The 57671-nt window shown below is 42.8% G+C and carries 55 protein-coding genes (1 of these 55 only partly in view); 26 read left to right on the top strand and 29 right to left on the bottom strand.

Annotated elements, in window-relative coordinates; translation table 11 throughout:
• On the top strand, positions 1-932 hold the 3' portion of the coding sequence (locus QL898_RS07745; RefSeq protein WP_290176390.1) for a hypothetical protein. It extends 247 nt beyond the left edge of the window; the window shows 932 of its 1179 coding nt (coding positions 248-1179); the start codon falls outside the window, past its left edge; its stop codon occupies positions 930-932.
• Between the two features lie 211 nt (positions 933-1143).
• On the opposite strand, the gene QL898_RS07740 is transcribed toward QL898_RS07745, so the two are convergent.
• Entirely contained in the window at positions 1144-1425 is a 282-nt protein-coding gene (locus QL898_RS07740) for a DUF503 domain-containing protein (RefSeq protein ID WP_290176389.1), read from the bottom strand.
• A gap of 117 nt (positions 1426-1542) precedes the next feature.
• Here QL898_RS07740 and QL898_RS07735 point away from each other — a divergent pair, with 117 nt between their 5' ends.
• From QL898_RS07735 to QL898_RS07720, 4 genes are all read left to right on the top strand, one after another.
• Positions 1543-2331 (top strand): threonine/serine exporter family protein, encoded by a 789-nt coding sequence (locus QL898_RS07735; protein WP_201548821.1) that lies wholly within the window; start codon positions 1543-1545, stop codon positions 2329-2331.
• Position 2332: 1 nt separating this feature from the next.
• The gene (locus QL898_RS07730) at positions 2333-2785 is read left to right on the top strand and encodes a threonine/serine exporter family protein (RefSeq protein ID WP_160022269.1); all 453 of its coding nucleotides are present in this window, start codon (positions 2333-2335) and stop codon (positions 2783-2785) included.
• Positions 2786-2959: 174 nt separating this feature from the next.
• Positions 2960-4324 carry a glutathione-disulfide reductase gene (gene gorA, locus QL898_RS07725; protein WP_290176388.1) on the top strand — a complete coding sequence of 455 codons (1365 nt, stop codon included), beginning with the start codon at positions 2960-2962 and terminating at the stop codon, positions 4322-4324.
• 301 nt (positions 4325-4625) lie between these two features.
• A complete protein-coding gene (locus QL898_RS07720; protein WP_227511163.1) occupies positions 4626-4787 on the top strand; it encodes a hypothetical protein in 162 nt (53 codons plus the stop codon).
• Positions 4788-4831: 44 nt separating this feature from the next.
• Here QL898_RS07720 and QL898_RS07715 read toward each other — a convergent pair whose 3' ends face one another.
• Positions 4832-5455: a GNAT family N-acetyltransferase gene (locus tag QL898_RS07715; RefSeq protein ID WP_290176387.1), complete on the bottom strand. Its 624-nt coding sequence runs from the start codon at positions 5453-5455 to the stop codon at positions 4832-4834.
• 88 nt (positions 5456-5543) lie between these two features.
• The gene (locus QL898_RS07710; protein ID WP_290176386.1) at positions 5544-7193 is read right to left on the bottom strand and encodes an FAD-dependent oxidoreductase; all 1650 of its coding nucleotides are present in this window, start codon (positions 7191-7193) and stop codon (positions 5544-5546) included.
• Between the two features lie 238 nt (positions 7194-7431).
• On the opposite strand from QL898_RS07710, the gene QL898_RS07705 reads away from it, so the two are divergent.
• Entirely contained in the window at positions 7432-8706 is a 1275-nt protein-coding gene (locus QL898_RS07705; RefSeq protein ID WP_290176385.1) for a tRNA pseudouridine(13) synthase TruD, read from the top strand.
• A gap of 97 nt (positions 8707-8803) precedes the next feature.
• On the opposite strand, the gene QL898_RS07700 is transcribed toward QL898_RS07705, so the two are convergent.
• Both QL898_RS07700 and QL898_RS07695 read right to left on the bottom strand, forming a co-directional pair.
• Entirely contained in the window at positions 8804-10231 is a 1428-nt protein-coding gene (locus QL898_RS07700; protein ID WP_290176384.1) for a diguanylate cyclase, read from the bottom strand.
• A gap of 270 nt (positions 10232-10501) precedes the next feature.
• Positions 10502-11383 (bottom strand): PHP domain-containing protein, encoded by an 882-nt coding sequence (locus tag QL898_RS07695; RefSeq protein ID WP_290176383.1) that lies wholly within the window; start codon positions 11381-11383, stop codon positions 10502-10504.
• Positions 11384-11675: 292 nt separating this feature from the next.
• Here QL898_RS07695 and ispZ point away from each other — a divergent pair, with 292 nt between their 5' ends.
• The 6 genes from ispZ (at position 11676) to QL898_RS07665 (ending at position 16536) form a co-directional block, all read left to right on the top strand.
• Positions 11676-12227, top strand: coding sequence for a septation protein IspZ (gene ispZ, locus QL898_RS07690; protein WP_101205812.1), 552 nt, complete (start codon positions 11676-11678; stop codon positions 12225-12227).
• A gap of 103 nt (positions 12228-12330) precedes the next feature.
• Positions 12331-12657 (top strand): YciI family protein, encoded by a 327-nt coding sequence (locus tag QL898_RS07685; RefSeq protein WP_102092803.1) that lies wholly within the window; start codon positions 12331-12333, stop codon positions 12655-12657.
• Positions 12658-12713: 56 nt separating this feature from the next.
• The gene (locus QL898_RS07680; protein ID WP_227679357.1) at positions 12714-13103 is read left to right on the top strand and encodes a hypothetical protein; all 390 of its coding nucleotides are present in this window, start codon (positions 12714-12716) and stop codon (positions 13101-13103) included.
• 124 nt (positions 13104-13227) lie between these two features.
• On the top strand, positions 13228-15279 hold the full coding sequence (mnmD, locus tag QL898_RS07675; RefSeq protein WP_290176382.1) for a tRNA (5-methylaminomethyl-2-thiouridine)(34)-methyltransferase MnmD: 2052 nt from the start codon (positions 13228-13230) through the stop codon (positions 15277-15279).
• A gap of 101 nt (positions 15280-15380) precedes the next feature.
• Positions 15381-15815: a secondary thiamine-phosphate synthase enzyme YjbQ gene (locus QL898_RS07670; RefSeq protein WP_160022276.1), complete on the top strand. Its 435-nt coding sequence runs from the start codon at positions 15381-15383 to the stop codon at positions 15813-15815.
• A gap of 82 nt (positions 15816-15897) precedes the next feature.
• Positions 15898-16536: a hypothetical protein gene (locus tag QL898_RS07665; RefSeq protein ID WP_160022277.1), complete on the top strand. Its 639-nt coding sequence runs from the start codon at positions 15898-15900 to the stop codon at positions 16534-16536.
• A gap of 143 nt (positions 16537-16679) precedes the next feature.
• On the opposite strand, the gene QL898_RS07660 is transcribed toward QL898_RS07665, so the two are convergent.
• From QL898_RS07660 to ffh, 7 genes are all read right to left on the bottom strand, one after another.
• Positions 16680-17357, bottom strand: a complete 678-nt coding sequence (locus QL898_RS07660) for a DUF4112 domain-containing protein (protein ID WP_290176381.1) — start codon at positions 17355-17357, stop codon at positions 16680-16682.
• Positions 17350-18267 carry a 4-hydroxybenzoate octaprenyltransferase gene (gene ubiA / locus QL898_RS07655; RefSeq protein ID WP_290176380.1) on the bottom strand — a complete coding sequence of 306 codons (918 nt, stop codon included), beginning with the start codon at positions 18265-18267 and terminating at the stop codon, positions 17350-17352. The genes QL898_RS07660 and ubiA overlap by 8 nt, the downstream gene beginning before the upstream one ends.
• Positions 18268-18397: 130 nt before the next feature.
• The gene (locus tag QL898_RS07650) at positions 18398-18640 is read right to left on the bottom strand and encodes a hypothetical protein (protein ID WP_290176379.1); all 243 of its coding nucleotides are present in this window, start codon (positions 18638-18640) and stop codon (positions 18398-18400) included.
• A gap of 88 nt (positions 18641-18728) precedes the next feature.
• Positions 18729-19628, bottom strand: coding sequence for a class I SAM-dependent methyltransferase (locus QL898_RS07645; protein ID WP_160022281.1), 900 nt, complete (start codon positions 19626-19628; stop codon positions 18729-18731).
• Positions 19629-19693: 65 nt separating this feature from the next.
• A complete protein-coding gene (locus QL898_RS07640; RefSeq protein ID WP_290176378.1) occupies positions 19694-20536 on the bottom strand; it encodes an undecaprenyl-diphosphate phosphatase in 843 nt (280 codons plus the stop codon).
• Between the two features lie 141 nt (positions 20537-20677).
• Positions 20678-21379 carry a tRNA (adenosine(37)-N6)-threonylcarbamoyltransferase complex dimerization subunit type 1 TsaB gene (tsaB, locus tag QL898_RS07635; protein WP_290176400.1) on the bottom strand — a complete coding sequence of 234 codons (702 nt, stop codon included), beginning with the start codon at positions 21377-21379 and terminating at the stop codon, positions 20678-20680.
• Between the two features lie 270 nt (positions 21380-21649).
• The gene (gene ffh / locus QL898_RS07630) at positions 21650-23197 is read right to left on the bottom strand and encodes a signal recognition particle protein (RefSeq protein ID WP_101205801.1); all 1548 of its coding nucleotides are present in this window, start codon (positions 23195-23197) and stop codon (positions 21650-21652) included.
• Between the two features lie 425 nt (positions 23198-23622).
• On the opposite strand from ffh, the gene ccsA reads away from it, so the two are divergent.
• The gene (gene ccsA, locus QL898_RS07625; RefSeq protein WP_290176377.1) at positions 23623-24414 is read left to right on the top strand and encodes a cytochrome c biogenesis protein CcsA; all 792 of its coding nucleotides are present in this window, start codon (positions 23623-23625) and stop codon (positions 24412-24414) included.
• An 84-nt stretch (positions 24415-24498) separates the two neighbouring features.
• Here the strand turns inward: ccsA and purU are convergent, their stop codons facing one another.
• Together purU and QL898_RS07615 are read right to left on the bottom strand one after the other, a co-directional pair.
• Positions 24499-25419, bottom strand: coding sequence for a formyltetrahydrofolate deformylase (purU, locus tag QL898_RS07620; RefSeq protein ID WP_290176376.1), 921 nt, complete (start codon positions 25417-25419; stop codon positions 24499-24501).
• A gap of 206 nt (positions 25420-25625) precedes the next feature.
• Positions 25626-27692 (bottom strand): Ig-like domain-containing protein, encoded by a 2067-nt coding sequence (locus QL898_RS07615; protein ID WP_290176374.1) that lies wholly within the window; start codon positions 27690-27692, stop codon positions 25626-25628.
• A 484-nt stretch (positions 27693-28176) separates the two neighbouring features.
• Between QL898_RS07615 and rpmB the strand changes: the two genes are divergently transcribed.
• Together rpmB and rpmG are read left to right on the top strand one after the other, a co-directional pair.
• A complete protein-coding gene (rpmB, locus tag QL898_RS07610) occupies positions 28177-28413 on the top strand; it encodes a 50S ribosomal protein L28 (RefSeq protein ID WP_057761372.1) in 237 nt (78 codons plus the stop codon).
• 128 nt (positions 28414-28541) lie between these two features.
• Positions 28542-28697: a 50S ribosomal protein L33 gene (gene rpmG / locus QL898_RS07605; RefSeq protein WP_010201403.1), complete on the top strand. Its 156-nt coding sequence runs from the start codon at positions 28542-28544 to the stop codon at positions 28695-28697.
• A gap of 168 nt (positions 28698-28865) precedes the next feature.
• On the opposite strand, the gene QL898_RS07600 is transcribed toward rpmG, so the two are convergent.
• The 11 genes from QL898_RS07600 to ispH form a co-directional block, all read right to left on the bottom strand.
• Entirely contained in the window at positions 28866-29177 is a 312-nt protein-coding gene (locus tag QL898_RS07600; protein ID WP_101205798.1) for a hypothetical protein, read from the bottom strand.
• Positions 29178-29398: 221 nt separating this feature from the next.
• Positions 29399-29710 (bottom strand): hypothetical protein, encoded by a 312-nt coding sequence (locus QL898_RS07595; RefSeq protein WP_057761376.1) that lies wholly within the window; start codon positions 29708-29710, stop codon positions 29399-29401.
• 144 nt (positions 29711-29854) lie between these two features.
• On the bottom strand, positions 29855-30253 hold the full coding sequence (locus QL898_RS07590; RefSeq protein WP_290176371.1) for a hypothetical protein: 399 nt from the start codon (positions 30251-30253) through the stop codon (positions 29855-29857).
• A 211-nt stretch (positions 30254-30464) separates the two neighbouring features.
• Positions 30465-31154 carry a ribulose-phosphate 3-epimerase gene (gene rpe, locus QL898_RS07585; RefSeq protein ID WP_290176370.1) on the bottom strand — a complete coding sequence of 230 codons (690 nt, stop codon included), beginning with the start codon at positions 31152-31154 and terminating at the stop codon, positions 30465-30467.
• A 111-nt stretch (positions 31155-31265) separates the two neighbouring features.
• Positions 31266-31550, bottom strand: coding sequence for a TIGR03643 family protein (locus QL898_RS13830; protein WP_356638779.1), 285 nt, complete (start codon positions 31548-31550; stop codon positions 31266-31268).
• Between the two features lie 226 nt (positions 31551-31776).
• Positions 31777-32667, bottom strand: a complete 891-nt coding sequence (gene fghA, locus QL898_RS07575; protein ID WP_238070047.1) for an S-formylglutathione hydrolase — start codon at positions 32665-32667, stop codon at positions 31777-31779.
• A gap of 100 nt (positions 32668-32767) precedes the next feature.
• Complete coding sequence (locus QL898_RS07570) at positions 32768-34249, bottom strand: C13 family peptidase (protein ID WP_290176367.1); 1482 nt, start codon at positions 34247-34249, stop codon at positions 32768-32770.
• Between the two features lie 320 nt (positions 34250-34569).
• On the bottom strand, positions 34570-36531 hold the full coding sequence (htpG, locus tag QL898_RS07565) for a molecular chaperone HtpG (RefSeq protein WP_290176366.1): 1962 nt from the start codon (positions 36529-36531) through the stop codon (positions 34570-34572).
• Positions 36532-37066: 535 nt separating this feature from the next.
• Positions 37067-37882, bottom strand: a complete 816-nt coding sequence (locus tag QL898_RS07560) for a thioesterase family protein (protein WP_290176365.1) — start codon at positions 37880-37882, stop codon at positions 37067-37069.
• A 54-nt stretch (positions 37883-37936) separates the two neighbouring features.
• Positions 37937-38185, bottom strand: coding sequence for a hypothetical protein (locus QL898_RS07555; RefSeq protein WP_290176364.1), 249 nt, complete (start codon positions 38183-38185; stop codon positions 37937-37939).
• A gap of 53 nt (positions 38186-38238) precedes the next feature.
• The gene (ispH, locus tag QL898_RS07550) at positions 38239-39195 is read right to left on the bottom strand and encodes a 4-hydroxy-3-methylbut-2-enyl diphosphate reductase (RefSeq protein ID WP_057761392.1); all 957 of its coding nucleotides are present in this window, start codon (positions 39193-39195) and stop codon (positions 38239-38241) included.
• Between the two features lie 373 nt (positions 39196-39568).
• Here ispH and gmk point away from each other — a divergent pair, with 373 nt between their 5' ends.
• The 8 genes from gmk to QL898_RS07510 all read left to right on the top strand — a co-directional run bounded on the left by gmk (position 39569) and on the right by QL898_RS07510 (position 50475).
• The gene (gene gmk / locus QL898_RS07545) at positions 39569-40195 is read left to right on the top strand and encodes a guanylate kinase (RefSeq protein ID WP_290176363.1); all 627 of its coding nucleotides are present in this window, start codon (positions 39569-39571) and stop codon (positions 40193-40195) included.
• A gap of 164 nt (positions 40196-40359) precedes the next feature.
• Positions 40360-40620, top strand: coding sequence for a DNA-directed RNA polymerase subunit omega (gene rpoZ / locus QL898_RS07540; RefSeq protein ID WP_057761396.1), 261 nt, complete (start codon positions 40360-40362; stop codon positions 40618-40620).
• A 338-nt stretch (positions 40621-40958) separates the two neighbouring features.
• Positions 40959-43157 carry an HD domain-containing protein gene (locus QL898_RS07535; RefSeq protein ID WP_057761397.1) on the top strand — a complete coding sequence of 733 codons (2199 nt, stop codon included), beginning with the start codon at positions 40959-40961 and terminating at the stop codon, positions 43155-43157.
• A gap of 105 nt (positions 43158-43262) precedes the next feature.
• The gene (locus tag QL898_RS07530) at positions 43263-43643 is read left to right on the top strand and encodes a RidA family protein (protein ID WP_057761400.1); all 381 of its coding nucleotides are present in this window, start codon (positions 43263-43265) and stop codon (positions 43641-43643) included.
• Between the two features lie 161 nt (positions 43644-43804).
• A complete protein-coding gene (locus QL898_RS07525; RefSeq protein WP_290176362.1) occupies positions 43805-46093 on the top strand; it encodes a primosomal protein N' in 2289 nt (762 codons plus the stop codon).
• A gap of 216 nt (positions 46094-46309) precedes the next feature.
• Entirely contained in the window at positions 46310-47491 is a 1182-nt protein-coding gene (locus QL898_RS07520) for a cation diffusion facilitator family transporter (RefSeq protein ID WP_290176361.1), read from the top strand.
• A gap of 301 nt (positions 47492-47792) precedes the next feature.
• Positions 47793-48497, top strand: a complete 705-nt coding sequence (locus QL898_RS07515; RefSeq protein WP_102092779.1) for a hypothetical protein — start codon at positions 47793-47795, stop codon at positions 48495-48497.
• 91 nt (positions 48498-48588) lie between these two features.
• Positions 48589-50475 (top strand): monovalent cation:proton antiporter-2 (CPA2) family protein, encoded by a 1887-nt coding sequence (locus QL898_RS07510; RefSeq protein ID WP_114700593.1) that lies wholly within the window; start codon positions 48589-48591, stop codon positions 50473-50475.
• A gap of 45 nt (positions 50476-50520) precedes the next feature.
• On the opposite strand, the gene QL898_RS07505 is transcribed toward QL898_RS07510, so the two are convergent.
• Entirely contained in the window at positions 50521-51450 is a 930-nt protein-coding gene (locus tag QL898_RS07505; protein ID WP_160022303.1) for a DUF2628 domain-containing protein, read from the bottom strand.
• 201 nt (positions 51451-51651) lie between these two features.
• Here QL898_RS07505 and trmB point away from each other — a divergent pair, with 201 nt between their 5' ends.
• The 3 genes from trmB (at position 51652) to QL898_RS07490 (ending at position 55734) form a co-directional block, all read left to right on the top strand.
• Positions 51652-52491, top strand: coding sequence for a tRNA (guanosine(46)-N7)-methyltransferase TrmB (gene trmB, locus QL898_RS07500; RefSeq protein ID WP_290176360.1), 840 nt, complete (start codon positions 51652-51654; stop codon positions 52489-52491).
• A gap of 1058 nt (positions 52492-53549) precedes the next feature.
• Positions 53550-54602, top strand: coding sequence for a recombinase RecA (gene recA, locus QL898_RS07495; RefSeq protein ID WP_057761411.1), 1053 nt, complete (start codon positions 53550-53552; stop codon positions 54600-54602).
• Positions 54603-54642: 40 nt separating this feature from the next.
• Positions 54643-55734 carry a regulatory protein RecX gene (locus QL898_RS07490; RefSeq protein WP_290176359.1) on the top strand — a complete coding sequence of 364 codons (1092 nt, stop codon included), beginning with the start codon at positions 54643-54645 and terminating at the stop codon, positions 55732-55734.
• 179 nt (positions 55735-55913) lie between these two features.
• Here QL898_RS07490 and QL898_RS07485 read toward each other — a convergent pair whose 3' ends face one another.
• The 3 genes from QL898_RS07485 to QL898_RS07475 form a co-directional block, all read right to left on the bottom strand.
• Positions 55914-56627: a YidB family protein gene (locus QL898_RS07485; RefSeq protein WP_290176358.1), complete on the bottom strand. Its 714-nt coding sequence runs from the start codon at positions 56625-56627 to the stop codon at positions 55914-55916.
• A gap of 241 nt (positions 56628-56868) precedes the next feature.
• Positions 56869-57327 carry a hypothetical protein gene (locus QL898_RS07480; RefSeq protein ID WP_290176357.1) on the bottom strand — a complete coding sequence of 153 codons (459 nt, stop codon included), beginning with the start codon at positions 57325-57327 and terminating at the stop codon, positions 56869-56871.
• A 52-nt stretch (positions 57328-57379) separates the two neighbouring features.
• Entirely contained in the window at positions 57380-57661 is a 282-nt protein-coding gene (locus QL898_RS07475; RefSeq protein WP_057761419.1) for a succinate dehydrogenase assembly factor 2, read from the bottom strand.
• Positions 57662-57671 lie beyond the last annotated feature (10 nt).

The following is a 57671-nucleotide window of genomic DNA, read 5'->3' as shown; positions in this document are numbered from 1 at the left end:
ATGATGCATACTCAATAGACTCTAAGTATACTCTTGAAACAATGTTTGATTATGGCGATGATTTTTTAGAAGGACTTTCTAAATTCTGGACTTTCTTAAATAGTGAAAAAAAGCAGAAAAATTTTTTTGATGTAGAGGATTATCATAACTATATCCTACAATCAATAGGACTTGTAATTGAAGGAGCATCCAAGCCACTTTTAAAAGAACTATTTCAGCTAAATAAACTTATAAAAGGTGATAAATTTTCTAAGGAAAAAGTCGATGATTATGATCTAGGGATATTAGTAGACTTTCTAGAACATAACGACTTCCAGAAGTTGCTTAGACCAAAACCTCTGAATATTAGGGTAAGTCAATTGAGAAACATGTCTTACCATCACAATGCTAGTCTTCAAAAAAATGGAGTAGTTAAATGTAGCTATGGAAAAGGGGACAAAAAAATAGAGTTTGAATCAACCCTTTCAGATCTCGAATTAACCTTACAAAATGTATTGTGTTACTACAATGCAATAAAGCTTGCAAGAGAGATTTTCCAATGGGATAACTATAAGGAAATAAAATCTTTAAGAGCTCACATAAAAGAAGAACCAAAGTTAAGACCAGAAGCAATGGCAGCTTCTATCTACATGGTAATCAGCCTTGCACAGTTCAAAATGATATCTCTTAAGACTAATGATGATAATGCTTATTTGGTTGTTCAAGACTTACTCATAGGTGAGGAAGATAATAGAGCCGTATACTCCTCTCAATTTCTGTATAATTTATGGTGGTATACTGACAAAGATAATTTGCAGGTAGAATATAAAGACAAAAATGGTAAAACTAGACTAGTTTCTAAAACAACAGCAGATGTATGTAGTGAAATTGGAAAGGGAAAACAGACACTAGCATTTATGGCGAAAAATGTTGTATTTGCAACGTTCAATTAGAATAATTTGTGGGCTTATCATAGATAAAGCAAACCTGCATTTTTGCAAATACGCTACTGTTCCATATAAGAAATAAAAGTGCACCCTATACCGATAAATAAATTTAATTACGAAGTACAATAACTTTTATCACTATTTTTGTTGTTTCATAACCCCCTCATTAATCGAAATTGACTTCATAGCAATCTTGTTATGAAGTCCGGTCTACTAACTAAATAAACTCCCGCTCCACATTCATCATCCTTGCATCCACCGTGCGTTCTATTTTTTCTTCGATCTGACTGCACTGCGACTCGACCTCACGTTTGGACAGTCCAACGATCACAAACGTCCACTCGCTGGCGTCATGCCGATCACGCTCACCGCTTTCGCACACCGCAACGCTTGGCGTATTGCCAAAACGTGCGTTCAGGCCGCCCATACGTTGGCGCTTTTCTTTTAATGAGCTACAGCCAGGTAGCGCAAAAGTCAGCGTTAAGATAGCGATATGCATTTTATTCTCCTTGTGACAGTGGTTTACGCTTTATAATAGTAGCAAATAAGCACGGCAAGTTATGCTATCTTTACCTCTATCCATATCGATATCGCAGCCAATATGCATATTCCTCCAATGACTTCTATCAGCTACGTAAAGCAGCAGCGTATTACTCGACTATGCGTGCGCTGCGGATTACTCCTTATGCAGTATGGCGCTGAGTCTGCCGTGGTGGTGGACTTGTCCAAACGTTTGGGTCTTGCCTTGGGAATGAACAGCGTCGAATGCTCGCTGAACTTTAATGCTATCACCCTGACGACTATCTGTGACGAGCGCTGTATCACCACTACTAGAGACACGATTAATCAGAGTATTAATGTCAATCTGTTGGTACAAATTCAGCAAATCGTCAATAAGACTGAAGCCACTGTCGATAGTACCGATTTAATTGACCGCACGACCCTTGCCTTTGATGAGTTGGATAAGACCGTATATCCAACATGGCTCGTAAGTATATTTGTTGGTGCCTCTTGTGCGGCGTTTGCTTATCTGAATGGAGGTAGTTGGTCGATTACAGCGGTGACTTTCATCGCAGGTATGGTGGCGATGCTCACCCGTATTTATCTATCCAAGCACCACTTTAATCCCTTTATCACTGTCATTGTGACCGCTTTTATTGCCTCCCTCATTGGGGCGACGACCTATTATTTTGATATTGGTAATAATGCCGATATCGCTGTTGCCTCTAGTGTGTTGCTACTGGTGCCCAGCTTTCCGTTGATTAACTCGTTCTCAGACATACTCAAAGGCTATGTCAATATTGGCGTTGGGCGTGCGGTCTTTACCTATATGCTCACCTTATCCGCGTGTGTCGGTATCGTAATGGCACTGGTTTTACTTCGCATACAGCACTGGGGGTTTTAAGATGTGGTTTATTAAAACCGTCGTACTGTCTTGTATCATTACCCTTGGTTGGACGCTAATGTTTAGCGTACCCAAACGCTATATCTTGCCGTGTTTACTGATGACCGCATTTGGCTTTGGGTTAAAGACAGCGCTCGTTTATCAACACATTCATATCGTGGTTGCTAGCTTTTTTGGCGCGATGCTTGCTAGCTTTTTGGGCGTGTATTTTTCTAAGAAATATACTCTACCTCCCAAAGCGCTCATCTCGCCCAGTGTCATCTGCATGATGCCTGGTATCGCCGCCTATAAGGCGATGGTCAGTATGGTACAGATCGGCTATTTTGGCTTTTCAGACGAGTTATTTAGCCAAATGATGGTGTATTTGTTCGAAGCGTTATTTGTGACCTCAGGATTGGTACTTGGCTTGTCTATTCCGGGACTATTATTTTATAGACGTCGTCCTATTGTATAAGTGGTTATAGGTAGATTTAAATATCTAGATGTTGGGCTTTTCTTAATTAAATACCATTTGTAGTCAAGCGATTCAACATACGCTAACCATAAAAAACTTGTAAGATGGATGATAAGACCCATTACAGTAGAGTCAGAAACAGCACCCATAACAACTTAATAAAGAGACCGTATTATGACCAAACATTATGACTATATCTCTATTGGCGGTGGTAGCGGCGGCATCGCGTCACTCAACCGTGCAGCCAGCTATGGCAAAAAATGCGCCATTATCGAAGCCAATCAATTGGGTGGCACTTGTGTGAATTTGGGCTGTGTTCCCAAAAAGGTCATGTGGTATGGCGCCCAAGTGGCTGAAGCCATCCATAAATATGCACCAGACTATGGTTTTGATGTCGATGTTAAAGGTTTTGACTTCCAGAAACTAGTACAGAGCCGTCAACAATATATCGAAAACATTCACCGCGCTTATGACAATAACTTGGCAAAGAACGGCGTCGAAGTGATCAAAGGCTTTGCCAAATTTGTCGATACCAATACCGTAGAAGTAAATGGCGAGCTGATTACCGCAGACCATATTTTGATTGCTACGGGCGGTCATCCGATTCAGCCAGATATCAAAGGCGCAGAATACGGCATCGATTCTGATGGATTCTTTGCGTTGAATCATTTGCCAAAACGCGTGGCGATTGTGGGTGCAGGCTATATCGCTGTCGAAATCGCAGGCGTGTTAAACAGTCTGGGTGCCGAAGTGCATTTGTATGTACGTAAACACTCGCCACTACGTACGTTTGACCATACTATCGTAGAGACTTTGCTGATAGAAATGGAACAAGCTGGCATCACATTACACACCAACACGGTGATCAGTGAAGTCAATAAAAATGACGATGACAGTCTCGATTTAACCACCCACGATGGCGGTGAAGACTGTATCGATACTGTTGACTGCTTGATTTGGGCGATTGGTCGTGCACCATCGACTGATGGAATCAATCTGCAAGTGACAGGGGTCGAGACAACCGAGACGGGTAAAATTAAAGTCGATAAATTCCAAAACACCAACGTCGATGGTATTTATGCGGTTGGCGATATTATCGAGAACAGCGTAGATTTAACGCCCGTAGCGATTGCCGCAGGTCGTCGTTTATCCGAGCGTTTGTTTAACAATAAGCCCAATGAGCATTTGAACTACTCGTTGATACCGACCGTGATTTTTACTCATCCGGCTATCGGTACGATTGGGCTATCTGAAATCGACGCGGTAGAACACTATGGCAAAGAAAACATCAAGTGTTATACCTCAAGCTTTACCGATATGTATAGCGCGGTCACTCAACATCGTCAAAAATGCACCATGAAGCTAGTATGCTTGGGCAATGACGAAAAAGTCATTGGTTTGCATGGTATTGGTTTTGGCGTCGATGAGATGATTCAAGGCTTCGCAGTCGCTATCAAAATGGGCGCGACTAAGGCTGACTTTGATAATACCGTTGCCATTCATCCAACTGGCTCGGAAGAGTTTGTGACGATGCGTTAAGCTCACTGTTTAACGTTTCTCTTATTCTTAGCTATTATAAAAAAGGATGCCATTTGAGCGTCCTTTTTTATTTTCAGTCATGACGTAAGCATATAGCTTCGTAGGTCTAAAACTGACTCATTACTTTTATATCGCACTGATGACTACTGTATTTTTCTAATTATTATTTGCATTAAGAAATTTAAAGCAAGGCATACTGACAGCGCAATCCTGATGCTGTTATGATGCGATTAATACTGACCGTTGAGAGATGACTGTGTGGCAGGTGTACTTATTTATATTACCGATTGGGCTTGGCATCATGACCTTGGCAGCAAGCCTATTGTTTTTGTTCGCTTATCTAATGTCGGATGATAATGCCACGCGCTTGCCAGCATTTAACTGGTTCAAGCGCCTAATCATTGTGGCATTTATGCTGCTGAGTATTGGTCTATTTATGACCTTTGGACATTTTTGGGGTTGAGCGAGATAGAATATTTTTTAGTGTTTTTTACTAAGCCAACTTGATTAGCTAACGAATTTTTCTAGTTCTAATAGCTCTAAATCATCACGCTTTGGCTCGCCATTATTGCCATCATTTGGAAACGGCATTTTGTTACCGTTGAACTGATAGCCACGGCGCTGATAGTAAGCCAAAAGCTCAGGACGATGACTTAGGATAGACATAGTCAGTCGGCTAGGCTGATTCAGTGACTGTAAGTGGCGATCTGCAAAGGTCTCAGCTGCATGTAGTATCACATTGCCAACACCCTTCCCTTGTAGCACAGGATGTACCGCAAACATGCCGATATAGGCTTTCTTATTTGAGGCAGCATCAGTTTTGATATCGACAGCGATACAGCCAAGTATCTCACCCGTCTCATCTCCCTCACGATTGCCCGTTGTGGTTTTCGGATAAACAAAGTAATAGTGGTTAGGGTCATTGATAACAGCAGCGAGCTCCGCTGATGTAGTCCTGATACCACCTATCAAATCGGCCTCATTGGTCCAGCCTGCTGTCTCGCGATAGCAGCAATTCAATAACTGCTCAAGTGCGCCAATATCCTCTAATGTCGCTTCACGCAAAAATACCGACTCTTTATTAAAGTGGTCTGTTTTTATATTGCTGCTATTTATATTGTTTTCGCTCATATTATAATTTTTCCTTTTTCACTCATATAAAAAAACTGACTTAGATCGGTAAGTCAGCTTAAATACTAATACTTATTGTTTTATAGTACTAGCGCGATAATACATGCGCTTGCTCAATAATATCAAGACCTGCATTAAGCTGCGCACGTGTCGGCGCATGACCACGGCGTAATAACTCAGAGAAGGCAACCAACTCTTTATCACGTCCAAGCGTACTTGCTGCACTAGCCCGTGTATCCTCGCCTTCATCATCGAAGTAGTATTCTATATAATCATGCGTATCTGGCGTACCAAATAGGATATTGTAATCTGGTGTCGCGGCATGACCGCTATAGCGTAGGCTCTTGCCATATTGCATGGTCCAAAAGAAAGGAATACGCGCTTCCAGTGAATCGACACTGTCATCATTTAATATCGCAGCAGCTGTGACCATGCCATGCTGCAATGCTACGCGCCAATGCTCAATACGCATGCGACCCATTTGGTTGCTAGCTTTAGCGATATCACCCAGTGCGTAGACACCATCGCGCAGCTGTAGATGTGCATCGACTTGTACACCATCTGGATCGTTAACTTCGCTCAATATCTCTGTACGTGGAGACACGCCAGTACCCAATATCACGATATCAGCATCAATATGCTCGCCATTCGCCAGCATAACCCCGCCTACATTTGAGAAAGCCTGATTATTGTTATCTCCATCCTTGTTCACTTGACGATCAACCTTAGTAATTTCATTGACGGTTGCGTCAAACACAAAACTGATGCCCTTCTCTTCATGCAATTTAATTAAGGCATTACTCACCGTTTCAGAGACAATATTGCCCATCACACGGCTACCTTGCCCAATCACTGTAATAGAAGCTGTCGTGCCTGCTTGTGCTAATGCTGAAGCGGTCTCCATGCCGATAAAACCTGTACCGATGATCACCACATGCTGATCATGACTGGCCGCTTTAATTAATTTGGCATCACTCATGCTACGTAGCGTATATACGCCATCTATGTTAGCACCTGTAATAGGTGGTAAGTTTGGTTTAGCACCAGTGGCGACAACCAAGAAGTCTGCAGTTTGTCGCTCGCTGTTGCCATCATCATCTTCGATGACGACGGTCGCTTCATTGGGTAGCACTTCGCCAACCGTTTGGTTGAGGCGTAACTCAATATTATTGTTATCCGCCCAGTCAGCACCGCCCAATAGCAGCTTATCCTCGTCCATCTTACCTGCCAAAAACGCTTTGGATAATAAAGGACGATTGTAAGGAGCCTTATCCTCTTTACTAATCAATGTAATCTTGCCGCCATAGCCACCCTGACGCAACTGGTCGGCCGTCATAAATCCTGCACCGCCACCACCAACGATAATAGTATGGGTGTCAATTAATTTATCATTTTCGACCCGTCCCGTTACCTGAGCTGAGGTATCGACTGTCAAATTATCACCATCATGAATCAGCTCATACTGGGTCAAGCCTTTAGTCGCTATCGGCTCTAATAGTGAACCATCGCGACTATCAAAAGTCGCATGATGCCAAGGACAAACTACGCGATTGCCACAGCGTAATCCGTTACCCAAGTCTGCGCCCGCATGTGGACATTTGCCATCGAATGCACGGAACTCATCGTCATCGCGAGTGATTAAAATGATACTATCATCTTCTTGCTTATATGATTTCATACCACCGCTTGGGATATCCGCTTTACTGATGGTAACTGTGTTGATCGTTGCGTCGGTCATAATGCTTCCTTAACAGTTATAATGATGTCTAATGACAGCAGGTTGAAAATGACCGTAACCAACCAGACAAATTCAACTTATCCTATTATTTTTAATATGCATTGATAGTAGCAAGAGCGCCGCGCACACGATGTTTTTTTGTATGTTTGCTGCGTTGCAAAACGTAATTATGCGACTTTATTTTCCGCACTCTTTTTACTTCTAATCATCATTATTAAACAAAATAAAAGACGACCTTATGACTTCTCAAGACAACCAAAACGACATAACCACTACTGCTGGAGCCGGTTTAGATAGCCAAGCTGTAGCTATTGATCCAACAGCCAGTGAGCAAATTGACCTAGCTCATATGGATATCGCCGCTATTACAGATACTGCTAACTTGCCTCAGCCAAGTTTGCAGCCAATACAGCAAGCGACTTACAAGGCTAATACGACTGATTTTATCGTTAATGAGCTATTGCCATTAGACTTCACTGGTGAAGGTGAGCATTTATGGCTACATATCGAAAAATCAGGCATGAATACTGCTTATCTGGCGAAACTACTGTCAGAGTGGGCAGACATTCCGTTACGTGATGTTGGCTACTCAGGGTTGAAGGATCGTCATGCGTTGACGACCCAGTGGTTTAGTTTGCGTATACCAAAGAAGCAATTGCCGCCTACTGAGTTTGCACCAGTGGACATCGGCGAAAATGAGACTGTCACTATCCTTGCGCAGCATTGGCACAATAAAAAACTCAATCGCGGTACGCACCGTGCCAATCAGTTTGTTATTACTTTACGTGATATTCAGTTTGCGAGCGCTAGTGACGAAAATAATGAAAACAATGTATCACCTGAGCAACTCCTATCTGCAAAAGAGGCCGTCGAGCATCATCTAACACGCATTGGTGAAAGTGGCGTACCCAATTATTTTGGTCCACAGCGTTTTGGCCGTCAGGGTAACAACGTCAGAGAAGCTTTATCACTGTTTGCTCGTCCACCGCGAGAGCCTCGCCCGCAACCAAAAAAGAGCAAACGCAAACGTGCACCGCGCGAGCAAAATACGATGGAATTGTCTGCTGCACGTAGTTTAATATTTAATGAGATATTGGCAGCGCGAGTGCGTGATGGCAGCTGGAACACTGGCCTAGCAGGCGAGGTGTTTAATTTAGATGGTTCAGGATCGATATTCACTAGTGAGGCACTAGATGATACGTTGCATGCTCGTATTGACAGTGGCGATATTCATCCAACTGCCGTGCTATGGGGCACGGGTAACGATAAAGTCACTGGTAGCGCTGCAGATTTAGAGTCCACGGTAGTACAACACAGCCCCCTACTCATGCAACTAGCAACTGGATTAGAGCAGCGCGATATTAAGGCGCAAAGACGAGCGCTACGTCTACCGATTGAGGCGTTAAGTTGGGAGTGGTCGGACGATCAAACACTGGTATTAAACTTTACTTTAACTACGGGTAGCTTTGCCACAAGTGTGCTCGCAAGCTTGGTACAGCAATTAGCGTCTTGATTGTATCAAATCGAAGCCTCAATTGGACCAATCAATAGAATATCAGCCATACTAATAATACTTATACAGTGTTAGCGGTATGGCTGTTTATGAACGACTAGCGACTTTTATAAAGCGATTGCTTACCGCCTTCTTTTTCAGCCCACATCTCATTTGCGCTAACAACTTGATTGCGACCACGGTGCTTAGCCTCATACAAGGCTTTATCTGCTGTACTAATCAAACGCTGGCAAATATCACTAGGCAGCTTTTGTATTGAGGCAATTTGGCTTTCCGCGCGCTGAGTAGCAATTGGCTTGATAAGAGGTGATGTTCGAGCGACGGTCTTTTGCTGCGTAATCTTTTCATACCCTTGGACAATACAAGCTCGTTCTTCATGAGTTAAAGTATATAGCCCAAAACTTGCTGTCACATTAAAATCAGCCAGACCTTCAATCTTCATGACATGTTCAGCGATATTCAGTCGTAGTTGCTCGGCTATCATCATAGCGCTATCATGCTTCGTATCTGGCAATACAATTAAAAACTCTTCGCCGCCGTAGCGACTGATGATAGTCTTATCTGTTAATGATTGTGATAGTGTCTGTGAGACTTCAATCAGAACCTGATCACCTACATCGTGACCATAATTATCGTTGATCTGTTTGAACCAATCCAAATCTAACAGCATGACGCTTAAATCTTGATATTCTCGCACAGTAGCCAAAGCATACTTCATTTTTTTCAAACCGTAGCGACGATTTTTAAGCTGAGTAAGCTCGTCCTGATTGGCATGTCGTAAGGTTTCTCTTCGACTGTCATCTAATGACACTAACAAAATACGAAACATATAAATGATAAAAATAGCTTTTGGTAGCGACATATAAATATGAGTAGAGCGCCACAAAAGGTTGGAAGATTGACGCAGGTGATTAAGACCCTCCCAGGTCAACGCCTCATTTTTGATGATAGTCATATCACTATGAGTCATATAACTATGAATACTAGGAGGAAGCGTGGTTGCCGTAAGTTGGCGTAGATTGGGTATCGTAATACCAAAATAAGGAAGCAGCGATACTACTAAGATCGCAATAATTTGCCCTATAAATGCTCGCCAAACGTAATTCCGGTTAATGAGCATCATTCCTAGCATAGCACCACCTACTAGTGATACACCCGTTACCAGACTACTATGCCCTAGTATGGCGACAATAAAAGTAATATAGACACTATAAATAGTGATGATTAAAGCTTGCCATATGTGCAGATTGCTAATGACGCTTCTAACTGGTGAAAAACGACTGGACATCCATAGTAAGAAAACACCAACTATAGACACGCTAGTCCATACTGGATAGAGCAGGTTGATATCAATGTAAACACTATAAGTATCGCGGCGATACCATACAAATAAGCACCATAGCCAATGTGAAAAAACCTCCATCATCATAAATGCTGTTAGTAGAGCTGTCCTATCAGCAGCATCCCACTCAAAAACAGCCTTAGAAAGCTCTCTGTGGCCTAGATAGAACTTATATACAGCCATAATGCACTACCGCAGATAGTCAAATTTATAGAGTTAAAAAATAGCGAGCCGTGAGCCACGATTAAGGTCTATTCAGTGTGGCAATTTATACCTAAATTATCAATCTGTTTTACGCATTTATTTCCCAATAATTTCTCTATGAATGTAATTATGTTTACGTAGCTATTTTGGCCTTACTCATCATGATAAATAAGGCCTTATCACTATTGGAAGTAACCTTACTAGAAGTAACCTTATTAGAAATAACTGTAAAAAGGTAAATCTCACTCATTAAGCAAGCGTTGCAAAAGACTCCCAAACCCCTTGCTGATCATCATTTAAAGTAGGAACATCGCCCAAACTTCGCCAAGGCATGTTACTACCATGAAAGTCACTACCAATAGATGCCGCAAGACCATGCTCAGCAATGCTACGGTCGACCATTCTGCGGGTACTAATTGGCTCACTAGTGGCTGGTAGTTCACAAGCATCTCCGCCAAGCTGCGCAAACTCTTCAATCAGTTTACGCACGCGTGTCGCTGATAGTTGATATCGCGTGGGATGTGCGAGCACCGCTTTGCCGCCGCAAGCATGAATCAGCTCGATACCATGCTGCATCGTCAGCGCCTCGATTGCTACATAAGCAGGTTTATTATCTGCTAGGTACTTATCAAAGGCTTTTTGAACGGTTTTGACTTCACCGCGCTCAAACAATACCTGTCCAATATGGGCGCGGCCGACTGCTTGTGGGTTGCCGCCTGCTTTATCGAGCACTGCCTGCCATAGCTCATCATAATTAATATCTAATAATTCACTCAATTTTTCGGCGATACGCTGACCACGAGTTGCTCGACTGTCTTGCAGTTGCTGCAACGTTGCATGCATTTTTTCGCGATCAGTAAAGTCCAGTCCAAGTACATGAATAATTTTATTGGTAGACTTATTCTTTCCGTAACCACCGCTTAATGTATGTTCACAGCTGATTTCAACGCCATTAATAATCTGCATATCGCAGGCACTGGCAGCGACCCTTGCCTCGTCAATTCCTGCCAACGTGTCATGGTCAGTCAATGCCAATACGTTAATGCCCGCTGCATGGGCACGCTGTATGACCTCGGTCGGTGCATAGGTACCATCTGAACAAGTACTATGGCAATGTAAGTCGATTTTCATAAGCTGAGCCTTAAAGTGTTAAATAAAATAAGAGTAGAATAAAAGCTAGTGAGCAGACTAGTCATTATTACTATTATGAGTATTGTGATTTGTCTTGCTCATTCTGTAGATTTAGCAGTTATTGGTGCTGTATTCGTGTTTATATTTGGCCAGCGGCATGGTCATCAGGCGCAATAAGAAAGTATTACTCTGTAGGTTGCGGATATCGCATGATTATCGTGTTGATTGCTTTTTTTTGGTGCAGTAGACGTGTAAACTACCCCATACGTTTTTGTTGGATATACCCTTTGCTATGAAAGCATTATTAGACTTTATTCCCTTAATTGCCTTTTTTATCGCGGCGCGTTATAACGGTATTTTAGCCGCGGCAGGGGCTTTGCTCGTCGCCACTATTATCGTTTACGCCATTCATTTTATTCGTCAAAAAGGTAAGTTTGATAAGCAGCAATGGGTTGTCTTATTATTAACGATTTTATTCTGCGGCGGCACATTACTGCTGCGTGATGATATTTATCTGCGTTGGAAATCGCCCATTATCAATGGTATTTTTGCGTTGACGCTATTCGTCAGTGCCGCTATTAATAAGCCATTGATGCAGCTTGCTATGAAAGAGGTATTTACCCTGACGCTTAGCGGCTGGAAAAAGCTGACCGTTGCTTGGGCACTGTTTTTTGCCCTAATGGCTGTATTACATTATATCACAGCGTTCACAATGTCAGATGAAGCTTGGATCAACTTTAAGACCTATGGCTGGATTCCGATTATGCTGGTGTTTGTCGTGGCTCAATTTGCCGTGTTGAAAAAGCATCTCAACCCTGCGCTGACGGACAAAGCCACTAAATAGTTCTGTTGCCTTGTCATAGCATCAATCACTTTATTGCTATGACGTTTATATTAAGCCCATATAAGCTCATCATTACTTTTTTATTATTCACTAAGGAAGTCTCATGTCTTTATTTGCCATCATTGGTCATGACGTGGCTAATAGCAGTGCACAACGTCTGATTACTCGTACTGAACATATTGAACGCCTAAAAGCACTGCATCAACAGGGTCGTCTCGTTATCGCGGGGCCAACGCCTATCGAGCATGGCAAGAGCGATATGTCAGGCAGCTTAATCATTGCAGATTTTGATTCTATCGAAGCGGCTCAAGCATGGGCAAACGATGAGCCTTACTTACGTGATGGCGTGTATAGTCATGTCGATATCAAACCATTTGTTCAAGCATTGCCAGCGCCAACTGACAGTAATAATCAAGTAGCTGCATCGTGATCCAGAGAGTCTTTTTTTCACCTACCCGTTTCTATAAAAGTGCCCTGATTGGTCTCATGTTAGTGACAGCCGTTTCGGTGCAGGCTGCACCTGCGGCGTCCATAACACCTGCTGTCGATGCAACCGATCCGACAGCAGTGCTGCCTTTGACTGGTCCAGTAACGGCGCGCGCTTTGCCAACTAAAAACTCAGCGCTAGATATCAATGATACCTTGGCGGCACAGTTGCAACCATCTACTAAAGCATTGTCAGCTGCCAATCAAGAACTGCTCAGCCGTAATGCACAATTACAGCGTCAAGTGAACGACTTACAGACTCAAGTAAATGTCTTGGTTTACGAAAGTAAAGGACAGTTGTTTCTATACGGTGCGTTTACCGTTTTGATCAGTCTATTAGTCGGTATTTTTGTCTCGTGGTTAGTATTTGTCCGTCGTGAGCGCTGGTAGCGTTAGCTTTGCTAGCACTGACTTGCATTACTCTCCTTCGCTGCGTCTGACCAAATGTCGATATCATTGATCCGTCACAGCTGATCATTGAGCTACCGTTACTGATATTCCTAAGAAGTGCCTCATGTCTACCGCTAATCGTCAAAACCCTGAACATTTAAACGTTATCACGCCTGCCAAGATTGACTGGCAAACGGATGATACTGGCAATATGGTGCCAGTATCAGGTGAGTTTGGGGATGTGTACTTTTCTCATGCGGATGGTTTGGCAGAGACTCGTCACGTGTTTCTAGAGCACAATCAGTTACCAGAACGTTTAGCACACCTTGCACCAAAGCAATGCTTTACGATTGCTGAGCTAGGCTTCGGAACTGGGCTTAATCTACTAGCAACGTGGCAATTGTGGCGACAACTGCGTGAAACCAATCCGCAATTAGCAACGGCTCGCCTACATTTTATTACTACTGAAAAGTTCCCTATACCACTAGCAGATTTGACGCAGATACTTGCGTTATGGGGTCAGCGCGCGCCTGAACTAATGGCATTTATTAAGCCACTTTTGGCTGCATATCCGCCCCTGATTGCAGGCTGTCATCGTTTAAGTTTTTCTCATGATAACTTAACTGTCGATATGTGGTTTGGTGATGCAGCAGAAAGTCTAAGCAAACTGGCATTAAACCATTCTAACCAGCATACACCTTATATTGATGCTTGGTTTTTGGATGGTTTTGCGCCTTCTTGCAACAGTACGTTGTGGGCTGACAGTATCTTTGCCCAAATGCAGCGTCTATCACGCCCTCATACGACTGCCGCTACTTACAGCTGTGCAGGTATCGCCAAGCGTGGACTAAGAGAGCATGGCTTTCAAATTAAGAAAGTCAGAGGTTTTGGTCGAAAGCGAGAAATGCTAACGGCCATCATGACCAATGTAGAAAATGGTGATACTGATAGTGTTAATGAAGGTCGCGATGCAAAGCAGGAAACGACTTATAGCACATTCGATAATACTGTCATTATTGGTACAGGTGTCTCAGGATTGCTCACAGCTTGGTCGCTTGCCAATCGCGGTATTACCGTTACTTTATTAGATAAATCAGCGCCCTTAGCAGGTGCATCAGGCAATCCTAGAGCGTTACTTGCGCCCAAAATGACGCCGATTCACCATGTTGACGGGCATCTGCATACCATAGGCTATCTCCATAGCAGCAGGCTATATCGAGACCTCAATCAAACAGCCGTACAGCTTAATACAGCACCGGTACTTGAACTGACTGGCGCCCTTGATTTGCTCATAAAAGCCAATATCGGTACAGAACAAATTGCCGACTATCCTGACGAGATGGCGACCACCCTATCGCATGAGCAAGCACAGATTACTAGTGGCCTAAAAGAGCAGGACTTATCAGAGAACTTATACTTACCTCAGTCTGGCCTGGTCAATCCACAAGCACTAAAAGACATCATACTGACTCATCCACTCATTCGCTTTCAGCAGTTAGAAGTGAATAAAATTACCGAGACTGAGCAGCAAGTTCGTATCGAAGGTATCGATGAAAACCGTAATCCTGTCACTATGACTGCTGATAATATCGTCATTTGCGCGGCTTTTGAAAGTCATCAATTGGATCAGCGTATTTTTGATTGTCGTAAAATTCGTGGGCAGCTATCTTGGTTTACCCTTTCAGCGGAGCAACTAACAAAGCTACCTAAAATACCGCTTAAATATAGTGGTTACTGCGCGCGGTTCAACGCACAGGCTGGAGATGATAAGTTAAATACTGTTGTCGCTGACAAGCCCTATTTATTGCTTGGCGCGAGTTTTATCCGCAATGATACAAGTACTGATATACGTGATGAGGAACATCAAATTAGCCGAGATAAGCTCATCAATGCTATTCCTGAAATGGCATCTATTATTCCGGCGGATACGAGTCTGTGGCAGGGACGAGCTGGCGTTCGCACCCAAACGCCTGATTACCATCCTATCGTTGGACAACTGGCAAACAGTCAGCGGATATGGACAATGAGTGCGATGGGCGCAAAGGGTTATGCATTGGCACCTATTTGCGCTGAAGCATTAGCAGATATGATGCTAGGGTCGTTTGCACCACTGTCAGAGGCAATGCTCGCACGCCTATCACCCAATCGTACACGGCTACAGACGCCGCTTGTTTAAGAATAAATGGCTCTTGTGTAAATAACAGCAATGCTCTCTACGGTTTATTCTGTCTTATGATATCTTAATTTAGTGTCGACTCTAATAATGAGATATGCCCCATGAGCTATTACCAAACAACCCTTACCCTACCCGCCTATGCGCGTGGCATTCATATCATTACTCCAAAGGTTGAAGAAGCGATTTCTCAGTTGCTACCTCACTCTGACAAGGTAGGGTTGGTTCATCTGTTTTTGCTGCATACGTCAGCCAGTCTTGCAATCAATGAAAATGCTGATCCAGAGGTCAGACTAGATACAGAAGATTGGCTCAATAAAATCGCACCAGAAGATCAGCCAGAGTATCGCCATACCTTAGAAGGCTCAGACGACTTGCCAGCGCATCTCAAAAGCATGATGCTTGGAGTAAGCTTGACTATACCGCTTGTCGATGGTGGATTAGGTCTAGGCATGTGGCAAGGGATTTATTTATGTGAGCATAGAGACCTGCAAGAATATGGCGGACAGCGTAAGCTGGTGATTACGGTAAATACGTAATAATATACTGTCAATAAATAGCAGGTTGACCCTTGCCAATTGCCCCATTTACGTAGAGCGCTATTAAGGGATAAAGCTGATTATGAATACTTCTCTCTCAAAAGTACTAAACTTACGAAAATCTAAACTGCTTTATCGTACGGCTCCTGCTATTTTCTTCAGTCTGTTGCTACTTACTGCTTGTCAAAAAGATCCAGAACCTGAAGCAACTGATATAACTCCAGCTGAGACCTCAACGCAAACCACGCCCGTAACGACTAATATTAACGTTGATGCAGCCGAAGGTAGCAATGCAGATGATGCTCAAAATGTAGCGCAGACTGATTCAGAACGTGATATGAGCTTAACAGAGTTAAATAAAGATCTTAGTGATACTACGCTCACTGCAAATGATAGCGCTGAAAAACCTAATCCAGAACAAGCTATTAAAGGCGCACAAATCACTGATGTCCGTTATAAGAGTGCAGCAGGTGAGAATTTGTCCGTAGTCTTTGAGACGTCGGCAGCTGGTATGCTCAACGCTATCATTACCCGCCCCAATCAACCAAAAATGACCTTAAGTGCACCAGAAGGCCAAGGCAATAATCCTACCTATCAATCAGCTGACGGTAGTATCCAACTCGTCAGTCATGCTGGTGGCGGCACTATCGACCTTATCCGAAACAATAAAGTCACTAGCTTTGATGCCGTCAGTGCTGAAGCAGAAGTCATCACTGAATAAAGTCTGAGGCGGCCTTTGTTTCAATGCCCTATTTAAAATCATAAAAAAGGCGGCAAACGTTATTATCGTTGCCGCTTTTTTCGTTTCTGTGTATTACTATGTACTGAATTGTCTCTACTGAGCTGTCTGATAAGTAATTATATTTACCCAAACCCAGTCGATTGCCCAAACATCCCAACCAACCAGCTTATCACTGTCCACAGCCCCCAGCCGACAAATACAATGACCAGCAGTCCAAGAAAATCAGGGATATGCAAATATAACCAAGCAACGATTGGATTGCGCCAAAAAAACCCAAAGCGGCTTTGCTGTTGCTTGTCTTCTAATGACTGGTGCAAAAACGGTCGATCCATATGCATGGTTTCGGTAATACCATACTCATGATGTAGATGCTCGTGCACGATACCCAGTGTCTTACGGCTAGGACGAATAAAAATATCTAATAGCGTACCAATCCCAGGTACGATACCAACGACCATATCAATAAGTGCCAATCTAACCGCTGGCGTCATTTTATGAGCGGGCACACCTAACTGACGTCCTAATATAAATGCATAACTGGTCAATGCCAATCCTGCCAAGTCTCCTGCTAGTGGAATGGTCGAAAGCGCCGCATCCGCACCCATTCCTTGCTTGGTAAAAGGCACTCGTACTAGTGAATCCATGGTATTGGCAAACTTCGCCAACTTACGCTCAGTTGCGATAACTTGTTCGCGCGTCAGACCATGCTCCGCAAGTTTAGCTTGATAGTCCACGCCTGAGGCATTCGTATCAGACAGTTTCTTTGATTTAAACCTCGGCAATTTATCGAACTTATCCATTTAGCGTCGTCCATATGCAAGTAATTGCGATGAGCGCAAATACATAGCGCCCTACCCAGATATTGGCCAAGAACGCCTGAAAGCAAGCCAAAGGATTGCGACTGGCACAAGCGCTGTTTTGTTTGGCAAACATCATCGCAACAAGCGCCAACCCAAATACCGGCGTTACGCCTAATGTGGTCGGGGCAAAGTAATGCCACATAACTACGCCCATCATTAGCAAAAATAGCACCTGTAATATTGAGATGATAATCACATCATAACGACCGAATAGTATCGCCGTTGATTTCACACCAATCTTTAAATCATCTTCACGGTCAGCCATGGCGTACTGGGTATCATAGGCCACTGTCCAGCACATATAAGCTAAGAATAGCAGCCAACACCAAATATCAGGAGCGCCCTGCACCGCCACATAAGACATCGGTATCGCCCACCCAAAAGCAGCTGCTAAAAATACTTGCGGCAGGTGGGTATAGCGTTTCATAAAGGGATAAATAAACGCCAATACCACGGCACCAAGCGACCAATAGAACACAGCTATGGGCAGGAAAAATAGCAGACTGGCACTCAATAGCACCAGTACTAAAAATGCAGCGACGGCTTCTTTGCCAGATAAGCGTCCATCTGCTAATGGGCGACCTTTAGTGCGAGTCACATGACCATCTACTTTGCGATCAGCAAAGTCGTTAATCGCACAACCAGCCGCTCGCATAAATATTGCACCAAGAGCAAATGTCGCGAACACCTTGATACTTGGCAACGCTGCCGCCATTCCTTGCTGCTGCGCTTGACCCATTGCAGCGAGTAGTACGCCCCAAAGCGTTGGCCATAAGAGCAGCTCAATGCCGACTGGCTTATCAAAACGGGTTAGCTGTATGTAGGCTTGTAGCTTGTCTTTAAATGTCATGGCTTTTTATTATCATTGTTTGAATACTTTTTATGTGCGCTTATATACTTCGCTCAGAACAACTAAATTAATTTTTGAAAGGGCTAGTTACTGAGTTTTAATAGACTAATTACTAAGTTTAATGGACTGGTTACTGAACTTGTTGCCACAATTTATTCGCTTCGATCAGTGATAGCTCAGGATATTGCTTGCGTAATGCTTTCAGCGCTGGGACTTTGTCTTTTTGTCCTGCTTGTTGACGTAAAAATACCAGCTGCTCTTGTGGATTGCTCAGCTCTTTTAACCGTGCCTCAAGCCGAAGAATGCGAGTACGCAGCATTATATTAATCAACAGTAAAACTGCACCCATGACCCAAATGATTAACGTTGACATTCCTTGCTCCTAAATCCATTAACTTTGAACATATACGCTGATTAATTGCGTACATTTACACTCGTACATTCATTATCAACAGCAGCTATCAGACAAAATATCCATCAAAGCGTACGGCTTCATTATGCCAGCTTTCGCTAGCTGGCTCATCAGCGAGCAGCGGTGCAAACTGTGGACGCTTTACGACCACGCGACCTTGGCCTTGCGTACTTTGTTTGACAACGGCCTGTGCACTACTTAGTAGCTGTCGCTCTTCATCTAACGTTGGTGGACGAGCTAATTGATGCAGTGCTTGCATATGCTTACCGACTTTTGCCCCTTTACCTGTTTTGCTATCTTGATAGCTATCCTCTGGGAACATCGGATCCAAATAGACGACATCGATTGCCGTAGCGTTATCGGCTACTGTACCAGCCTCTAGATTCGCAAAATAACTGAGTGCATCAGCATTAATAATCTGTAGACGGCTCATGAGCTTTTGCCAATTGGGTAGCGCACTCATACGCTGCTGCTCTACAAGTAACAGCAATGCCATCAAAGGCTGCTGCTCAAGCATAGTGACTTGGGCACCAGTACTGGCCAATATTAAACTATCATGCCCAAAGCCAGCGGTTGCATCAATAACATGACTATCCGATGTGATTTTGGCCGCTTGTAATAGCAGCTCAGACTTACGACCAGCACTCACTACACGGCGCTGCAACTTGTCCCACTCAGGTGCCACACTAAGCCCATCACTTAACCATGATAGCTTGTCTTTATCATCTAATAATAAAATAAGCTGAGTAGATGCTTGGCTCAACTGCTGACGGCGCTTTTGAGTTAATTTCTCTGTAGCGACCTCTATATCTAAGATAATTGGTAATGTATGCTCAGCTATCAATGACTGTAGGTTCTCGACCTGTGCTTGCTGGCTGTCATTGACGTAGAATAACTGACAATGTACAACAGCACCTGTCTCGTCATACGTTTGGGGCACATCGGTCATAACCATCATCCTATTTGCTGCTTTTTTCACTATGAATTACGAGTGCGTTAAATCATAACGCAAATCTAGCCAGCCATTTGATAACCAAAGCCCCAAGCGGCGACCAACACGATAACACCCGTGATAATGCGCAACCAAGCAAAAATAGTAAAGTCACGGCGACTTACCCATGCTACGAGCAAGCGAATACAAAGTAGCGCCACTACAAATGATACGATGGTTCCGATACCTAGCACTAGCCAGTCTTCACTGTTAGTCAGTACGTCACCATGTTTGATCAAATCTAATAATGCCGCGCCTACAATGACAGGAATACCCAAAAAGAAAGAAAACTCAGCAGAAGCCTTACGTGAGACACCTAACCACAACGCACCAATAATAGTGGCACCTGAGCGTGACGTCCCTGGTATAAGAGCTAAACATTGGAACAGACCAATCATCAACGCAGTTTTTATGCTGACATCTTCCGCTTCTTCTGCAATGACCATTTTAGGACGCTTTTCCACGTAAAATATCAGTAGACCGCCGATGATGAGCATAATGGCAACGACGATAGGATTGAACAAATAAGCTTTGATTTCATCGGCAAAGGTAAAACCAACAATCATCACAGGGATAGTAGAGACAATCAGACTCAGTCCCAGCTGTCTAGGATTGGTCATTCCTTCTGCTTTGCCAGTCAGCAAACCCATCAACGCTTGCCACAATCTACTCCAATAGTCATAAATCACTGCCAAAATAGCGCCAAGCTGTACCACCACGACAAATAAATCAACTTTTTCTTTAGTCCAAAAACCCATCACATCTGCTGATAAGATCAAATATCCCGTACTAGAAATGGGTAAAAACTCAGTGATACCTTCAACGATACCCATGATGACAGCTTGAACAAATAAAACTATATCCACAGTGACTTTCCTAGAAACAGACTGGCCTAAAAAACTGGCCTAAAAACAGACCGATTGGCTGTCCTATATTAACGTTGATTTTATATTGGTATGCGCTTGCTAAACACTAAAAAGCTGGCTGCAAAAAACATATTTATAAAGCTATGCTTTACCTTGCTCTTTAAGTGTTTTCCAAGCTTGATTACGTAGATATTTTGGCAATGCCTGCGATGCTTCCGTACCACCATCATTTGCAAACTGAGCAATACCAAGCTGCCCAATGACAGCAGCATCTGGCCAAACATCTTCATGGCAGTCTTGCTGATCATGTCGTGCCAACAGCGTTGCGCCATTACCCGCAATAGGCAGGTTGAGCTCTGTTTGGCTATCATAATCTAATAGCTGCTCTGTACTATCAGTACCATCAGCCAATACTGGCTGCATAATGCTATGACCTAATTGGTCGTCAGTTACCAACTCATACTGCCCAAAGTAGACTTGCTGCATACGAGCATCAAGGGCGCTGTATAGATGTGTCAGCCCATACTTCTGATACGCGCATTGTGCGATTGCTTGCAGGCTTGAGACGCCAACACAAGGCAAATCATGCGCTACAGACAGAGCCTGTACCACTGCCGTATTGATGCGGATACCACTAAACGCACCCGGCCCGCGATTGAATATCAAAGCCTGTATATCAGCAAGACGTAACTGCGCCTCGGATAATGCAGCATCAATCATGGGTAAAATCTGCTGAGTCTGCTGACGCTTTCCTGTTTCAGTATGGCTCGATAGTACCTGTCCACTCGAATCTAAAATCGCGATCGAACACTGATCGAACACGGTATCCATTGCTAAAAACATCACAACCTCGGCTTTTACTTTTGGCGTTCTAAATTGATTTATCAGATTTTAATAATTTTTCATAACGATCTATCATTCATGCATTATGAGAATACTGACAGAATGAAGCAGCGCCTATCATAGCATTTAGGGTACACGAATTTTATTAATTTCTATATTTTTCACACTTTATCCATCAGTGTTTATCTGCAACTGATAACGGTAAAAAGCCCCAAAGCTTCATTGGCTTCGGGGCTTTGATCAAACTTTTTAAAAATAACTAGTCGTTATCTAAAAGCGGGTTTTAAACTTCTTTGGTGCTTGGTTTTGCATTTCTTGCATTTGCTTTTGCATCTCTTCGGTGCTTGGCATATTGTTTGGATCCAGTCCCATCTGCTTGGCCATTTGTTCTGGATTCACGTCTTTAGCGCCACCTTGCTGACCGCCACCGCCAAACAATGGACCGCCGCCACCGCCAGCACTACCGCCACCCATGAGGCCTTGCATAGACTTCATCATTTTACTGATGCCTTCAGGCTTTGAGATCATTTTCATCATTTTTGCCATCTGCTTGTGTTGCTTGAGCAAACGGTTAACATCTTGAATCTCACGGCCTGAACCTGCAGCGATACGGCGCTTACGACTTGGGTTAATCTTGTCAGGATTTTTACGCTCAAACGGCGTCATTGAATTAATCAATGCTTCCATTTCACGTACTTTTTCTTCTGGTTTGGCATCTTCGACGGCTTTTTGCATGTCTGAGCCGCCCATACCAGGCATTTTGTCTAAAAAGCCTGCCATACCGCCCATGCTCTTCATCTGCTGGAACTGAGTCAATAGATCCTCAAGGTCGAAGTCACCGCCCTTTTGCATCTTTTTCGCCATTTTTTCGGCTTTATCACGGTCAATTTTCTGTTCAACTTCTTCGACCAGACTCAGTACGTCACCCATACCAAGGATACGCTGCGCGATACGTTCAGGGTGGAACAGCTCTAGCTCATCTAGTTTTTCACCGCGACCTAAGAACTTAATTGGCTTGCCGGTGATAGCGCGTACAGAAAGCGCCGCACCGCCGCGAGCATCACCGTCAGTCTTGGTTAAGATAACACCCGTCAATGGCAACGCATCATTAAAGGCTTTTGCAGTATTGGCGGCATCTTGACCAGTCATTGCATCGACGACAAATAGCGTCTCAGATGGGTTAACCGCAGCAGTTAGCGCCTTAATCTCATCCATCATGGTATCGTCGATATGTAGACGACCAGCGGTATCAATGATCAGGATATCTTGATATTGGATTTTGGCTTCTTCTATCGCACGTTTTGCGATATCAATTGGATTCTCATCTGTGCTTGAGTTCACAAACTTAGCATTCACTTGACCGGCTACTTGCTCAAGCTGTTTGATAGCCGCTGGACGATAGACGTCGGCAGAAACTAGCATCACTTTTTTCTTTTGACGCTCTTGTAAATATTTTGCCAACTTACCAGCTGTAGTCGTTTTACCCGCACCTTGCAGACCTGCTAGCAAATAGACAACCGGCGGTTTACCTGTCATCTCTAGCTGCTGATTGGCACTGCCCATCATTTCGGTCAGCTCGTCGTGTACGATTTTGACAAAAGCTTGACCTGGCGCTAACTCTTTTAGCACCTCAGCACCAAGCGCTTGTTCTTTTACGCGTTTTACAAAATCACGAGTGACAGGTAGTGCTACATCGGCTTCTAACAACGCCATACGCACTTCACGCAGCGTGTCTTTGATATTGTCTTCGGTCAACTGTCCGGTACCGACGATGTTACGTAGGCTCGACGATAAACGTTCTGTTAAGGTATCAAACATAAATAACTCTCAATTAAAATGGTTTTCAATTAAATAATACGCAATTAAAATAACTCTAAATCAAACCATTAAAATGGTTCATAAATAATATTAGGATACGCTATAAGATATTAGGATATTGCATGACAAGGGACATGATAAAAGAATTATATTATCAATACTATAGCATTAACATGGCTCAAAACTTATAGTCGTTTCGCAAAGGACACAGCGCTTATAATTGCAGTCAACTTTTTACAGATGACATATTTTATGTTTTGCGCTATGCAGCACTGCCGATCATTTATAAGTTATAAGCAAGATGGTGCTCAATTGGCACCCATTTTATGATAAATTGGATGATTATTCTAATCATTCTGATAATACCACTTTAGCGACACATTGAGCGGCAATTTATGCTCAGTATAAGATGAGGCTTTTTATCTGTGCACTTTGCATTCTTACTTGCTAGCATGGCTTATATCTTAGTCAGCATCCACATTGGTTGGGCGTTGGTTCAGGACAAACCTATCCACAAAAGCATCAGTTTGGGCTTGTTGCTGGTCGGCATGGCGGCACATGCGGCACTGCTATATCCATACGTTATGACGCTGTATGGTTTAAATTTCAACTTATTCAATATAATCAGTCTGACCAGTTTATTTTTCTTATTCTTTTACCTGTTGTTCTGTTTATATCGCCCTATTCTTAGTCTTGGCATTTTGGCTGCACCCACTGCGCTAATAGGTATGACTGTCGGCTACGTCGGCCGCGCCCCTTATCAACCACTAACTGATGTCAGTATCGGGCTTGAAATCCATATCATATTATCATTAGCTGCCTATTGTGTGCTGTTGATGGCGGCGGTACAAGCGCTATTTCTACGTCTACAAATACGTGAGCTCAAGCATCATACTATTCATCGATTTTGGGTCAATAAACTCCCCTCCTTGCAAAGTATGGAGAGTTTATTATTCGATATGCTGTTGGTAGGCTTTGTATTGCTCAGTATCGCACTGGGGATTGGGTTTATCTATGTGCAAGACCTGATGGCGCAACATATCGTGCATAAGACTGTTTTTAGTCTACTGTCGTGGTTATTATTTGGTGTGCTACTATTCGGTAACTGGCGTGCAGGCTGGCGAGGCAAACGTGCAGCCAATATCACTATTTATGCCTTTATCCTATTAGCCATTGGCTTTGTTGGTAGCAAGTTCGTCTTAGAAATGCTTCTATAGAATATATTTTCAGAAAAAAGCGGTCAGCAACACTAGTTACTGACCGCCTTTTTATATTCTTAGCAGACTCACTACTGATTTTTCTTAGTTAAATACGACTGTCTTATTACCCGCCACAATCACACGGTTTTGCACATGCCAGTTTACGGCACGTGCTAATACGTTGCGTTCGATATCACGGCCGATAGCACGCAATTCTGTCACCCCTTGGCGATGCGTCACACGGTGTACATCTTGCTCGATGATAGGCCCTTGATCAAGCTCAGCTGTGACATAATGCGCAGTTGCGCCGATAAGCTTAACGCCTTTGTCATAAGCTTGACGATAAGGATCTGCGCCCACAAACGCAGGTAAGAATGAATGATGGATATTAATAATCTGCATCGGCCAACGCTTGACGAAATCTGATGACAATATCTGCATATAGCGCGCCAATACTAGTAAGTCGTTACCTGCCATTAACTTATGAATCTGCTCTTCTGCCTCTGCCTTATTGTCTTTGGTCACTGGCACATGATGAAAGGTAATGCCAAAATTTTGTACTGCTTGCTTTAAATCAGGATGGTTGCTGACCACGCAAGTAATCTCGCAATCGAGCAGTCCACGCTGATGTCGCCATAATAAATCTAACAACGCATGATCAAACTTAGATACCAAAATACCGACTTTGGTCTTCGTTGCATTATTATGTAGACGCCAATCCATATCGTGACGCTTAGCAACCGTATGCGCAAAGCTGGCTTCAAAATTCTCGATAATATCGCTCAAACCTGCCAAAGCAAACTCTAAACGCATAAAATATTGCCCGCCTTCATGCGCCGTTGAATACTGATCGAGCGTAATAATATTAGCGCCATAACGATGAATAAATTCAGAGACTGCTTGTACGATACCAGCCTGATCTTTGCATTTGATGAGCAGCGTGGCTGTATCGATAGCGCTAGGTGTCTGTTTGCTCTGAGAAGCTATGGTCGATATTGAAACCGTTTTAGTGTTGTCTGACATAATTCGCCCAATATAAAAAATGATGACTTATCGCTGAAAAACTGCTGACAGCGTAGTAAACCGGTTATTTTAATCTTTTTTGCAATACTTTGCTGAGCGAGTTGGTTGTTTTTGGTTATTTAAGGTGATTTGGTTTTTTGAAAGGATAAACTAAAAACCCCTGACACGTGGTCAGGGGTTTTTATTCTATAAATAAGAAAGATTGATTAGAAAATTTGGACCGTAGTTGTTTTTGAGGTTGGTGCTGGGGTTGCGACAGACAACTTAATACTGTCACCAGTAGCACATCCAGCCGTTGATACCGTATAACGTACTTCTCCACTACCATCAAAGTAATTCTGATTAGCAGCACTATCTACTCTGCTGAGGTTAACAAGGTTTGGTACTGTAATATTACCACTAGCAATCTCAGGCTCACAAGTAGCACCGTTATCAGTATTATCTTTAACTGTCAGACTCAAAGCCGTTCCGGATGGCATAGAAACAGTTCTCACGCTATTGCCATACATCTCGAAAGAGACAAACCCAGACACCTGACTATAATTATAGAAAGTTGGTGTATCGTTCGCGAAACCCATAATGACTTGCTTGCGTAGTACTGTCGGCAATAAATTATCACATTGGGTAGCATCAGTACCATTGTCTACTATTAAGTTCGGTAAATTAGGTTGTGACAACGTCGCTGCTGCACAAGTCGCTTGGTCACCACCTTCCTGTTCACCTCTTTTATAGACAAACTCACCTGGCGTATACTTCAAATCCTCATTATCGTCGCGGAAAAAATTACCAATATTATCTAATAGTTCGTCAATACCAACAGTATAGACGTTATCACCATTTAAGTCTGAATATGCTTTGTCGCCCTCTACATAAGCAATGACACTAACACGACCATTGGCAGGTCTAGGGTTTTGCGATGTGAAAGTTACTGAGCAATTACCGCTAACTGTGGCACAATTTGGCGTTACAGTCCCGCCTTCTGCTACAAAACTTACTACAGTGCCATCAGGAACGAAGTTACCTTGACGGTCAGTCAAATAAGCCGATATATTTGTAGAGTCAATAGCATTATCAGCCAAAACATTTTTGCCTATTGCTAATGTCACGCCATTCTGTGTAGGGCGGCCTGTTGCAACAGATATATTCTTCGCCAAGGCAAAAGTATCAGCATTTGATTTCAAAGAAGCCTTAATTTCCACAGGGCCTGGAATATTTCCAGGATATAAATTTACTGTGACTTTCCCTAAAGAATCACTTTTTAGAGTTTTCGAGGCTCGATTGCCTTGCGAGACGAAATTAAAGTCACTTGGTGATTTAATTAAATCCAGAGTAACTTCTTGGTTCGCTGCAGGCACACCATTAGCATAAATAGTAAAATCTATCTGGCTAGATGAAGATGATCCGCTATTTTTTGCACCCAATACAACAGAGTTAGTCGTTGTATAGACAATAGAACTCGCTTCGATGGCTTTAATATTTACATCAATACTTTGTGAAGAAGATGTGTCGTTTGCCGTGACTGCAGTAATGGTTTGGGTACCTTCGCACAAATTACCATTACTATCAATAGCGCTATAAGTTGAGCTCACATTGCCTTGATTTGAAGAGCTGATGCTAGCGTTCTCAAATGAACCACAAGTAGATGATAAATTAACAGTCACGTCATTCTGAAATTGATCAGTTACTGTGTCTTTGGTTTGCAGGGTAACGATTGTAGATCCACCAGACTCTAAAGTGTCTTCACCCGTCGAAAAATTCACCAGCGTAATATCAACCGCTTGCAATGAGTAGTTATAACTAGCAGTGGTTGCACTCACATCGTCATATGTTGCTGTCGCAGATAAGCTATAACTACCAGTATCAGTAGAAGATAATGGTACGACAGACGTTGTTGCTACGCCGTCAGCATTAGTCAATACTGCTCCATTGGATGTGCCAAACTGTACACCATCGCCGCTAAATGTCACCAAAGCACCACTTACCCCATTACCCTCAGAGTCAGTAACAACTACTCTAGCCGTAACACCTGACATAGAAATTACTCTAGTCAGATTAGCATTTGCGTCTAATAGAGATACCGTACTAACATTTAAAACGTCTCCAATATCACCACTACCTACACCTCCATCATCAGTACCTATCGTAACACCCAAATCAGGCGCTGGCGCAATCGTATCAGTGCCATCACCGCCGCCACAACCCACTAAGGCCAACGATAATGTGAGCGCTGTTAACTGAAATAGCTTGGAAGTAGGCAATGATGTATATGACATGTTTTGACTCCGCATGAGCAGTAATTTATCTGAGCAAATAAGCAAAAAACCATTACCCAGAATCAAAAGAGATTGGTAATGATACATAGATTTACAGTAATACTGGTGTATTAATAGATTGTATTAAATATATAACAGCAACTTTACTGACTTTTGTTATAACTTACAACTAAAAATTAATCTTTACTATTAAACAATCAACAACATAGAGCGCTCATTTCAGGGTATAATAGCCCTCCTTTAATTCGACAGTTATTGTAAAAATATTTGAGTATTCATCTGTTTTATGGTATAAATGTCGGCTTTAAAATTTTCTGAATTGGTCAGCCTGTTATTTGCCTTTAGATAGCAGCAAAACCAGCTCAACCTTCATATAGTTTTGTTTGGTGCAAAGCTGCCGCTTGCTGTGTCCATGCCGCAAAAACGTGCAACTTGCCCAGACTGGTATGAGAAAAACTCATACCTCATAGATTAGGAGTTCGCCATGTCTCGAGTTTGCCAAGTGACTGGAAAGCGCCCTATGGTGGGTAATAATGTTTCGCATGCAAACAACAAAACCCGTCGTCGCTTTCTACCAAACCTTCACAACCATCGTTTTTGGGTAGAGTCTGAAAACCGCTTTGTACGTCTACGTGTGTCTACCAAAGGTATGCGCATCATTGACAAACTTGGTATCGATAAAGTGTTAGCGGATCTACGCGCACAAGGTCAAAAAGTTTAAGTTAAAAATAGCAGCTGAGTGATGACTCTCATCATTTAGGCTGCTGTTTTGCTACATTAATTGTGGCAACTTACTCTTTGAGACACGTACCTATCGTTTGAAGACCCCTCATTTACAGGAAAGCTATCATGAGAGATAAAATTAAATTAGTATCAACAGCTGGTACTGGGTATTACTACACCACTACTAAAAACAAGCGCACTATGCCTGGCAAAATGGAAATCAAAAAGTTTGATCCAAAAGTACGCCAGCATGTGATCTTTAAAGAAGCTAAAATCAAGTAACTACCACCATTTGTAGAAGGCATTTTTATAAATACTTTCTATAAAGGAGTTATTTGAACAAAAAAAGGGTTTATCAATTGATAAACCCTTTTTTATGGCTGTAGTTTCATGTTGCTAAGCTATATCTTCAGTTATTCGCCTTAACTAGTGCTCAAAAATAACCAAAGCTTAGCTGTAGTGTGTTGGTTCTTTATCATATACATGCGCATGCCATTTACTCATCTGCTTTTGCATAATGACCTGAATCGCAGCATGAATCATGTGTTGACCAATGGCTTGAGTATCGCTACCAAGTAGCTCTTTTAGCTTATCAGAAAAATCGATAGTCATCAGCGGCGCTTCATCTTGTTCAGCATCACGCAACAACAATCTACCATCATCTGCTTCCACCAACTCTAACGTGGTTTCTTTGGCAAATCCTGCAAATTGATCGCTACTCTCGTTATCTACTTCTATATCATTATCGATATCGTATGGCATTAATGTGTTCCTTATTATCCCGTTTAGTACTGGTAGAGAAACTAGTCATTGCAAAGCAGTCATTTCTTAAAAATAAACTCATTCGGCAAATCTATCGTCTTACAGTAACGCGGGTAAATCTGTCTTACTCATACAATGGACGCTTTAACACTGGAATTCAAGGGCTGTCACATAAGTCTTCGCTATAAAAGCAAACTTGAATGCCATGTCATTTGTATATATTAGTGCCAATAACGTAACTTTCCTAATGTAAATAAGAAGGCCACAAACATTCCAAGGTAATAAACCAGCTTTAGCTCAAGGCTAGGATCACGATACTTAAATGGCAGTGCAACGGTGGCCGTCGCAGTGGGCAATATCAGCAGCATAAGCAGCCAGTTTTCAATGACATTTAGCCAACCTTGTAAGTCGGTTCCGTGACGTAATGACGCCAATCCCATTAATAAACAAGCGATAATTAAGCTGGTAAATAAGCCATTTGGTAAGTCTTTAGGATAGATAATTTTAGCAATACTGGCTGGTACGATTCTCATATAAAATTCCAGTCATGCTTGTAGAACATGGCTTAATGATTAAAAAATATAAAATATTACGACATTATATAAGCACGAATAAACAATATAGGTGCGAGTAAACGATACAGGCGCGAAGAAGCATTATGTTTACAGCAATATAACTTAACTATAAGTACCCATCAGCCATAGCATCGATATACAAGAGGTCAAATAGCCCAAACTAATGGCATTCCAACTCTCGATATGCAGGCCTTTGACTTTATTGAGTATGCGAGAACCCACCCAAAAAAATAGCGGAATACCTAACATAAACGCAGGCATAATGACCGCAGCATGGCGCAGCACTGTTCCGACATCATCACCCACCATCAGGCGAAAGCCATAACCTGCCAAGCTAAGTACAAGTGCAAACATCGCTAAGCCAACGGTAATACCTCTAGGCACCAAGCTGCGCTGCGGTGTTTCACTTGCAAGTGATTGCTTAGCCTGCTGATTCAACGTCTCATGAGAACTTGCTTGCACAGAAGGTTCTGTTGAACTGCTAGAATTATTTGTGTCCATATTTCACCTTTACGCGACTGACCGTTATATATAGCTGACTCAATTTAAAAGAGATACAAGGCAACTGAGTGCAGATGTAATTGTGATACTTCAAGCGAAGTTAACGCTGTAGCTCTTTTATATCGGATTAACTATATAGTCATAAGTTATACAGCACATTCTAATATTATTATGGCATGGCTAATAGCGTTTATTAACCATACAACATTCGCTAGCTGTTGTTGGCTAATAGCAACTCTGCGCGCATCTCATCGATAGCCGCTTTATAGTCTTCTTGATTGAAGATTGCAGAACCCGCAACGAACATATCAGCGCCTGCTTCAGCAATCGCACGTATATTACTGGCTTTGATACCGCCATCAACTTCCAATCGAATATCTCGACCACTAGTAATAATACGCTGACGTACCTGACGGACTTTGTCTAACGTACTATCGATAAACGACTGTCCGCCGTAGCCTGGGTTCACACTCATCAATAAAATCTGATCTACTTTATCCATGACATAATCAAGATAATGCAGCGGGGTCGCTGGGTTCAATACCAAACCACACTCCGCGCCACCATCTTTAATCAGTTGAAGTGAGCGATCAATGTGCGAGCTGGCTTCAGGATGAAAGGTAATGATACTAGCACCCGCTTCCAAGAACTGCTCAATCATACTATCGACAGGTGAAACCATCAGATGCACATCAATTGGCGCTTCAACACCATAGTCGCGCAACGCCTTACAAATCATGCTACCAAACGTCAAATTGGGTACGTAATGATTGTCCATTACATCAAAATGAATCACATCGGCACCCGACTCTAGTACCTTCTCCACTTCTTCGCCCAACCGCGCGAAATCAGCTGAGAGTATCGACGGTGCAATAAGATAAGGTTTAGCAGGACTGTTCATAATTGAGCTACCTAATTCATGTTTATATAAGATATGGATAGATTAAAAAAATTCTAATTGGCTCACATATGCTGCAAGCCTTTTATATACTGATGTTAAATACTTAATTATTTAACGCTGCTTATATTGAGTTTTGCAATAAGCACGGCCAACTTCGAAAGAGCGCTTTGCTTCATGCTTGGTGGCGCGATTGCTCACTCTCTGACGCCATAAGCGAAAAGATGACGGCTTTAGCTCTTGGCGCATGAGTTTGATAACCCCAGTCTCATCGAGACTGTAGCTATGCTCTATGGCACCGAATGGTGTTCTGTCTTCCCATGCCATCTCTATCACGCGAGATATCTGCACGTCATCAAGTACTCTATCGCCAGCGTCATTGACGGTTTTTGCAATCAGCTCGTCAGACTTAGCTTGAGACACTTCATTATTATAATCATTGCTACGTTGTTTATTTTGTAGAGCAGCATCCATATCAGCCTGCATAGTCGCTTTTGTAGAGCTCGTATCTGCTGACTTATTCTTTGAATTAGAAGCTGTCAAATCTTGATAACTTGCCATAAAAATTACCTGTTGAGCATGAATGGAATAGCGAAAAATGTATCACGGTCATCTGCAGGGCATCTTAGCTCATTTGAGCCATATGCCAATGATGTTCGATATGATCATTAATCACCGTTTGGATAAAATAATAGCTGTGGTCATGCCCCGCTTGATAACGTAATGTTAAGGGCTGTTTGGCTTTTGCACAAGCGTCTTGTAGTTTAGAGGTCTGTAGCTGACCTTCTGCTAAGAAGTTATCAGCCGCGCCTTGATCAACCAAAATGCTCGAATACTGCTGACCGACCTTTTCAATCATCTGTGAGGCGTCTGCTTGTGCCCATAGAGACTTATCATCACCGAAATACTCTGTGTAGGCAGCTTGCCCCCATGCAGACTCACTCGCCGCACATACGGGCGATAAAGCCGATACGCTGACAAACTTACTTGGGAACTTGAATCCTAGCAACAGCGCACCATGACCACCCATTGAATGCCCTGTGACACCGATGCTGTGGATAGGAAACTCTGAACGTAGTAAGTCATATAACTCATCGACAATATAGCTTTGCATATTAAAATTGTCTGACCAAGGCGCTTGGGTCGCGTCAACATAATAGCTTGCACCTTGACCGACAAAATAGCGCTCATCATTTGGTACATCGCTGTCTTCACTACTTCTAGGTGAAGTATCAGGCGCAATAAGTATCATACCAAGCTCGCTGCATTTTTGCTGAAAATGCGCTTTATGAGTGACATTATCAGCATTACACGTCAAACCTGATAGGTACAATATCGCAGGACAACGACGCCCAGCCAAAGCTTCATCAGGTAGATAAATACTAAACGTCATAGAGGTTTTAGTAGATGTCGACTCGTGACTGTAATAATGCTGCTCACCATTAAAACAACGATTCACACTTTTTTGGGTAAGCTGTTTATTGGTAGATAAACTATGACTATAGGAATTTTGCATGAGTGATATCCTTTTATTCAAAATAGAACCAATGGTGATGTTTAATAAATGCTCATCATCTAATATTGGCATTTATTAAATGCCAAATCTTACTTTGTGCTTATTCAACGGCTATTTCTACTTCGTCTACCGATAGATTAGTAGCACTGTCAGGTAAAATATTAGCCGTTGTAGAAGTAACATTATTTGTAATACTAGCAACGGATGGGCGCGCCTTATCAAACAATACTTGCTCAAACGCAGGTAATGCTGTCTCCATTAAGCTACCAATCACCATTTGCGGCTCTGATGGCTCAAAGCCCATTGCGCTCTCGCGCTCATTGACCCGTATACTGGCATCCTTAAAGGCCGACTCAAAACTGGTATTTCCTCGAAGGCTTTCAGCAAAAAATGCTTGGCCAAAATAAGTCATCTCAGCCGTATTGGTACAGCCAAAAGACGCCTTATCAGTGGCTGAAGCCGTAATCACCACGGTAGTCGGCGATGCCAACTCGTCGATGAACGACCCTGAATAGCAGGCAGATACCACAATCACACGCCAGCGAATACCTGATGCATCCAGTGTGTCACGTAACCATGTGGCATCTAGATTGTCCATCGCAAGTGGCGGATTTTCTAATTGAACAATATCTTCGTTGCCATGTGACGACAGCGTCAAAAACAATACATCTTCATCAGCGTTCATTTGCTGACCAATCTTCTTCAGTCCGCGTGCAATACTGGTTTTGGTAGCGATTGGCTCGTCCAGCCAACTGTACGTATTGTTGATCAAAGACAGTGAGTGTCCACTGGTACCAAAACGCACATCGAACAGCTCACGCACTTTATTAATTTCAGAACGAAAGACGTTCTGACCAGAGAACCCAGCCACACCCATAAAGTACCAGTCCGTTTTGCCATCAATACTTGGATCAATACTGTTTAGTGCTTGCTGCAATAGACGCGGCTGCTCATATAATGCCGCCTCTTCTAATACAGGATCTACTGGAATCTGCTTAAAAATAGGCTGATCAGCGACATTACGTTGCCATATAGTCAGTAACGCTACCGCACCTACTAGTATGATGATGCGCTCCCACCATGGTATACGCAGACGTCGGGAGAAAATCCAAAGTAACGCTAGCGTTTGCCATAAGAACAATACTAAAAACAGTACTGGTAAGAACGAATAACTCCAATCTGGCAACCAACCATAGCTACCAAAAAACTGTACCAAGCTCTGTAACAAGGCTGACAATGTATCGGCGACCAACCACAGTACTACTGGTACAAATACCAATGCTTGGTTGCTGGCTCGCCGAGCCAAAATGATACCACCAAGCAAAATAATCATCGGCCAGATCAAATAACTGACCAATCCTTGCTCATTAAATATGCTGCCACTTTCAGCAGCTAACCATGAAAATAAGACATTACTACCAAGCGCCAATAGTGCAAATACAGCAAACTGTACAAAAGTAGGTTTAACCCAAGAAAAAGCCCGTGTTGAGCCCACTAGCATCCACAAGGTTGCAATAATATTGGCAGCGAAATTGAGCGAAAAACGCTGAAGCGAGACGGTTTTTAACGACGTAAGTGACAAAGACTTAGACCTCTAGCCAGTCGAGAAAAATAAAATGACTCAATGATAATTATCTTAATGTAACAGCCGCGCGGTGCAATCAATTGACGATTTTTTGTACAGCATGCAGACATCGATTTATATTGAATTCACGATGGAGTGATTATAGAAGATGACTAGCACTGCTTAATATTTTAGCTCGCTAATCTATCGCGATTGTAACGGATTGTCGGTTAAGAGGATAAGGCTGATTTGTAAAATTCACTTAAATTTGGCCAAAAATTCAAATAAAAAAGGAGGCCTCTTATATAAAGCCTCCTTTTTTTACTAATTACTAAACATTATCTCATCAATAGCTCATTGACGCGTTTTAGGTAAGCGGCTGGATCGTCTAGCTGACCGCCATCTGCCAATAACGCTTGATCAAAAATGACTTGGGCCAGATCATCGAATTGCTCACTGCTCTCAAGCTTCTTGATGAGTGGATGATCAGGGTTTACTTCTAGCGTTGGCTTACTTGCTGGTACGTCCTGACCCATTTGCTGTAGCATCTGAATCATTTGTGGTGATAGCTCACCTTCACCAACGACCAAACAAGCTGGACTATCGACCAAACGAGTAGACACTTTGACGTCTTTAGCACGCTCGCCCAATGCGGCTTTTAGTTTATCAACAACAGGCTTTAGCGTTTCTTGGGCTTTCTCCGCTTCCGCTTTTTCTTCATCATCTTGCAAGTCGCCTAAATCTACTGCGCCTTTCGCGATGTTTTGCAGCGGTGTCTCATCGAATGAGGTCAAGAAGTTCATTGCCCATTCATCAACACGGCTAGTCATCAAGATAACTTCGATGCCTTTTTTCTTGAATAGCTCAAGTTGCGGGCTGTTTTTCGCAGCGGCTAGGTTATCAGCGGTGAGGTAATAGATGGCTTTTTGGCCATCTTTCATACGGCCTTTATAGTCTTCAAAGCTTGTTACCAGACCGTCTTGGGTGCTAGTTGCATAACGCAATAGCTTAGCAATACGTTCTTGATTGCCTGCGTCTTCGCCTAGACCTTCTTTGATAACATCACCAAACTCTGCATAGAACTGGGCAAATTTCTCTTGCTTGTCACTGTCTTCGCTATTAGCAAGGCTTGCGAGTAAGGTCAAGATACGGCGAGCGTTACCATCACGGATAGATTTTACATCGCGTGACTCTTGTAATAGCTCACGGCTCACGTTCAATGGCAAATCTGCTGAATCAATCACACCTTTCACAAAACGCAAATACATCGGTAGCAATTGCTCAGCTTCGTCCATAATAAAGACGCGCTTTACATACAGCTTTAGACCGTGCTGCTGCTCACGAGTATATAGATCAACTGGCGCTTTCTTAGGAATATATAGTAGCTGCGTATACTGTACGCGACCCTCTACACGGTTATGCGTCCAAGTAAGCGGCGCATCCATGTCATAAGAGATATTCTTATAAAAATCGACATACTCATCATCTTCAATTTCAGAGCTTGAGCGAGTCCATAGTGCACTGGCTTTGTTGATTGTTTCCCACTCATCAGTGAGTACCATCTGGCCACCAGCAGGCGTGTCGTCGTTCTCGTCTTCTTTCACATCTTCTTGCCAGATCTCTTTGCGCATCTGAATCGGCAAGCTGATATGGTCAGAGTATTTATTAACCAAGCGCTTAATTTTGCTGCGATCCAAGTAGTTATCTTCACCCTCGCTATATTCTTCTTTTAGATGCAAAGTAATCGCCGTACCGCGCGTGTCTTTGGTAATAGGCTCAACAGTAAAGCTACCAGTACCATCTGATACCCAGCGCACGCCTTTATCCGCAGGCTCACCCGCTTTGCGTGATTCAACACTGATGGTATCAGCCACGATAAAACCTGAGTAAAAACCAACACCGAACTGACCAATCAATTGACCGTCTTGTTTCTGTGATTCAGACAATTTGTCCAAAAATGCCTTGGTGCCTGATTTAGCAATCGTACCTAAGTTTTCGATTGCATCGGCTTCGTTCATACCAATACCATTGTCGGTAAAGGTAATGGTTTTGGCGGCTTCATCGACAGCGATGCGGATTTTTAATTCGCCATCATCTTCATAAAGGCTATCATCATTTGTGCCTTCAAAGCGCAACTTATCACAAGCATCCGACGCATTAGATACCAACTCGCGGACAAAAATATCAGCGTTAGAATATAGTGAATGCGTTACCAAATGCAGTAACTGAGCCACTTCCGCCTCAAACGTATGTTTTTTTAATTCTGGATTCAGACCTTCAGCTTGAGTTGCTTCACTCATAAAAACTCCTTTAAATTCTATGAAAGACCTATTATCAGATAACGATATACTCACTAAAGCTGTTCTAATAATGTTAGAGAACCCGCCGTATGCAATACCGTTAAACTGTCTATACTAATAGGGGCATTGAGAAAAAATTCAAGCTCAAAAGCTTTATTCCATAAAAAACACCGCGCTTGTTTATCAAGGCGGTGCTCTGGTATCAGTCATTCGCTTACTAAGCTATTTACTTGCTTCGTCATCTAATTGCTCAGTTATTTTCTGATATAGCAATCAACGCGCAAACGACAGCAACTATTCTGAATATGCTTCTATCAAGATATCCCAAAGAGTCGTCAGCTTTTTTGAAAATTGAGTATGGGTTTTCATAGTAACCTCTATGTCGATTAACATCGGCTTGTTAGTAATATTATTTTTTTAGTAATATTGGCTTGATAGCTACTATTAAAACCATTTCTCTAACATTTGTATAATTAATTGATTACAACGTATCATTTCATTTTTCAAAACTATAGGCTGGCTGATTCTTAATTTTTTAACGTGGCATCGGGCGAATGGTGAGAATTTGCTCGCTACGACCAAATGGCCCATATACATCGTGCAATACCGCACTGGTCAGTCCGATACCATCATCGCCATATTGTTGTACAGCCTCGATACCGAGCCAGCGACCTTTTGGCGAGCGATGCATATGGATTTGCAAATCAGTATTGGGAAACATCCATTCTAACTTAGATAAACCAAGACCTAATCTTGGTACAACACCATTGGCAGTATCGACCATACCTAACAGATGCACCAAGTCATCAGTCGGCTTGCCTTCAATCATGTCGAGATCATTGGTAATCCATACCATGCCGCGACCAGAGCGACGGTCTTCTGTCGCTACTAGACGTACGCTTTCGATAAAACCGCCCGGCCAGCCTTTCATGCCTTCCCAAACTGGCAACTCTTCAGGTTTATACTCTGCTGGTTGATCTTCAAGTCCAGCAATCTCGCTGGTATCTTGAGTAATCAGTCGCCATGCTCTTGCAATGATAGCATCGCGGCCACGGCTACTCATGACCGCTTCAATCAGCTCGATAGTCCTGCCAGGTCGGATACATCGAGTAGTAATAGTAAAATCATTAAGGGGTATCAGCCCTAAGATATCGAGGCTCACACGTGCGATACGAGTATTAGGTTGTGGCGCAAAGCTGTTAATCTCAGCTGTCAGTAGGCCTGTTGCTGGCGCCATGTGCTGCTCATGCTCATTCCAAGCACCTTGAGCATGCTTGGTTGGCTGATAATGCGCCACACTAACACCGTCTTCTTGTAGTTCTCGTTTGATAAATTTGTAATAAGCAGTCATAGCTATCCTATATTTGGCACTTTCATCTGTATTTTTTATTTAGGCTTGTACTTTCTATTTATGGATAAGCTCTTGTTTTCTTAGCGTGAGAATACGGCGAGCTTTTTGTAAGAAAAATAGTAAACAGATCATGACTACTGCGAGCATCGCATAGAAAAAGCTTTTTTCTGCCATAAACTTCATGATATTCATAAACAATACAAAAACTACTGCTGCCATCACTATCATATTGAGCTTTAGTTGCTTGTTGACTTCAGCGAGCGTGGCCTCTGCCAATACAAATCTGGCTTTTGGTTCTTTCATGCGACCTTATCCATATCAATGATGATTCATACAAATACAAACACGAATATTAGTTACTTACCGACCTGAGTAACAGGTATCCGCAACGCTTTTGGCAAACTAAACGTCACATTTTCTTCAATACCAGATAGCTCACTAGGTAGATCGCCACCCCAGTCTTGCAGCTGTTGCAATACTTCTTGGATCAACACTTCGGGCGCGGATGCACCAGCGGTCACGCCTATACTCTGCACACCATCTAACCAACGCTTGTCCATCTCACTGGCATTATCAATTAAATACGCTCGGCAATTCATACGCTCAGCCAGCTCACGCAAGCGATTAGAGTTTGATGAGTTTGGTGAACCGACTACCAAAACCACTTCACAGCGACTGGCCAAATCTTTTACCGCATCTTGGCGGTTTTGAGTGGCGTAGCAAATGTCGTCTTTGCGAGGGCCTTGGATACTAGGAAATTTTTCACGCAGCGCATCGATAACGCGCGCAGTATCATCCATCGACAAAGTTGTCTGAGTCACAAATGCCAAGCGTTCAGCATCTTGTACAGTCAATGCGGCCACATCACCTTCATCTTCGACCAGATGAATCTGCCCACCATGGCGACGATTGAAACGCCCCATCGTGCCTTCGACTTCTGGGTGTCCTGCATGTCCAATTAATACTGCATCCATACCATCTTGCGCGAACTTTGCCACTTCGATATGTACTTTAGTTACCAACGGGCATGTTGCATCAAACACCGTCAAATCTCGGCGCTCAGCCTCATCTTCGACTGCTTTAGAGACCCCATGAGCGGAGAAAATAACGATAGAGCCGTCTGGTACTTCATGAAGCTCTTCAACGAATACCGCACCACGATTGGCTAAGTCTGACACCACAAACTTATTATGCACAACTTCATGACGGACATAAATGGGCGGCTCGAAACGTGTCAATGCTTCATTAACAATCGCAATTGCACGGTCCACACCAGCACAAAATCCACGGGGATTGGCAAGATAAATTTGCATAAAAAGGCCTATCATTGGATAATTTATAGTTAAAACGTATTTTTGAATTTTTTATTCAAAAATTGGGGCGAAATCAATGCTCTACTTTAGCATAATTTGCTTTTATCTCTCTCTAAAATAGCTGTCTACTCATAGCAATATTTTATAGGCAAATCTCAGCCTACTCACAACATATTGCAAAACCAGCTTTAACTTGTATAAAAGCAGTTTATAATAATGCATCTATTATAATTTCTATCGCCATACATGATGGCGTTTTTTATTTTTTCCAGTCTTTGTTTTTGACTGAGGCACTGCTTAACTTTTTATCAACACGCATTTATTACAATACATTTTACGAGTTACTAAGACACTTTCTATTAGGATAAATTGTATGACAGGTTCATTATTTATTGTTACTGCCGCTTCAGGTACTGGCAAGACCTCATTGGTCAAGCAGCTGCTTGCGACCACCAATGACTTGACTGTCAGCGTCTCTCACACCACTCGTGCACCGCGTCCAGGCGAGATTGACGGTCAGCACTATCATTTCACAGATACCGATAGTTTTACCAATGGTATCAATGCGGGTCTATTTCTAGAACATGCTGAAGTATTTGGTAACTATTATGGCACGTCAGAGGAAAGTGTACGTACCCAGCTAGCGGCGGGTATCGACGTTATTTTGGAGATTGACTGGCAAGGCGCGACGCAAATCAGAAATATCTTTCCCGATGCCATTATGGTTTTTATTCTACCACCTAGCATTGCGACCTTACGTCAACGTCTCTCAACCCGCGCGCAGGATTCTGTAGAAGTTATAGAGCGCCGTCTAGCTGGCGCGGTCACCGAAATGGCACAATACGTGAATGCTGACTATGTAGTGATCAATGATAATTTTGATGTAGCCTTAGCTGAGCTAAAAGCCATTATCGTGGCCGACAGGCAGACGCTTAGTCGTCAGCAGCAGCGCTATCATCGCACGATTAGCAACTTGCTAAACACTCAGGTAGAAGAGTAAACTACGTACAAGCAGCTAATCTCGTAAGTAGATATAAAAAGCAACTACGCGACTTGGCAAAAAATGCTATAATATTTAGCTATCCCCCTTTATATTTTTGATATTATTTTTGTTGAGTGGCGGGCAAGGTCCGTTACTAATAAAAACAACCGAGGTAGCTATTTATGGCACGAGTGACGATTGAAGATTGTTTGGATAATGTTGATAATCGCTTTGAGCTAATTTTGGTCGCAAGCAAACGCGCCCGTCAATTGGCCAAAGGTATTGCCGAGCCGTTGGTTGACGTTGATAACGACAAGCCTACAGTATTGGCACTACGTGAAATTGCCGCTGGCAAAATCACACGCGACATCCTAAATCAGCCAGAGCATAATTTTGCTACTAGCTCATTAGATTTAGCATTGTCAGGCGACCACAGCTTCTAGTAGGCTGTTTGATAAGATGTATTTTATAGAGCCAATAGGGTTTTTATAAAATAAATACACATCTTGATCAACTATAGAGACCACAGCATAGGCTGTGGTTTTTTGGTTGTAATAATAATGTATTGGCTATTTTGGTCACCATTTATCCCCAAAATAGACCACTGAGTGAAATTTTTTCATCGCCCACACGCTTATCAGTTGACATTGAAAGCGATTTGCGATTAATTAGAGAATGGCGTACTCATCCTTAAGTTTTGTATGGTAGGTCATTATTTAGCCTCCATTTGCTTCGGTAAGTGGCCCAACAAGTAGGTCATGGAAAATAGGATCATCATTTTATGAGTCAAACCCTACCCAAACTCAGTCATCACCTCGTCGATGATGCTCAATATAATTTACTACGTTCGGTAGGTTATCTCACTGCTGCTGAGCGCCGTGATATTGTTGATGCTTGTGAGTTCGGAGATATTGCGCACATTAAAGATAAGCGCAAATCAGGGGAACCTTATATCACGCATCCAATCGCTGTCGCTGAGATACTAGCGGGCTTTCGCTTAGATCGAGATACCATCATTGCAGCAATCCTGCATGATACGGTCGAAGACACCGAAGTTAGTGATGAGCAAATCAAGCAGCGTTATGGTGAAATTGTATCAAGACTGGTCGATGGTGTGACCAAACTAAAGTCATCTTCACATAACAAGCAGCAAAATAAAGCTGCGACCTTTCATAAAATTCTGACCGCTACCCTCGCTGACCCGCGTGTACTCATTATCAAGCTTGCTGACCGTCTACATAATATGTCTACGCTCGATGCGGTACGTCCTGAGAAGCAGCGCACTACAGCTCAAGAAACCTTAGATTTTTATGTGCCATTTGCCCGATTAATGGGTCTGAATGATATTGCTGACTATATCGAAGTATTGTGTTATCGCAATTTAGACTCCGATATGTACAACAAGCTGTCTGATAAACTGCTACAGCATGGGCTTGGACGTAACTTTCAAAGAGAGTCCATTCATCGTTATTTGAGTATCGTGCTAAACAACTTGGATCTCAATGGTCTGGTCAAAGTCTTAGACAATCGCGTGGTGATATACCGTCAGTTTTTTCGCAATCGCGGTGAGATTAATGCGCTACTGCGTCATTATGCGTTTGAAATCGTCCTCGATAATATCGAAGCCTGCGACAAGCTCGCCTATTACTTAATCAAAAAATATCAGATTGATGATACCCATATTGCGGATAATATTCGTCGTCCGCTGCCAGGTGGTAACCAGTCCCTCACCCTCATTTATGAGCGTGACAATGACGTGGTAAAAGTCACTATATTGACCAAGCAAATGCAGAGCGCTGCAAGACTTGGTGTCATCGGGGCAGAGCATGCATCTGATGTGAGTCAATCGGTCATCCAAGCATCATTGCGCAACATGAAAGATTTGGTTGATGAAGACAATCTGAATGAAAATAGTCCTGATTTCTCAGCGGCAGTCTCTACTATTAATGAGCTGATGGATTACCTGCATTCTAGTAAAATCATTTGTTACAGTCCTCAAGGACGTGCTTACGAGCTTCCGCAAGGGGCAACGGCGCTAGATTTTGCCTACGCAGTCGGGCCTATGATTGGTAACGTTGCCGTTGGTGCAAATATAGATGGTAAAGCTGCAAAGCTCGGCACCGTAGTAAAAAACGGACAGTCCGTTGAGATAGAAGTGAATAGCCACTCAGAACCAAAAGCTGAGTGGTTAGGATTTGTAGTGACCAACAAAGCCCGTGAAGAGATTTTACGTTGGTTCAAAGATTTGTCGGTCGCTGACAAACAACACCATGGCAGACAAGCATTAGATCGTGCACTCCGAACACATCAGAAAAGTTTTGATGACTTAACAGACGCTGATTGGAAAGACCTGACTGAATGGCGCGGTCTGACAGAAAAAGATGCGTTATTTGAACAAATAAGCTCAGGTACGCTACTTCCTCAGCTAGTCGTCACACGTTTGTTTAGCGACGAGCTAAGCGACCTACAGGCAAAAGTACATAGCGATGACATGACTCAACCGCAACAGCTGATTGCAAATGCTGCTGGCGTCGAGCTTGATTTTGCCAATTGCTGTCACCCGATATATGGCGACCCTATCGTAGGGCATTTATCACGTCATGGTTTGGTCGTTCATCGTCATAAGTGTTTCTCACTGGACGATATCCGTAAGGACAATCCTTATCAGGTCATTCAATTACGTTGGCGCAATGACAATGCGGTCAAACAAGGTGATATCGGTGAGCACGATCTAAAAAACAGCGGCAAGATTCGTTTTCCTGCTTACTTAAAGCTCTCTATTGCGCTTAGTGACGAGCAAATCAGTGAAGTTATCTATCACTTACGCCAGCTCAATATGGGTGTTGAAACCGTTGATGTTCGCAATACTGATACCATCATTCATATCGTGGTACGTAGTCGCAACCACTTAGCACAGGGTATTCGTGAACTACGCTCGCTGCTAGGTTTCCCTAACATTATACGGTTATATCAATTATAATAAGCTGATTTGCATCACCGATATAGTCGTGATGCAAATAGCTAAAATAGAACTGCTATTCTAGTAGCAATGAATCACTCACATAAAATATAAAAGGGATACCCCATGACTCGTCAAACCATCCAAACTGATAAAGCACCTGCAGCAGTCGGCACCTACTCTCAAGCTGTAAAAGTCGGCAATACTGTCTATATCTCAGGTCAGCTTGGTTTCGATCCTGACACGATGGAGCTAAGAGAAGGTTTTAAAGCACAGGCTGAGCAAGTATTTGAAAACATCAAAGCTATCTGTGAAGCCGCTGGTGGTAGTCTAAATGACGTAGTCAAATTCAATGTATCTTTGACTGACTTGAGTGATTTTGCTGTCTTGAATGAAGTGTTTGTCGCCAATCTAAGCGAGCCATATCCTGCCCGTGCTGCCGTCCAAGTAGCTGCTCTACCTAAAGGTGGCGTGGTAGAAATTGAGTCTATTCTTTATATCGAATAAGACAATATTGAATGCTTAGTATTAAGCGCTCATTATTAAGTGCTAATTTTAGCAACAGCCTATAAGTCATATCACCATAAGCTTAGCATCATGCTAAGCTTATTGGTCTCCGTTCTATTATTCTGATCTCATATTCACCTAATAAGACTGCGAAGCCGTTTATGTTGGTACAAGTTGCTCTGCCCGTTCCCCTTTATCGGGTGTTTGACTATAGCTTACCAGCTGATATGCTTGCGTTGCCAGACAGTGCGATACCGCAAATTGGCAGCCGTGTTGAGGTTCCGTTTGGTCGTCAGACTCTGATTGGCATTGTGATTGCTCATATTTCACAAGACGATAGCAGCGTACCTGTTAATAAAATTAAACCTATCAATAAATGTCTAGATGTTGAGCCTATTTTGGACGCTGGCATGCTCAAGCTTGCCTATTGGTTAGCCCGCTATTACCACTATCCGCTTGGCGACGTGTTAGCAGTTATCCTGCCAAGCCTTGTCCGTCAAGGCAAACCATTAGACTTGCTGATTACCCATTGGCGAATTTTGCCTCATATCACTGATGATGATTTTCGAGCCAATGCCAAAAAACAAAAGCAGCAGTTCGATATGCTAAAGCTACATGGTCAGCACGGTGCAAGCGAAGATGTATTGCTACTAGAAGGGATGCAACGAGCATTTTTAAAGACGCTAGAAGATAAAGGATTAGTTGAGCGCTATATTCAGCCAAAACAAGCACCTACTCCAGTCAAACTGGCAAAAATGCCACTTGATCTCAATGATGAGCAGAAACTTGCGGTTGACGCTATTATCGCTGCCCATAAGTCCGATACTTATACTGGTTTTCTGCTCAACGGTATTACTGGTAGTGGTAAAACCGAAGTTTATCTGCAAGCGATGCAAGCTGTACTAGAGGCTGGTAAACAGGTTCTTATTTTGGTACCAGAGATTGGCCTCACACCGCAAACGCGGGCAAGATTTGCCAGTCGGTTCGCAGCCCACATTGTGCTATTGCACTCTGGCATGACCAATACTCATCGCTTACAAGGTTGGCAAGACTGCCGCACGGGTCATGCACAAATCGTGATCGGTACACGTTCAGCTGTGCTATATCCTTTCGCAGACTTAGGCCTGATTGTCGTTGATGAGGCGCATGATGGCTCGTATAAGCAACAAGACACGTTACGTTATCATGCTGCTGATGTCGCTCTCTATCGAGGTTTGCAGTACAAAATTCCAGTCATACTCGGTACTGCCACGCCTTCTCTTGAGCATTTAAAATTGATCGATGATGGCAAACTATCAGAATACCAACTGCTTACTCGTCCAGGTAATGCCAAGCCTGCAACCATGCAGCTGATCGATGCTCGCTTGCAAAGTACTCATCAACAAGCACAAGATGACGGTGCACGCTATGATACAGGACTGACGGATGCCATGATCGGGGCGATACGGCAAACGCTAGAAGCTGGTGATCAAGTACTAATATTTTTGAATCGTCGTGGCTATGCGCCTGTTCTATTATGCGAGGCTTGTGGCTGGCAAGCAGATTGTCCACGCTGTGACGCTCACCTGACCGTTCACTATAATAGCCAATCCCAACGAAACAGTTATTCAAGCAACTCTTACTTAAAATGCCATCATTGCGATTGGCAAGCCTATATCCCTACCGTATGCCCTGATTGTGGCAGTCAAAACCTAGATGCAAAAGGCATGGGAACAACAAGGCTCAGTGAAAATCTACACGCAATCTTTGCCAACCCCCAAACCAGCAAAGAGCTCTATCCGATTATTCAAATAGACCGTGATACCACAAGACGCAAAGACAGCTGGGAAAACATTTACGAGCAAATCAATAAAGGCAACCCAGCCATATTGGTCGGTACACAGATGGTTGCCAAAGGTCATCACTTCCCCAATGTCACGCTGGTTTGCTTACCCAATGCCGATCGCGGATTTCTATCCGCAGATTTTCGCTCACCAGAGCATACCGCACAGCTCATGATTCAGGTGGCTGGCCGTGCTGGTCGAGGTGACAAAGCTGGCCGCGTATTGATTCAAACGTTGCAACCTGATAACGAGTTACTATTAAAACTGGTCAAAGACGGTTACTTGTCATTTGCACGCGAGCTACTGCAAGAACGTCAAATGATGGGCTTACCTCCTCATCGACACGCTGCACTGATACGCTGTGAAGGCAAAACATTGGCAGCTACTACTCAAGCGCTCAAAGATGCTATTGCGCATTTGCCGAATGCTCATAACCTCGCTGTTCTCGGTCCTATTGATGCGCCCATGAGTAAAAAGAACAGTCGCTACCATGCACAGCTTTTACTATTGGCTAAAGACCGTCGTCAACTGCACCATGTGTTGGGACAGTGGTGGCAGCCAGTGCTTGCCTTGCCAAGCGCTAAATACCTTAAGCTCACTTTGGATATTGATCCTGTCGGTTGGTAGTTCTTACTCAGTTCTCAACAAATGGATGCATATCTTTCTGCTCCTCTTCTCATCATGTTTACTTCGTCGTTACAGCTTCTCATGCTTGGCTATGTTAAATTTATAACTATCAAATGGTATGCGATAGAGGCTCTACGCCTACCTATAGCAAACATCACTTATCAGTAAGCATCATCCATCTATCGAACGCAATTATCAGCGAATTTGAGTATTATTATGAATCCAAATAATCCAAACTCTGACGAGCACAATCATAGCCAACAGCATGATAGTACGGATGTGCCTAAGTACGTTCGCGAAGATGAAGAAAATAACTACACTCAAGAAAACCAAGGCCATCATGATCATGATGAGCATCTAGAGCAAACAACCACAGCAAGAGATACCAAAGGCTATCAGCGCACCTTGCTGTTCAGCTTTATTATCATTACTGGTTACATGTTTATCGAAGCCATTGGTGGCTGGCTCACTGGTAGTTTGGCTCTGCTATCTGATGCAGGGCATATGTTAAGCGATGCGATAGCGCTTGGTGCCACTTTAGTCGCATTTAAAATTGGCGAGAAAGCAGCTACCCATCAGAAAACTTTCGGTTACAAGCGTTTTGAGATATTAGTTGCTACGGTAAATGGCGCTACCCTTGTGATAATCGCTTTGATGATTTTTTATGAAGCGATTAAACGCTTTAACTCACCGCCAGAAATTGCGACCCAAGGCATGCTTATCGTGGCGACTATCGGTATGCTGATCAATATTTTGGTCGCTTGGCTAATGCATCGAGGTAGTCAAGGTGGCGAGCCACACAGCCATAATCATGGTACGGATGATGCCAAGGTCGCAGAGCAGAAACCTAATAATGCAGAACCCGTTAACCTTAATATGCAAAGCGCCTATTTGCACGTATTGAGCGATTTGTTAGGGTCAGTAGCTGCGATTATCGCTGCACTACTTATGATGGGTTTTGGTTGGGTATGGGCAGATGCAGTGGCATCAGTAATCGTTGCTGTGCTTATTTTAATCAGTGGCTACCGCGTTGTACGTGATTCTGTGCATATATTGATGGAAGGAACGCCTGCCAATATATCGCTCGTCGATGTAGAGCAAAAATTACTCGAAGACTCTCAAGTACAAAAAGTACATGACCTTCATGTTTGGAGTATTACTAGCGGTCTCAATGCACTATCTTGTCACGTGGTGGTCAATGGTGAAATGAGTATCCATGAATCAAATATTCTAATTGCCAGTCTAGAACAAAGACTGCTAGAGCTTGGTATTCACCATGCTACTATTCAGGTCGAAAGCTCATCTCATCCGCAGAATATCTCACATAGCGATGCACTGGTCTGTGATATTTCGGGACAAGTACCTGCTGGTAACAGTCATATTGGTCATAACCATTAACGATACATTTTCAGCTAAGTGATTGAATAAAGAAGTCAGTAACTTGAAACACGACCTAGAAAATACAAGTATAGGTATCTGATACTGGTTCATACTAAAAGTTACATAGAATTAGAATCTAGATCACATTAAGACAGTCGTGATTTGCAACAAACTTTTGCTTTATTCCATTCAAAAAACTTAAGTCCAAATTGGCTTATGTGGTTATAATAACTATTATAAAGTTTTGTTTAGCACCCCAGTTAATTTTTATAATCATACTTTTTGGTATTTTCACTCTATCTATTGATGATATAACACTATGTCTAGACGCTCAGCACCCTTTGTCGCCCCAGACTATATCGATGATCCTGCATCAAAAGATGGCAAAAAACACGCCAAAGTTTTGTTGTCAACGCTGCAAGAAGACATTGCAAACTTTCGTAATGAACAGTTTCCACCTGATATTTTGCGCCAGATTCGTGATATGCCTATCTATGAAGGCAACTTAGCCGAGGTCCAAACCTATCAGCAACGTTGGCAAAATCTGCTTGAGCGTGCAAAGGATTTTTATCCAGCGGCCAATATGCCACCTGACTATCTGCCGCTCCCTGCCAGCCTTGAAATACCACAATTCATCTATCACGTTCAGCGTCTACATTTAACTAAGACACGCGCTAAAGAATCTAAAAGCTTTGGATCAGTAGGCGCCTTGACCGATAAGTGTGGTCAATATACGGATGATGAAATCGAGCGCATGACAGCGGTGCTAGATAACGACGAGGAAGCGCGACTGGTAGCGCATCGTGAATTTATAGATCTGCGTGCCTATGTTTTTTGTCGCGATAATAAGGGCGAAATGCTAGAGCCTGAGCGAGTACGCTTTTATCGTACGGGTCTTATTGTACATGCCCTGCCTGACTTTAAGATTGTAGATAGTCGCCAGACACCGCGTAAACGCCGCAACGATGCTTATAATAATCCGCTTGCAGACAATGGTGTGTGGAAAATTTATCGCAAAAAATAATAGATACTAGCGCGTTATCGTTTTAGCCATACTGATTTTAGTCACGTTCATTTTATATCGTATATTTTATTCAAATTTTTAAGGAGCCCAGATGTTTGCTGCCGCCGCCGGCTCACCAAATCTCATGTTGCAAGCCACTATTTTTTTGGGAGCAGCATTGCTCTTTGTCCCTCTCGGTAAACGCTTCGGCATTGCAACGGTTTTAGGCTACCTCATCACTGGACTCATATTGGGCCCAAGTGGCTTGGATGTGGCAGGCGATGCTGAAAGTCTATTGCACTTTTCAGAGTTTGGCGTGGTCATGCTGCTGTTTATTATCGGGCTTGAGCTCCAGCCTTCGCGGCTCTGGGCATTGCGCCGCTCTATATTTGTATTGGGCGGTTTGCAGGTCGGTTTGACTGGTACGCTACTGATGTGGCTATTACATCAGTTTTTCTCCTTACAACTAGATACTGCCTTTATTGTTGGTTTTGGTTTAGCCCTATCTTCTACCGCGTTTGTACTACAGATACTGACTGAAAAACAGCAGCTTTCGAGCACACATGGTCGAGAAGCCTTCACTATCTTACTATTCCAAGATATTGCGGTCATTCCATTGCTAGCAGTCATTCCCTTTTTATCAGGGGTACGTGAACAAAGCTACGATTTGATTTATTTTGGTAAAGTATTTGCTGTCTTTGCAGGTCTGATTTTTGCCAGCCGTTATGTGGTTCGACCCTTCTTTAAATTTGTGGCTTCTAGTGGTGCATCAGAACTACTGACAGCAGTCGCGCTATTTATCGTGATGGGCGTGTCTATCTTGATGGGCCAAATCGGTCTATCAATGGCGTTGGGTGCATTTTTGACAGGTGTGTTGTTAGCAGATTCTGAGTATCGTCATGAACTAGAGGCCAGTATCGAACCTTTTAAAGGGTTGCTACTAGGTCTATTCTTTATGTCGGTCGGTATGCTTACCGACGTCAAACTCATTCTGGCAGAACCCATCTTTATTATTGGCTGCGCCCTCGCCTTGATGTTTATCAAGTTTGCAGTGATTGCAGGTATTGCAAAGGTATCGGGCAATCGCTGGCCGACCAGTATCCGATTGGGCGTGACCCTAGCTCAAGGTGGTGAGTTTGCCTTTGTCCTATTCAGTGTGGCCACTGCTCAAAACGTCTTACGTCCCGAGCTTGCCAATACTCTTAACCTAGTCGTTACCATCTCGATGGCGCTGACACCTCTGGCATTCTTGTTGTTAGAAAAAGTGGGCGAACCGTTATTTGCCAAGAGTAAACCGAGCCGCGAATACGATACCATTCCCGATCATGAGCATCAGGTCATTATTGCGGGCTTTGGCCGTGTCGGTCAGATTATTGGCCGTGTACTACGCATGCATAATATCGAATTTACCGCCATTGAACGCTCTGCAAACCGAGTAGATTTTGTAAGAAAATTCGGTAACCAAGTCTATTATGGCGACCCAAAAAACCCTGAAATTCTACGAGCGGCAGGTATTCAAAAAGCGCGGGTATTTATTCTTGCCATCGATGACTTAGAACGCTCTATCACTACCGCTCAGTATCTTCGTAAGAATTATCCTGAACTGATTGTATTGGCAAGAGCACGCGATCGTCAGCACTATTATCGCTTGCGTGAGGTTGGCGTGCGGCACATTTGGCGTGAGACTTATTTATCGTCTTTGGACATGTCACGCGAATCATTACAATTATTAGGTATTTCTCCAGAAAAAGCGCGAGAAACAGTAAAAACATTCCGTGACTATGATGATGATTTAATAGAACGCCAACAAGCTATCTACGATGATGAAGCTAGCATGATTGAGTCCGCACAATCAGCAATGGCTGAGCTTGAAAGCTTGTTCGATGAAGATATTGGTAAAGCACGAAAAATGGATTTAACCGATTTTTATGAGGCGTTAAAGAGCCAAGCAACACCAGTTGAAGAAAAGGATGATACTGCAACGGACTCTAAGCATTAGCTCTCAGCGCTAGCAACACCTACAAGCACTCGTGAAATACAGCCCCTAATCAGCTATACAGTTTTTAGGGGCTTGTTTTTTATTCAGTGAGCTGGTGCAATCCCAATTATCACTGTCTGGTATATGATAAAAGACCAGCGTCTGCTCGTTTAAATAGCGTATCGGAAACGTCACGTTCTGAATCGTTGCTACTACCGCACAGTCGGTTTCTGTTACGCCAGCGGCCTGAGTATCGACATGCATGCGTATTTGCTGCTGTTCGGTACTCAGGGGCAGGTTTACTGGACACTGCCCTGTCTGCTGATAAATCAACGCCACTCGATTTTGGGCATTCTTTGCAATATCATAAGCATCAAACAAAACTTCATTTGCTTTTGGCTTAGCAATAATCGGTAAAAACTGCACCTTAATTACCAATAGCGAAAACGCAAAAAAACCAAATCCTAATGCCAGTCCAAATAAGCTAACACCGCCTTCTCTTTGCAGATGTGCCTTCTGTGCTGCCTCATCTCGCGGATAGTCATTTATCGCATCAGCGATCTCACGCCTTGCCATTCGGTAGTAATACGCATCTGTCCAACGTGCCACCATAAACGACCAAAATAGCCAAATAACAGCGGCAATACCGATACGTGTTGCCATCTGATAAGCATCTGGGACATAGGACATCGCTACAAACTCAAAAGCGACTAGCACTAGTGCCACATTAAGCTGGATAAAAGACCACCCTGCGACACTATAGACAATCGCATCCATATAGCGCTTGCGATATAGCAGCCAAGGGAAAGTGATAAAAAATGCAGCCCAATGCCATTTTGGTGACAGATAACCTTGCTGATCAAACTGCTCAAAGCGTTTGAGATAATAACGCTGGCTACGATTACCGATGAACCATTTGTCTAACTGCTTACGTTTAGCAGGTGTTAACGATTCTTGATAAAATGGTGGCGGTGAATCTGTCTCGATAAATAACATGGCAACACGCTCTACTTGCTGACTCTTAGAAAAAGCATTTAAAAGATACCATTATATGATAACGCTAAAACCCGTGTGTAACATAGAGAAACCCCAGCACTGACCAGCAAATACGCGAAAATAGGATTGTCCGTTCACAGTTGTATGGATTTGACTTATAATAAGCAAACATCACCCACCTAATTAAGCCTTACGAATCCTATGAGTCAACATTCTGATATCAATGACAACGTCAATAGTACCGATACTACTGATGAGCAAACCCTTAATAGCACAAGCGAGCCTATCAATAACGATAACAGCACTAGCCAAGAGATAGAACCGACCTCTGACAAGCATATCCGCATCGTCAATACGTTTATGAAGCGCCGTACGCACATGAACAAAAATGCTGAGCTTGCACTAACTGCTCCAGAATTTTCTGAGTATTTGGTCAATAACAGTTTTGGGGATGGCGATCTTACCGGTATTGACAACCTACGTACGTTATTTGCTGATAGCCCTAACGGCGCAGATGCACCGCTTACGGTAGAGATTGGTTTTGGCTTGGGTGATTCGTTTATTGAAATGGCGGCCGCTGACCCTACTCGTAATTTTGTCGGTGTAGAAGTGCATGAGCCTGGTATTGGTAAATGCGCTTATATGGCTGGCACCCAAGATTTGAGCAACGTAAAAATCATCAACGGTGATGCCATTCAATTGCTCAAGCAGCTACCAGAAAACCATATCGACCGTATTCAGCTATACTTCCCTGATCCATGGCAAAAGAAGCGTCACTATAAGCGTCGTTTTGTCAGTCCTGAACGTATGACCATCGTTACGCGCAGCTTAAAACAAGGCGGCTGGTTCCATACAGCAACTGACTGGGAGCATTATGCATTTTGGATGGTTGAAGTATTGGATGGTTTCGCTGGATTGACCAACAAAGCAGGTACAGGTAATTTCACTGAGCGTCCTGACTTTCGTCCAATGACTAAGTTTGAACGTCGTGGCCTCGACCGTGGGCATGGTGTGTGGGATTTGATCTATATCAAAGACTGATTGATACAGCTCTATTTTTAAGTGTTTTGACAAAGCGGCTATCTGATGTAGCCGCTTTTTTGTGGCCTTCTATAGGCTATAGAAAATATCTCTAAAAATACTAGACATCCTATGCATAACTATGTCTGCTGACATTTTAGGTGTATGTCCTGAGTCATACTCCTGACTTTTAATACCTATAGTATGATTATGCATAAAAAAAGATAAATTTATAATTTGTGAAACATAGCGCTCATAGCGTTGTTTATAGACAGAATTGCCTCTCTAAAGTGATTAGAAACGAAATATAGAATCCATTCCTAATACTAACAATCTACGTAAACTTATGTATTATAAGGCTTTACAGAGTTCTCCCCATAAGCTGTGGATAACCCTGTGCATAAGTCACTACTTGACAACTTTATAGCTAAGCAACTTAAAGGATAAGGTAAAATCGTTCATTTTTTGTACAATTTATAAAACCTTTAAAATCAATACTTTATATAAAATTCGTACACATAAAAAATTATTTTAAATAATTTTTAAAATAATTTAATTATTCATAATGTTTCACAATCAGCGAAGATAAGACTTTTATTTGTTGTGGACAACTCCTAAATCTATTGACAAGCATAGTCATTATCAGGTTCAAAACCACAGCGACCTATCGTATTATTTCTATAAGTTTTCAGCCTCATACCATACGACAGATAGTGTCGTTTAACCTCCCTCAACGCTCATTATCGTGCTTTGCTTTTGTTATAATTACCTTATCAAATCAACAGTGTTAAAAAGTTGAGTCGAGTAATCAGCATGCCAAGTCAGACTTAAAAACAACGATAACAACAGTGTGTTACGGAATTATTTTTACTTCTCTCACTATTTAATTTTACTGTATAGTAGAACGATACATTCGATACTACTACCTATACCAGTCACGTGACAACCTATTTTTCGATAAAGCATTCAAACAATAATTGCCGACTTCATAACAGTCAGTATGCGTTTGCTAAAGGTTTTAAACGTACCAATATTTTATTTATAGCATCAACTTAACTACCGAAAACAAGGAATCCAATATGGACGACAATAAAGCCAAAGCCCTCAAAGCGGCATTAGGTCAAATCGAAAAGCAATTTGGTAAAAACACCATCATGCATCTAGGCGATGACTCGGCCATTCTTGACGCCGATGTGGTCTCTACAGGCTCTCTAGGATTAGACATTGCGCTTGGCATTGGTGGTCTACCAAAAGGCCGTATCGTTGAAATTTACGGTCCAGAAAGCTCAGGTAAAACTACCATGACCCTGCAAGCTATTGCAGAGTGCCAAAAGCAAGGCGGCACTTGTGCCTTTATCGATGCCGAGCATGCGCTTGACCCTGTCTATGCCCGCAAACTTGGGGTAAACACTGATGATTTATTGCTCTCGCAGCCTGACAATGGCGAGCAAGCACTTGAAATTACTGACATGTTGGTACGCTCAGGCGCAATCGATATGATCGTGATTGACTCAGTAGCCGCCTTGACGCCACGTGCCGAGATTGAAGGCGAAATGGGCGACTCACACATGGGTCTGCAAGCGCGTCTGATGAGCCAAGCCCTACGTAAAATCACTGGTAACGCCAAACGCTCTAACTGTATGGTGGTCTTTATTAACCAAATCCGTATGAAAATCGGTGTTATGTTCGGTAGCCCTGAGACTACGACTGGTGGCAACGCGCTGAAATTCTATGCCTCTGTACGTATGGATATTCGCCGTATTGGTGCAGTCAAGAATGGTGATGAAATCATCGGCAACCAGACCCGTGTCAAAGTCATCAAAAACAAAATGGCACCACCTTTCCGCCAAGCTGAGTTCGAAATTACTTACGGTGAAGGTACTAATCATCTAGCTGAAGTTATTGATTTGGGTGTTGAGATTGGAGCCGTTGGTAAAGCAGGATCTTGGTACAGCTATGGCGACGAAAAAATCGGTCAAGGTAAAGCCAACTCTGTGCTTTTCTTAAAAGAGAACCCTGCCATTGCTCAAGAAATCGAAGATAAGATTCGTGACGAAAAGCTTGGTACGAAGAAAAATAGCAAAGCCGACGAAACTGAAGAAGCAGAACAGGCTTCTGAACCTGTACAATAATGGTTTAATGATTAACCGTTGTCAGTAACTATGATTCATTATGAAAATTAAAACCTTAGCTGAAATCCTAGCTGAGTCGGGTGCCGACTCAGCTAGCTCTGTTGATAGCAAACAAAAAAAACTGTCCAAGAACTCTCATACGAAAAAATCTAAAAAAAGAGAGAAGTCTAGTAAACGGACTATCCGTTCAAGTAAAGATGATTTAGTCACGAATGACGCTACTATTGATACAGCGTTCTTTGAAGACTCATCTCCTAAGTTAAAGAAAACTTCTAAATCTAAAAAACGTAAAAAGCGTTTTCATCCAGCGGCCAATTTTACCGCTGAGCCTAGTGATACCCCTACATATCAGCCACCTGAAGCGCAAACCATCAAAGAGATGCTAGCAGAAGTCAAACTCGACATTCATAATGACGAAATTGACAATAGCTTAGCAACAGATAATGGTCGTAGCACTGAGCCGCCATCCAAAAACTCAGAACATGAAGCTGAGCTTTTTGCTATTGATGATAACGAAACAGACAGCCAAAACGATAATATACCAGCCGCGCTCAAAGCCTACTTACGAACCCCTGAACAAAAACAAGCAGAAATCGATGCGATTAAAGCAGAAAGTCGATTGCGTTGGCTCGCATTTTATTATTTATCACGCCGCGAATACGGTAAGGCTGAGCTAAAGCAAAAGCTGATCGACAAAGAGCAAGACCCAGAGAAAGTTGAGGCCTTGCTCGATGAGTTTGAAGAAAAAGGTTATCAAAGTGACTACCGCACTACCCTAATGCTGATACGTGAGAATATCCGTAAAGGCCGCGGACGTGGTCGGATCAAACAAGAATTCTATCGCAAGAAGATTGCTATGCCAGGTAACATCGATGAGCTAATCGATATGGCAAATACTGAGTCTGATGAATTTAGTGAGTTTGTAGATGATGATGCAGACAATCTAGTCGATGGTGTAGATTGGCTGAAACTGGCGGTGATAGCACGTACCAAAAAATACGGTAATGACATACCAGTTGAGCAAAAAGTAAAAGCTAAGCAGCTACGATTTTTGCAGTATAGAGGGTTCAACACAGATATCTGCTTTGCCGCACTTAACCATACTACAGAGTCGCTAGACGAACGATTTTAAGGGCTTACTATCGCTGTCGCTGTCCCTGCCAAACGTTATTTACCGACAGTCATGCTCTTGTGATAGACGTAAAAAAGAGCACGTTATATAACGTGCTCTTTGATCAATACTATCAATTATTTTAATCTACATGACTTTTAAGAATTCAGTTAGAAATTTTCAAACTCAAAGCTGTCAAATTATTTAAAATTACCAAGACGGCTAGATAGCTGGCTAATGATTTGATCTATCTCTTCATTGGCTTCAGACTCATTATCTAGATTACCATTAGGCGTTAGCTGATTCATTACTTCAGGCAACAGCTCAGCGAGTCCCTGCCTTACCTCAGTTTCATTAGCACCAGTATGAGCGGCTACTTGCTGAATTTCGTTTTCGTCAAATAAACGGTTAATTTCGTCTGGATTTAAATTATCGTTTGCTTCGTTATTACTCATCCAAGAGCGTGCTTGACCTTCATAGCCCATACCAGTGATTTTCGACAATGCTCCACTCAAACCACCATTACGTTTGATCCAGCTAAGTACCATAGGCATCAATGCAGCAACGAGCATACCTTTACCACCAAACCCACTACTAGTACGCTGACCACCTAATACACTACCTAAAATATCACCTAGTCCGCCAGCACCTGAACTCATACCACCGCGCTGACTACCGCCCGTGAGACCACCAATAATGTCATCTAAGCCAAAACCATTATCTGCTTGACGACTATTTTGTTGAGGGCTATAACCACCTACCTGACTGCCACCGCCCAACACACTACCTAAGATATCACCTAGTCCACCAGTCTGCCGTGTTTCAGTACGTTGGTTAACTGGATTACGCTGAGCGTCGTCTGGATTCATTGCACTACGTGCCACTTGGCTCACTAAATTCCCTAATAAGCTCATTATCTATTCCTCTTTTTATCGTATTGTTTACTACAAAAATACTGCTAAAACTTATCAAACCTCATATCTGCCTACATATTCTTTACTAACAGTACAGCAGAATTACGAGTTTTATTTTCTATTTTTAATATAACAGATTTTAATATAACAAACCTCTTTGTCCTTTGAGATAGCTATTTTGTTATGACGTGTAGGGATTTTTCATCGTAAAAGGAAAAAACTAAGCTCCATAAATACTCAGTTAACTAGCATTACCCTTACTGATATTGGCTAAAATATTTAATTGTCGCCATTGATCAGAATTTACTTGATCGCGAAATATAGTCGTCGAAAACGTTCTTTGATAAGGCTCAACGATATTGAATTCGACACTCATCGCCCACTGATAGCGATTTATATCAACTAACTCTGCTTGCCATAATTCATCGCCGCGGCCCGTTCGTATCAGTAATTGCCATTCTTTATCAATACGCTGACTGAGCGATGGCTGACTAATATGTAACAGGATTGGTCTCGATATAATCAGATAACTTGCAACTGCTGCCGAGACTATTAAGATCAGTAAATACTGCCACAAAGCCAAAGATGCAAACCATGCCAATATCATCATAACGCCAGTCAAAGCTACATATAGCAGCGCGCGTAAATAACTGGTAGGCGTGATAACTGTATCAATACGTAGCGAGGTTACTGGCATCATATAAGCGTACCATGGGAAACGTTAGGTATTGTGCCGACCCATTCCTTAAGACCTAAACCAAGTCTTTGGTATGGCGCCATGTTTTTATCTTATTGACCAACGCCCAGATATCGTCCTCTTCTGGACGATTTTGATTGGTAAAATAGTCTAGCAAGTCTGGGTCTTCATGAGTGAGCATTTCTGCAAAGGTTGCTTGTTCAGTAGCATCTGCTGTCAGATACAGCTCCTTGACGTAAGGATCAATATAAAAATCCAATTCTTTTAATCCGCGGCGAGCTTGATAAATGATACGGCGCTGTTCATTAGTTGGTTCTGGCTGAGTGGTACTAGTCATAAATTTACTC

This window comes from Psychrobacter sp. APC 3279 (genome assembly GCF_030407795.1).
Classification (GTDB): Bacteria; Pseudomonadota; Gammaproteobacteria; order Pseudomonadales; family Moraxellaceae; genus Psychrobacter.
This window is presented reverse-complemented; position numbering and strand designations above follow the sequence as displayed.

Coding starts and splice junctions, on each gene's coding strand:
- QL898_RS07505 (WP_160022303.1), bottom strand. CDS start 51,450: ATGTTATTTATCGAGACAGATTCACCGCCACCATTTTATCAAGAATCG.
- rpmG (WP_010201403.1), top strand. CDS start 28,542: ATGAGAGATAAAATTAAATTAGTATCAACAGCTGGTACTGGGTATTAC.
- ispZ (WP_101205812.1), top strand. CDS start 11,676: ATGAAAGCATTATTAGACTTTATTCCCTTAATTGCCTTTTTTATCGCG.
- QL898_RS07660 (WP_290176381.1), bottom strand. CDS start 17,357: ATGGATAAGTTCGATAAATTGCCGAGGTTTAAATCAAAGAAACTGTCT.
- QL898_RS07705 (WP_290176385.1), top strand. CDS start 7,432: ATGACTTCTCAAGACAACCAAAACGACATAACCACTACTGCTGGAGCC.
- QL898_RS07560 (WP_290176365.1), bottom strand. CDS start 37,882: ATGACTGCTTATTACAAATTTATCAAACGAGAACTACAAGAAGACGGT.
- mnmD (WP_290176382.1), top strand. CDS start 13,228: ATGTCTACCGCTAATCGTCAAAACCCTGAACATTTAAACGTTATCACG.
- QL898_RS07590 (WP_290176371.1), bottom strand. CDS start 30,253: ATGGACACAAATAATTCTAGCAGTTCAACAGAACCTTCTGTGCAAGCA.
- QL898_RS07665 (WP_160022277.1), top strand. CDS start 15,898: ATGAATACTTCTCTCTCAAAAGTACTAAACTTACGAAAATCTAAACTG.
- ffh (WP_101205801.1), bottom strand. CDS start 23,197: ATGTTTGATACCTTAACAGAACGTTTATCGTCGAGCCTACGTAACATC.
- ispH (WP_057761392.1), bottom strand. CDS start 39,195: ATGCAAATTTATCTTGCCAATCCCCGTGGATTTTGTGCTGGTGTGGAC.
- QL898_RS07645 (WP_160022281.1), bottom strand. CDS start 19,628: ATGACCGATGTGCCCCAAACGTATGACGAGACAGGTGCTGTTGTACAT.
- QL898_RS07530 (WP_057761400.1), top strand. CDS start 43,263: ATGACTCGTCAAACCATCCAAACTGATAAAGCACCTGCAGCAGTCGGC.
- QL898_RS07685 (WP_102092803.1), top strand. CDS start 12,331: ATGTCTTTATTTGCCATCATTGGTCATGACGTGGCTAATAGCAGTGCA.
- QL898_RS07600 (WP_101205798.1), bottom strand. CDS start 29,177: ATGCCATACGATATCGATAATGATATAGAAGTAGATAACGAGAGTAGC.
- QL898_RS07475 (WP_057761419.1), bottom strand. CDS start 57,661: ATGACTAGTACCACTCAGCCAGAACCAACTAATGAACAGCGCCGTATC.
- purU (WP_290176376.1), bottom strand. CDS start 25,419: ATGTCAGACAACACTAAAACGGTTTCAATATCGACCATAGCTTCTCAG.
- rpmB (WP_057761372.1), top strand. CDS start 28,177: ATGTCTCGAGTTTGCCAAGTGACTGGAAAGCGCCCTATGGTGGGTAAT.
- rpe (WP_290176370.1), bottom strand. CDS start 31,154: ATGAACAGTCCTGCTAAACCTTATCTTATTGCACCGTCGATACTCTCA.
- QL898_RS07695 (WP_290176383.1), bottom strand. CDS start 11,383: ATGAAAATCGACTTACATTGCCATAGTACTTGTTCAGATGGTACCTAT.
- QL898_RS07680 (WP_227679357.1), top strand. CDS start 12,714: ATGTTAGTGACAGCCGTTTCGGTGCAGGCTGCACCTGCGGCGTCCATA.
- QL898_RS07735 (WP_201548821.1), top strand. CDS start 1,543: ATGACTTCTATCAGCTACGTAAAGCAGCAGCGTATTACTCGACTATGC.
- QL898_RS07520 (WP_290176361.1), top strand. CDS start 46,310: ATGAATCCAAATAATCCAAACTCTGACGAGCACAATCATAGCCAACAG.
- QL898_RS07555 (WP_290176364.1), bottom strand. CDS start 38,185: ATGAAAGAACCAAAAGCCAGATTTGTATTGGCAGAGGCCACGCTCGCT.
- trmB (WP_290176360.1), top strand. CDS start 51,652: ATGAGTCAACATTCTGATATCAATGACAACGTCAATAGTACCGATACT.
- fghA (WP_238070047.1), bottom strand. CDS start 32,667: ATGCAAAATTCCTATAGTCATAGTTTATCTACCAATAAACAGCTTACC.
- QL898_RS07710 (WP_290176386.1), bottom strand. CDS start 7,193: ATGACCGACGCAACGATCAACACAGTTACCATCAGTAAAGCGGATATC.
- ubiA (WP_290176380.1), bottom strand. CDS start 18,267: ATGACATTTAAAGACAAGCTACAAGCCTACATACAGCTAACCCGTTTT.
- QL898_RS07740 (WP_290176389.1), bottom strand. CDS start 1,425: ATGCATATCGCTATCTTAACGCTGACTTTTGCGCTACCTGGCTGTAGC.
- QL898_RS07595 (WP_057761376.1), bottom strand. CDS start 29,710: ATGAGAATCGTACCAGCCAGTATTGCTAAAATTATCTATCCTAAAGAC.
- QL898_RS07480 (WP_290176357.1), bottom strand. CDS start 57,327: ATGATGCCAGTAACCTCGCTACGTATTGATACAGTTATCACGCCTACC.
- recA (WP_057761411.1), top strand. CDS start 53,550: ATGGACGACAATAAAGCCAAAGCCCTCAAAGCGGCATTAGGTCAAATC.
- tsaB (WP_290176400.1), bottom strand. CDS start 21,379: ATGTTTTTAGCAATGGATACCGTGTTCGATCAGTGTTCGATCGCGATT.
- QL898_RS07510 (WP_114700593.1), top strand. CDS start 48,589: ATGTTTGCTGCCGCCGCCGGCTCACCAAATCTCATGTTGCAAGCCACT.
- QL898_RS07730 (WP_160022269.1), top strand. CDS start 2,333: ATGTGGTTTATTAAAACCGTCGTACTGTCTTGTATCATTACCCTTGGT.
- QL898_RS07670 (WP_160022276.1), top strand. CDS start 15,381: ATGAGCTATTACCAAACAACCCTTACCCTACCCGCCTATGCGCGTGGC.
- gmk (WP_290176363.1), top strand. CDS start 39,569: ATGACAGGTTCATTATTTATTGTTACTGCCGCTTCAGGTACTGGCAAG.
- QL898_RS07515 (WP_102092779.1), top strand. CDS start 47,793: ATGTCTAGACGCTCAGCACCCTTTGTCGCCCCAGACTATATCGATGAT.
- QL898_RS07525 (WP_290176362.1), top strand. CDS start 43,805: ATGTTGGTACAAGTTGCTCTGCCCGTTCCCCTTTATCGGGTGTTTGAC.
- QL898_RS07700 (WP_290176384.1), bottom strand. CDS start 10,231: ATGGCTGTATATAAGTTCTATCTAGGCCACAGAGAGCTTTCTAAGGCT.
- QL898_RS07615 (WP_290176374.1), bottom strand. CDS start 27,692: ATGTCATATACATCATTGCCTACTTCCAAGCTATTTCAGTTAACAGCG.
- rpoZ (WP_057761396.1), top strand. CDS start 40,360: ATGGCACGAGTGACGATTGAAGATTGTTTGGATAATGTTGATAATCGC.
- QL898_RS07485 (WP_290176358.1), bottom strand. CDS start 56,627: ATGAGCTTATTAGGGAATTTAGTGAGCCAAGTGGCACGTAGTGCAATG.
- gorA (WP_290176388.1), top strand. CDS start 2,960: ATGACCAAACATTATGACTATATCTCTATTGGCGGTGGTAGCGGCGGC.
- QL898_RS07650 (WP_290176379.1), bottom strand. CDS start 18,640: ATGTCAACGTTAATCATTTGGGTCATGGGTGCAGTTTTACTGTTGATT.
- QL898_RS07490 (WP_290176359.1), top strand. CDS start 54,643: ATGAAAATTAAAACCTTAGCTGAAATCCTAGCTGAGTCGGGTGCCGAC.
- QL898_RS07715 (WP_290176387.1), bottom strand. CDS start 5,455: ATGAGCGAAAACAATATAAATAGCAGCAATATAAAAACAGACCACTTT.
- htpG (WP_290176366.1), bottom strand. CDS start 36,531: ATGAGTGAAGCAACTCAAGCTGAAGGTCTGAATCCAGAATTAAAAAAA.
- QL898_RS07720 (WP_227511163.1), top strand. CDS start 4,626: ATGACCTTGGCAGCAAGCCTATTGTTTTTGTTCGCTTATCTAATGTCG.
- QL898_RS07535 (WP_057761397.1), top strand. CDS start 40,959: ATGAGTCAAACCCTACCCAAACTCAGTCATCACCTCGTCGATGATGCT.